Genomic DNA, 57,120 nt, shown 5'->3' on the forward strand with positions numbered 1-57,120 from the left:
CCCGGCCGGCCGCGGCCGCCGCTGCGCCCGCCCGGCCCGAGCCGCCGTCCGAACAGGTCGGCGGGAGCCGCGCGGCCAGGACCGGCGGCGCCGGCAAGGCGCCCAAGGACGACTACGCCACCGGCGAGTTCACCTTCGTCGACGAGGAGGCGGAGGAGTCCGAGGACGTCATCGACTGGCTGAAGTTCGCCGAGTCCCGCAGCGAGGTGCGCGCCGAGCGCCGCCGCAAGCTGCGCACCCGGCTGATCGGCGCCGGCGTGGTGCTGGCGCTCGCGGCGGCCGGTGCCGGCGGCTACCTGTGGTTCACCGGCGAGGACAAGCAGAGCGCGGCGAGCGCGGCCGGCCCGCGCCAGGTCAACGTGGTGCACCTGCGCGACCTCACGGGCAAGGTCTCCAGCGCGCTGCTGGTCAACGACTCCGCCGGGCACAAGGGCACCGTGCTGCTGCTGCCGGACACCCTGCGGCTGCCCGGCCCCGGCGACCCGCCGGTCACCACCGTCGGCCAGGCCATGGACAGCCTCGGCCCGTCCGCCACCCGCGACGGCCTCGCCACCGTGCTCGGCGCCCCGGTGGCCGGCACCTGGCGGCTGGACACCCCCTACCTGGAACTGCTGGTCGCCCAGCTCGGCGGCGTCCGGGTCGACACCAACGCCGAGACCCACGAGGGCGGCAAGGCCGACGGCAAGGTGCTCGCCGCCGCCGGGAAGAACACCCTGCTCAGCGGAAAGGCGGCGGTCGCCTACGCCACCCTCCAGGCGCCCGGCGAGAACCGGGACGCCCAGCTGGCCCGGTTCGGCCAGGTGATGGACGCGGTGGTGCGCACCATGCCGACCGAGTTCAAGGACGCCAAGGACGACGTGCACCGGATGAACGCGGTGCTCGACCCGTCGCTGCCCGAGGACGCCCTGGCCGGGGTGCTGGTCCAGCTCGCCCAGCAGGCGAAGGACGGCCACCTCGGCACCAGCGCGCTGACCGTCAAGCCGGACGGCTCCCTGGACGAGGCCACCGCCGGCAAGCAGGTCAAGGACGTCCTCGGCAGCACGGTGAAGTCCGCCACCACCGGCGACGCCCCGGCCCGCGTCTCCATCCAGGACGCCACCGGCAACGACCAGGCGGCCGCCGCCGCACAGGTCCAGGTCGTCAACGCGGGCCTCACCTTCGTCCCCGGCGGGGCGAAGGGCACGCCGCAGGCGGCCAGTGAGATCCGCTACACCGACGACGCCCGGCAGGCCGCGGCGAAGTCCCTGGCGATCAGCCTCAACCTGCCGGAGACGGCGGCCAAGAAGGTCACCGACGCGCAGAACGCCGACCTGGTGCTGGTCCTCGGCAAGGACTACCAGCCGCCGAAGGCCCAGTAGCGCGGCTCTGCCCGGCCCCGCCCTGCACGGGCGGGCCCGGGCGGCCCCGGAAAACGGTTCCGGGGCCGCCCGGGCGGCGTGAGATCCTGGAATGCGATGCCCGGCCGCGTGCCGGGCCCGCCCCCAAGCAGCCGAGCCGGAAGAACACCGTGACCGCCACCGAGCACAGCCAGAACCTGATCACCGTCGCCGCCCAGGCTGCGGCCGACAAGCTGGCGCACAACATCATCGCGTTCGACGTCAGCGAGGTGCTGTCGATCACCGACGCCTTCCTGATCGCCTCCGCGAACAACGACCGTCAGGTCAAGTCGATCGCCGAGGAGATCGAGGACCAGCTGCGCGAGCAGCTGGACATCAAGCCGGTGCGCCGCGAGGGCGAGCGCGAGGGCCGCTGGATCCTGCTCGACTACCTGGACATCGTGGTGCACGTCCAGCACGCCGAGGAGCGCTCCTTCTACTCCCTGGACCGCCTCTGGAAGGACTGCCCCGAGCTCCCGCTCCCGGCCGACGCGCTCGCCTCGCGCAACCGCCCCGACGCGCACACCGACGAGGCCGGCAACGCCGTCTCGCCGGCCGAGGCCGCCCCGGCGGACGACTTCGGCGCCGAGGACTACAGCTGAGCCGGGACGCGCGGGGTCCGCGCATCGTCTTCTGGCGGCACGGCCAGACCTCCTGGAACCTCGAATCGCGCTTCCAGGGCACCACGGACATCGAGCTGACCGGCCAGGGCGTCCTGCAGGCCCAGCGGGCGGCCCGGCTGCTCTCCGGCCTGCGTCCCGACCTGCTGATCTCCTCCGACCTCCAGCGCGCCCGGCGCACCGCCGACGAGCTGGCCACGGTCACCGGCCTGGACGTGCAGCACCACGAGGGGCTGCGCGAGACCTACGCCGGCTCCTGGCAGGGGCTCACCAACGCCGAGATCCGCGAACGCTTCCCCGAGGAGTACGCGGCCTGGGCGCAGGGTGAGCCGGTCCGCCGCGGCGGCGGCGAGCTCTCCACCGAGGTGGCCGACCGCTCGGTGCCGGTGGTGCTCGACGCGGTCGGGAAGCTGCCGGAGAACGGCACCCTGGTGGTGGTCAGCCACGGCGGGACCATCCGCACCATGCTCGGGCGGCTGCTCGGCCTGGAGCCCGAGCTCTGGGAGTGCTTCGGCGGCCTGTCGAACTGCTGCTGGTCCGTGCTGGGCCGGGGCGCGCGCGGCTGGCGCCTGCTGGAGCACAACGCGGGCACCCTGCCGCAGCCGGTCATCGGCGACGACACCTGAGGGACGCCGGAGGGGTGCCTGCGGGGGCGGATTTCGCAGTTCCGGGCCTGACCAGTTAGAGTCTTCCTCGTTCGCACGGAGGAAACGCAGACCGGAAAACGGGAAGCGGGAAATCCGGTGAGTGCGGGGCTGTAGCTCAGTTGGTAGAGCGCTTGCATGGCATGCAAGAGGTCCGGGGTTCAATTCCCCGTAGCTCCACTCCGCACCTGCGGTCCGCGAGGGCCGTGCGTGTCGCGGGGCTGTAGCTCAGTTGGTAGAGCGCTTGCATGGCATGCAAGAGGTCCGGGGTTCAATTCCCCGTAGCTCCACAGACAGCAGGAAGGCCGCCACCCACCGGGTGGCGGCCTTCGGCGTTCCCGGGGCACCCCCTCCGGGGGCGCGTCCCGGCGGGCACCTCCACCGGGGCGTCCGTGGACGCGCCCGCTGCCGCCGTCCGGGCACCCGTCACCGGGCTCACTCGTAGCCGGACTGGTGGCAGGGGCGCAGCCAGCCGCCGGGCGGCAGAGCGGAGAGCTGCTCGATCCGCTCGCGGTCCTGCGCCCCCTCCGGGACGTAGACCACCACGTACGTCTCCGGCACCCCGGGCATCGTCAGGTACGAGGCGTTGAGCCGCACCGCCCCGACCACCGGGTGGTTGAACACCCGCAGCCACGTCTCCGGCGGCGCCACCTCCTGGCGCTCCCACAGCTCCCGGAAGAGCGCGCTGCGCGCCGACAGCTTCTGGACGTGCTCCTCCCAGGCCGGCTCGCCGACGTGCTTGCCGTAGGCGGAGCGCAGCACCGCGACCATCCGGGGCAGCGCCTCGTCCCGGTTCAGGAAGGGGTTGCAGCACGGCGGCGCGAGGAGCGTGCACCAGATGCTGTTGAAGCGGCCGGTGTCCGTCCGGACCCGGTTGGTGCCGAACAGCGACTCGTACGGCCGGTTGTACAGCAGCACGTCGAACCGGGTGTTGGAGACCGCCGCCGGCAGCGGCGCCAGCGCGTCGAGGATGACCTGGGTCGACGGGTCCAGCACCAGGGGCTCGGGCCCCGACGGCAGCGTGGCGGCGGACACCCCGGCCAGCCGGAACAGGTGCTCCCGCTCGGTGCCGTCCAGCCGCAGCGCCCGGGCCACCGCCAGCAGCACCTGCTCGCTGGCGTTGATCGGCCGCCCCTGCTCCAGCCACGTGTACCAGGTGACCCCCACCCCGGCGAGCTGCGCCACCTCCTCGCGGCGCAGCCCCGGCGTCCGGCGGCGCAGGCCGGGCGGCAGGCCGACGTCCTCGGGCGTGACCCGGGCCCGGCAGGCCTTGAGGTACCGGGCCAGCTCCGTCCGGCGGCGGTCCTGCGGGCGGGGCCCGGCGGGGGTGACGGTGCGGTCGTCCACGGTGGTCATACCCGCCATCGTGCCGCAGGCCGCGCGGCGCAGACAGGTGCTGCCAGTACCAGGATCAGCAGGCTCTAACCACCAGTACCGGCCCGGCCGCACGCTTGGTCCATGACGGACCTTCAGATCCGGCCCGCAGTGGCCGGCAGCACCACCCCCGGCCCGGCCGCCCGGCCCGGGCTGCTCCTCGCACTCGTCCTCTGCGGCCAGTTCATGGCCGTCCTGGACGTCTCCATCGTCAATGTCGCGGTCCCGACCATCCGCACCGACCTGAACGCCTCCGGCGCCGCCCTCCAGCTGGTCATCGCCGGCTACACCATCGCCTACGCGGTGCTGCTCATCACGGGCGCCCGGCTCGGCGCCCGCCACGGCTACGGCCGGCTGTTCCAGCTCGGCCTGGCCGTCTTCACCGCCGCCTCGCTCGCCTGCGGCCTCGCCCCGGCGACCGGCTGGCTGATCGCCTTCCGGCTGCTCCAGGGCGCCGGCTCGGCCCTGATGGTGCCCCAGGTGATGAGCCTGCTCCAGCAGACCTTCACCGGCGCCGCCCGCACACGGGTGCTCGGCCTCTACTCGGCGGTGCTGGCGGGGGGCATGGCCATCGGCCAGGTGCTCGGCGGGGTGCTGGTCAGCGCCGACCTGTTCGGTACGGGCTGGCGCCCGGTGTTCCTGGTCAACGTGCCGATCGGGCTGGCCCTGCTGGCGGCCGGCGCCCGGCTGCTGCCGAAGCTGCCGGGCGACCGCGGCCGCGGCCTCGACATCCCCGGCCTGGTGGTGCTCGGTGCGGCGCTCGGGCTGCTGGTGGTGCCCCTGGTGCTCGGCCACGAGCTGGGCTGGCCGGTCTGGGGCTGGGCGATGCTCGCCGGCAGCGCCGTCCTGTTCGCCCTGTTCGCCGTGGTCGAGCGCGGGATCGCCCGGCGCGGCGGCCAGCCGCTGATCTCCGGCCGGGTGCTGCGGGCACCCGGGCTGCGCCCGGCAGCGGGCGGCCTGTTCATGATCATGGCGGCCTTCTCGGGCTTCCTGTTCTCCTTCGCCCTCCACCAGCAGGCCGGGCTCGGCCACAGCGCGCTGCGGGCCGGGCTCTGCTCGGCGCCGGTCGCGGTCGGCTTCGGGGTCTCCAGCCTGCGCTGGCAGCGGCTGCCCGCCCGGCTGCACGGCGTCCTGCCGGTGCTCGCCACCGTGCTGCTCGCCCCCGGCTACCTGCTGCTCGGCGTGCTGCTGGGCGGCGGTGCGGAGATCGGCCCGGTGGCGCTGGTGCTGATGACCGTGCTCGGGCTGGTCGCGGGCTGCGGGTACGCGCCGCTGTTCGCCCGGGCGCTGGGGGGCGTCGCCCCGGCGGACGCGGCGGACGCCAGCGGCGTGATGGTGACGGTCATCCAGCTCGGTCAGGTGGTCGGGGTGGCGGTGCTCGGCTCGGTCTTCCTCGGAGGGGTCGACCTGCCGGCTCCGGCCCGCGACTCCGGGCACGCGCTGCTGGTGACCACCGCCGTCATCGCGGGCGCCGTCGCGCTCGCCGTGGTCTTCGCCGCCCGCACCCGGCGGTCCGCGGGGTAGGGCCTGCGACAACGGATTAGTGGAGCACCCCTTCGACCGTGTAAAGTAGTCGATGTCGCCGAGGGAAACCGAAGGAAACAGAGGAAAACCTCCGGTGACAACGCAGGTCAAGGGGCTGTAGCTCAGTTGGTAGAGCGCTTGCATGGCATGCAAGAGGTCCGGGGTTCAATTCCCCGTAGCTCCACAGGAATCGAAGGCCGCCTCCCGTTTCGGGGGGCGGCCTTCGGCGTTCCCCGGACGATTCTCGTGGGGTGGTCCTCGGCGTTCCTTCGGCGTTCCCCCGGCAGTGGCCGGCGGTGCGGGGGCGGCCGGTTTTCGTGAACGGTTCGGCGGCCGGCCCCGGGGGACCGCTACCGTCGTGCCATGGCCGATCTGGAGCGCAGGCGCAACGAGGAGTTGGCCCGGATACTGCACCAGCTGGGCTGGAACCCGGAGCGGCTCGCCCGCGAGGTGAGCCTCGCCCTGCCGCCCGGCCTGGCGATCAGCTCCACCGCCCCGTACAAGTGGCGCGACCGCGGCATGGTGCCGCGCAGCCCGCACGACCAGGCCGTCTGCGAGGTGCTCGGCCGCGCCCTCGGCATCGCCGTCACCTACGAGCAGCTCTGGGGCCGGATGGGCGGCAACCGCGGCGCCAAGATCCTCTCGCCGAACCTGCTCACCGACCCGTGGACCGCCGACACCGCGCAGACCGCGCTGCGCGAGGCGGCGGCCGACGCCGGGCCGGTCCGCCTCACCGACCTCTTCCGCGGCGCCGACCTCGACCAGGCCGCCCGGCGCCTGGCCGTGCCGCCGCCACCGGTCGGCGGCGGCGAGGGCGCGCTGCGGATCGACCCCGGCCTGGTGGGCGACCTCGGACACTCCCACCGGAGCAAGCAGCGGCTGGAGCGGGCCTACGGCGGCGGCCTGGTGCTCGGCCCGGCCCGGGCCGAGCTGGCCCTCGTCGCCAAGCTCCTGGAGCTCGGCGGGTACGACGAGCAGCTCGGCCGCGCGCTGTACGGGACGGCCGCCCGGTTCGCCCGGCTGGCGGGCTGGGCCGCGTACGACCTCGGGCACGAGGCGGCCGCCCAGCGGGCGTTCGTCGCCGCACTGCGGGCCGCGCACCTCAGCGGGGAGCTGCGGCTGGGAGTGGGCGTGGTCGGCTGCCTGGTGGTGCTGGCCACCCAGAGCACGGGGGGACGGGGGCTGGACGTACGTGGGCTGGACGCCGTCGGTGCGCTCTCCGGGGCGCTGGAGGCGGCCGGGGACGCGCTGGGTCCGGCCGACCGGGCGGTGCAGCTCGGGCGGATCGCCCGGGCGCACGGGCGGCGGGGCGAGCCCGAGGAGACGCGGAGGGCGGCCGAGCGGGCGTTCGCGGAGCTGGACGGGTTGGCGGGGGATGCCGGCGAAGGCGTCGGCGGGGGTGCTGCCGGAGGTGTCGGCGGGGGTGCCTTGGACGGTGTTGCCGACGGTGTTGCCGACGGTGTTGCCGGGGGTGTTTTCGACGGTGCTGCCGGGGGTGTTCCCGGGCCCGTCGGCCGGGGCTCCGGGGCCGTCTCCGCGGCGGCGGGCGGGCACGGCACCGCGGTGGCCGGAGGGGTCGGGGAGCTGCGGGCGGACCTCGCGGGCATGGTGGGGGAGGGGTACCTCTTCCTCGGTGACCACCGCCGCGCCCAGTCCCTGCTCGCCGGGGCGGTGGACGGCCTCGGCCCCGGCCGGGCCCGGGCCAGGGCGCTGCTGATGGTCAGGCTGGCCGACTCCCAGCGGCGCACCGGCCGCCACCGGGAGGCCGCCGCCACCGCCGACCGGGCCCGCGCCCTGGCCGCCGGAATGCAGTCCGAGCGGGTCGCCCGGGCGCTGCGCGACTTCGACGCGGCCTCCCGGGCGGGATTGCCGGGAGAGGCCTGAGGCCCTTGCGGTACCCTGAGCCCATGCGAACCGTGCGCCTGCTCCTTAGCCGGCCGCGCTGACCAGGACCGGCCCCGCTCACGGGCGGCTGCCGGAGTCGGCGTGGCGTCCCCTCCTGCGAGGGGCTTTTTTGTTTTCCACCGCCTTTTCCGAAACCGCCTCACCGCCTTGGCCGTCCGCGGCCGGTCACCCGTCCGGTCACCGGCCCGGTTCGCCCACTGACATCGATGGAGCCTGAAGGACCATGAGCGAGACGACCCCTGCTTCCGGCGCGGCCGAGGCCGCAACCGAGCCGTTCCGGTACAGCGCCACCCTGGCGGCGGAGATCGAGTCCCGCTGGCAGGACATCTGGGAGAAGGAAGGGACGTTCCACGCCCCCAACCCGGCCGGCGACCTGGCCGACCCGGCCGCCGGTGACGTCGCCGCGAAGCCGCACAGCTTCATCATGGACATGTTCCCGTACCCCTCGGGCGCGGGCCTGCACGTCGGCCACCCGCTGGGCTACATCGCCACCGACGTCTACGCCCGCTACCAGCGGATGACCGGCCACAACGTGCTGCACACGCTGGGCTACGACGCCTTCGGCCTGCCCGCCGAGCAGTACGCGGTGCAGACCGGCACCCACCCGCGGGTCTCCACCGAGGCCAACATCGCCAACATGCGCCAGCAGCTGCGCCGGCTGGGCCTGGGCCACGACCCGCGCCGCTCGATCTCCACGATCGACCCGGAGTACTACCGCTGGACGCAGTGGATCTTCCTGCAGATCTTCAACTCCTGGTACGACGAGGAGGCCGGCAAGGCCCGCCCGATCGCCGAGCTGATCGCGCAGTTCGAGGCCGGCACCCGTGACGTCCCGGGCGGCGGCACCTGGGCGGAGCTGTCCGCCGCCGGCCGCGACGAGCTGCTGGGCGAGTACCGGCTGGCGTACTCCAAGGAGGTGCCGGTCAACTGGTGCCCCGGCCTGGGCACCGTGCTGGCCAACGAGGAGGTCACCGCGGACGGCCGCTCCGAGCGCGGCAACTTCCCGGTGTTCAAGTCCAACCTGCGCCAGTGGATGATGCGCATCACCGCGTACTCGGACCGCCTGATCTCCGACCTGGACCTGCTGGACTGGCCCGAGGCCATCAAGCTGCAGCAGCGCAACTGGATCGGCCGCTCCGAAGGCGCCCGGGTCGACTTCGCGGCCCCGGGCGACCAGAAGATCACCGTCTTCACCACCCGGCCCGACACCCTGTTCGGCGCCACCTACATGGTCCTGGCGCCCGAGCACGGCCTGGTCGACTCGATCGTCCCCGCCGCCTGGCCGGAGGGCGTTCCCGCCGAGTGGACCGGTGGCGCCGCCACCCCCGCCGAGGCCGTCGCCGCCTACCGCGCCGAGGCCGCCGCCAAGTCGGACGTCGAGCGCCAGGTCGAGGCCAAGGTCAAGACCGGCGTCTTCACCGGCGCCTACGCGGTGAACCCGGTCAGCGGCCGGCCCGTCCCGGTGTTCATCGCCGACTACGTGCTGATGGGCTACGGCACCGGCGCCATCATGGCCGTCCCCGCCCACGACCACCGCGACTTCGCGTTCGCCCGGGCCTTCGCCCTGCCGATGCGCTGCGTCGTCGAGCCCACGGACGGGCGCGGCGAGGACCCGTCGGCCTGGGACGACGCCTTCGACACCTACGACTCCGTCATCGTCAACTCCGAGCGCTCCGAAGGCGACCTGTCGCTGAACGGGCTGAGCGTCGTCGACGCCAAGGCCCACGTGACCGGGTGGCTGGCCGAGCGCGGCATCGGCGAGGGCACCGTCAACTACCGCCTGCGCGACTGGCTGTTCAGCCGTCAGCGGTACTGGGGCGAGCCCTTCCCGATCGTCTACGACGAGGACGGCGTCATGCACGCGCTGCCCGAGTCGATGCTGCCGGTCGAGGTCCCCGAGGTCGACGACTACTCGCCGCACACCTACGACCCGTACGACTCCACCTCCTCGCCGAAGACCCCGCTGTCGCGCAACGAGGCCTGGGTCAACGTCGAGCTGGACCTGGGCGACGGCCCGAAGACCTATCGCCGCGAGACCAACACCATGCCCAACTGGGCCGGTTCGTGCTGGTACGAGCTGCGCTACGTCGACCCGTCCAACGGCTCGCGCGTCGTCGACCCCGCCAACGAGCGGTACTGGCTGGGCCCGACCGAGCAGAAGCCGGCCGGCGGCGTCGACCTGTACGTCGGCGGCGCCGAGCACGCGGTGCTGCACCTGCTGTACGCACGCTTCTGGCACAAGGTGCTGCACGACCTGGGCCACGTCTCCTCGGTCGAGCCGTTCCACAAGCTGTTCAACCAGGGCATGATCACCGCCGACGTCTACCGCGACGAGCGCGGCTTCCCGGTGCCCGCCGCCGAGGTCGAGGAGCGCGACGGCAAGTACTTCTGGCAGGGCGAGCCCGTCAAGCGCGAGGCCGGCAAGATGGGCAAGTCCCTGAAGAACGCCGTCGCCCCCGACGAGATCGCCGACGAGTACGGTGCCGACACGCTGCGCCTGTACGAGATGTCGATGGGCCCGCTGGACGTCTCCCGCCCCTGGGACACCCGCGCGGTCGTCGGCTCGTACCGCTTCCTGCAGCGGCTGTGGCGCAACGTCGTCTCGGAGGCCACCGGCGAGCTGGTCGTCACCGACGAGGAGCCGGACGAGGCGACGCTGCGCGCGCTGCACAAGGCGATCGACGGCATCCGCGGCGACATGGCCGGGCTGCGCTTCAACACGGCCGTGGCCAAGGCGATCGAGCTGAACAACTTCCTGGTGAAGCGCGGCTCCACCCCGCGGTCGGTGGCCGACCAGCTGGTGCTGATGGTCGCGCCGCTGGCCCCGCACATCGCCGAGGAGCTGTGGCGCCGGCTGGGCCACGGCGAGTCGCTGGCGCACACCGACTACCCGGTCGCCGACCCGGCGTACGTGGTGGACGAGTCGGTGACCTGCGTCGTGCAGATCAAGGGCAAGGTCAAGGCCCGGCTGGAGGTCGCGCCGTCGATCTCCGACGCCGAGCTGGAGGCGCTGGCGATGGCCGACCCGGCCGTCGTGGCGGCGATCGGGGACGCGCCGGTGCGCAAGGTCATCGCGCGGGCGCCGAAGCTGGTGAACATCGTCACGGGCTGACGGTCGATGGCTGATGGCTGATGGCTGATGGCTGACGGCCGACGGCTGTGGTGTGCGGGCGGGCGTCCTTCGGGGCGCCCGCCCGTTCGTCTTGTCCGTGTGCCTGTTGTCCGTGTGCTTGCGCGTGCTTCCGGCCGCCGGGCTCTCCGGACCGCACGGCTCCCCGGGGCGGTGGGCTCCCCGGATCGGTGGGGGCCGGGGCCCGGGGGGCCTGGGGTGCTTCGTGTGGCTCGGCGGGGTGGTCAGGTGCTCCGGAGCCCGTCGAGGAAGCGGGAGACGTGCGCGGGTGCCTCGGCCGGGTCGAGCGGGGCGTGGCCGACCAGCAGGCGGTACCAGAACAGGCCGAAGAGCTGGTCGGTGGAGGAGTTCTTCGCCGAGCCGTTCGACTGGGCGCGGATCCGGGCCGCGGCGGACGGCTTCCGCGTCCTCCAGGCCCTGGACGACGTGGTCAACCAGCCGGACCCGGCCACGCACGCACGCGACCTGGTGGCCGGGCTGGGCGCCACGGCGGTGCTGACGGCGGCGGGCGCGCACTTCGGGGCCACACCGGACGACCACGTGGAGGTGCCGGAGGCCATGCGCCTGGTGCGGGAGCTGCTGGCGGCGCGGGCGTAGCGACCGCGGACGAAGGGGGCTCGGGCGTAGCGAGGGCGGATGTAGGGAGCTCGGGCGTAGGGGGGCCGGGCGTAGGGCGGGGCGGCGGGCGCTGTCGGTGCCCGTCCGCGGACTGGGGGCGCGGGCCGGTTCGTCCGGTCGGCGCCCCCGGTCGGCGCCTTCTGTCGTCGTCGCGGGCCGGGTGGTTTTCGGGCGGGCGCTCCCCGGACTGGTGCTCCCCGGGCAGGGGAGGGGCCTTCTCGGGCCGGGCTACCTTGAGTCGGGTGGTTCGCCCGGCGGGGCTTCGGGGCTGAGTGGGACTGGTTTCGGGGCCGCCCGGGACTCCTGGGGTTGAGCGGGACTCCCGGGGGCCGGCTCTGGGGGAGATCCCCGATCTGTCCCTGATCTCGGTTGTGGAGCCCTGTTTGCACTGCCCCCGGACCCCGCGCGGCGGCTACCGTGGAACCCTCGGTGGACCGGCCCGCGTTGGGCCCGGTGGGGGCCGGTTCGGCTGGCGGAAGGTGGTTCGTGATGGACATGCTCGGCGTGATGGTCGGCTTGGCCCTGCTCTTCGGACTGGCGATGGTGACGCTGGCCGTCGTGGGCACGGTGAAGGCCGCGAAGGCGGTCGCCAGGAAGGTCGAGCGGCACGAGGCCAACGCCCGGCGCGCGGTCGAGAACGTCACCCTCAAGGCGAAGACCTACACCAAGCCCGGCCCGCACGGCCAGATCTCGGCCGTCCGGCTCGGGCTGCGGACCTCGCTGGAGGGCACCCGCCAGGTCCTGGAGAGCGGTCTCGCCCAGGACGGCCAGCTCGGCGAGTCGCTCGCCCTGCTGCGACGGCTGGACGCCCACGCGGCGGAACTCGACGGCGAGCTGAGGATCCTGGAGCGCGAGCCGGACTCCGGGCGGATCGCGGCCAAGCTCCCCGAGTTGCGGGAACGGGCCGGGCGGATCACCCACTCCGCCGAGACGATGCGCTGGGCCGCCCAGGACCGAATGCACCGGTTCGCGGACGACGAGCTGCGCCGGCTCAGCCAGGAGTGCGAGAGCGAGGCGGGGGCGCTGCGGCACTGGGACACGTCGGGCGGCGCGGGCACCGGGGGCGGCGTGGCCGGGGACACGGCCGCTGGTGGTACCTCCGGGCCTGCCGGCGGGGCTTCCGGGGCCGGCCGGGAGCAGGCCCAGCGGGCCGGGCTGACCGACGGCCGGGATGGGCGGTCCGGGGCCGAGGAGCTGTTGGGGCTGGCCGACCCGCTGGCAAGGCTGGCGGAGCGGCTGCGGAAGCCGTCGGCGGGCCCGTCGGCCGGCTGAACCCGGGCTGAACCCGGCTGAACCGGTTGGATCGGTTGAGTCGGTTGGATCGTCCGAGCCGGTTGGATCGTCCGAGTCGGCCGAATCGGCGGTCCCGTGGTCCTGGGGGCCGGGTTGCGTGCGACCCGGGCCCGGCGCGACGCGGGCCGTGGACTTGAGCGGTTGCGGCCCGGTGGGCCCCGGGTTCCGGGGTGCTCCCGGGCTTGCGCGTGACCCGGTCCGGGCGCTGTCATCCGGGCCGGGCGCGGAGTAACCTCCGCCTCATGCCCGCCGACCTCGCGCTTGTCACCGATTCCACGGCCTATCTGCCGCAGGAGGCCGTCGACCGGTACGGAATCTCCGTGGTCCCGTTGAGTGTCGCGGTCGGCGACACGGTCCTCGCCGAGGGCGTGGAGATCTCGCCCAAGGACGTGGCCGAGGCGCTGCGGGGCAAGCAGCGGGTGACGACGTCCCGGCCGAGCCCCGAGACGTTCGCCGCCGCCTACCGGGCGGCGGTGGAGGCGGGCGCCCGGGGGATCGTCTCGGTGCACATCTCCGGCGAGCTGTCCGGGACGGTGGAGGCGGCGCGGCTGGCTGCCGCCGAGGCGGCCGTTCCGGTGCGGGTGGTGGACAGCCGGCTGGTCGGCATGGCCCTGGGGTACGGCGTGCTGGCCGCCGCCGAGGCGATCGCGGACGGGCGGGAGCTGGCCGAAGTGGCCGAGGCCGTCACCCGGCGTACGGCACTGACCAGTGGTTTCTTCTACGTGGACACCCTTGAGTACCTGCGTCGCGGCGGCCGGATCGGGGCGGCGCGGGCGCTGCTCGGATCGGCCCTGGCGGTGAAGCCGCTGCTGCACCTGGACGGCGGGCGGATCGAGCCGTTGGAGAAGGTGCGGACCGCCTCCCGGGCGATCGCCCGGCTGGAGGAGGTCGCGGTCGAGCAGGCGGGGGAGCGGGAGGTCGACATCGCCGTTCACCACCTGGCGGCCGAGGACCGGGCCGAGCCGCTCGCGGAACGGCTGCGCGGGAGGGTCCCGGGGTTGCGGGAGCTGTACGTGGGCGAGGTCGGCGCCGTGATCGGCGCGCACGCCGGGCCCGGGCTGCTGGCGGTCGTGGTCTCGCCGCGCTGAGGCGACTCGTGGTGGCGTGTGGTGGCAATGCGGTGGCGTGTGGCGTGTGGTGTGAGGTGCGCGTGGTGCGTGGTGCGTGGTGCGCGGGGTCAACTCTGAAGAGCCCTCATCCCTCGTGCGAGTGACCTGATTTATCCACAACCCCCGGGTTTTCCACAGGTCTTCGGCGATTCTCGTGCGGGGTCCGGACCTGCTCCTACCGTGCTCCGCATGACGAGCCTGACAAGCCTGACGAGCATGAGGACCGGCGCGAGGAAGCGCCAGGAGATCAGCGAGACCGCACGCCTGCGGATGGTGGCCCTGCTCCCGGCGGCCGGGGGGTCGGCCGGGGCGGGGGGAACGACGACCACCGGGCCCCCGCCTGAACCGTCGTCCGCTGTGCCGTTGTCCGCTGAGCCGCCGTGCGTTGTGCCACCGACCGCTGAACCGTCGTCCGCTGAGCCCAGCGAGCCGTTGTTCGGGGAGCCGCCTGTGGTGCGGTCCGGGTTGCCGGCCGGTGCGTCGTCGGAACCATCATCGGAGCCGTGGTTCGGTGAGCTGCCTGGGGCGTCGGCGGGTGCGGTGGCAGGTAGCACGGCCACCAAGGGGGCAGCGGCCGCCGGTGGTACGGCCGCGGGCGGTGCGGTGGCCGGTGCGGCGGATCGTGTGCCGTTCCGGTTCGGCCCGGCGGTGGTGCTCGACCGGCGGGCCCTGGCGGGCCTGGTCCTCCTGCTGCTGCTCTCCGCGGGCTACGGCGTACAGCACTTCTGGCTGGCCCGGCCGCAACCGGTCGACGTACCGGGGGTGGCTGCCTCGGCGGAACCGGCGGGGAGTGTTCCCGGGGCGTCCGAGGCAGCCCCCGGTCCGGCTCCGCCCGGTGCGGGTGGCCCGGAGGCAGGCGCCGTGGTGGTGGTCGACATCGGCGGCCGCGTGCACTCGCCCGGCGTGCACACCCTCCCCAGCGGCGCCCGGGTGGCCGACGCCCTGCGCGTGGCCGGTGGCCCGCTGCCCGACACGGAGACCAAGAACCTCAACCTGGCGCGAGTGCTGACGGACGGTGAGCAGATCCTCGTCGGCGACCAGGCCGCACCACCGGCCGGCGGGGCGGGCGCCGGGCCTCCCGCGGCCGCCGGGCCGAAACAGCCGGTCAGTCTGAACCACGCCACCCTCGAACAACTCGACACGCTCCCCGGGGTCGGGCCGACGCTCGCCCAACGCATCCTGACGTTCCGCGCGGCCCACGGCTCGTTCCGTTCGCTCGACCAGCTCCGGCAGGTGAGCGGCATCGGCGAGCGCACCTACGCGGAGATCAAACCGATGCTCACCCTCTGACCGGAGGCCTGGTCCGACCTGCCCCGATGTGCTGACCACCGGTCCATCCCCACCCACCCGCCCGTCGACCCATGAAGGGAGGTGCCGTCATCGCCGCCACCACGGCCGTCGACCTCCGTCCGACCGCCCGTCCTTCCCCAACCCCCTTTCCGGTCAGCGACCTTCGACTGCTCCTGCCTGCCGTCGCGGCGTGGGCCGTCACGGCGGCCGTCCTCGGCCCGGGCGCGGGCCACGGTCTCCTGCTGGTCCTTGCAGCGGGCGCGGCCGCGGTCGGCGCCGTCCTCCTGCTCGCCCGCCCGGGCGTGCGGCGGCGCCGAGGCGCCGGCGTGACGGCGGCCGCGGTCATGCTCACCGGTGCGGCGGCCACCGTCGTGACCCTGCTGCACACCGCCGACCTGCACCGGGGTCCGGTGCCGGCGCTGGCCCGGGTCGCGGGCCCCGCTCCCGCGGTGGACGTCGAGCTGACGATCACCGGCGACCCGAAGACCCACACGTCCCGGACCAGGGGGACGACCGCCGGGCAGGCCGTCCTCACCGTGGACGCCGTGGTGGACCGGGTCACCGTCCTGGCCGGCCCCGAACCGGGGCCGGGGCCGGGCGTCGGCGCGACCAGGACCCGGACCCCGGTGACGGTGCTGGCGCGCGGGCCGGACATCGGCCAGTGGCAGCGGCTGCTGCCGTCGGCCCGGGTGGCCGTCGAGGCCGATGTCCGCCCCGCGGGGGAGGGACACGACGACGAGTCGGCCGCGCTGCTGGTCGCGCACGGGCCGCTCCGGGAACTCGTACCGCCGTGCCTGCCGCAGCGGGTCGCCGGCCGGCTGCGGGCGGGTCTGCGGTCCGCGAGCGACGGGCTCCCGCCGGACGCGCGAGGACTGCTCCCAGGGCTGGTCGTCGGGGACACCTCCCGGCTGCCCGGCGACCTCCTGGACGCCTTCCGGGCCACCGACATGGCACACCTGGTCGCAGTGAGCGGGGCCAACCTCGCGATCGTCCTCGGCGTCCTGCTCGGTGCGCCGGGGCGGGCCGCTACCCCGGAACGGCGTGGCCTGGCAGCTCTACTCGGGCTCTCCCTGCGCACCACCGCGTTGCTCGGCACGGCCGTCACGCTGGCCTTCGTCACCATCTGCCGGCCTGAGCCCAGCGTGCTGCGGGCGGCCGGCACCGGCTTGATCGGCCTGCTCGCACTGGCCACCGGTCGTCCGCGCCAGGCGGTGCCCGCCCTGTCCGGCACCGTCCTGCTCCTGGTGCTGCTCGACCCCTACCTGGCGCGGTCGTTCGGTTTCCTGCTCTCGGTGCTCGCCACCACCGGCCTGCTGGTCCTCGGCCCGCACTGGGCCCGGGCCCTGCGGGCGCGCGGCTGGCCGCACCACCTGGCGGGTGCCGTAGGGGCGACGGCCGCGGCGCAGGCGCTCTGCGCGCCCGTGACGGTGGTGCTGTCCGGGCACATCAGCCTCGTCGCCGTCCCCTGCAACCTGCTGGCCGAGCTGGCGGTGGCGCCGGCGACTCTGCTCGGCTTCGTGGTGCTCGTGCTGGACCCGTTCCTCCCGGCGCCGGCCCGGCTGCTCGCGGAGGTGGCCGGGCTGCCGGCCGGCTGGCTGGCAGCGGTGGCCCGGCACGGCGCCGACCTGCCGGGAGGCCGGCTCTCCTGGCCGGGCGGACTCCTCGGTACGGTGACGCTCGCCCTGGCGACCGTGGCGCTGTGCTGGACGGTGCCGCTCCTGCTGCCCCGGCGTACGGCCGCGACCGGCCCGCGCGTTCGCCGCGGTTGGATCCGGCCGGTGGTCGCGGGCCTTCTCCTCCTCGTCCTGCTGGCCGTGCTGCTGCGCCCGCCCCTGCTCACCCGGCTCGCGACGGGCTGGCCGCCCCCGGGGTGGCGGCTGGTCATGTGTGACGTGGGGCAGGGCGACATGCTGGTGCTGCCGGTGACCTCGGACGGTGGCGCGGCCACGGACAGCGCGGTGGTGGTCGATGCCGGTCCGGACCCGCAGGCGGCGGACCGTTGTCTGCGCGACCTCGGGATCACCCGGGTTCCGCTGTTGCTGCTGACCCACTTCCACGCCGATCACGTGGAGGGCGTGCCAGGGGTGTTGCGGGGGCGCGCGGTCGGGGCGGTCGAGGGGACGAGTGTGAACGATCCGCCGGGCGAAGCGGCCCGGGTGACCGGGTGGGCGGCGGCCGCGGGAATTCCCGTGCTGAGGGCCCGGCGGGGTGAACGGCGGTCGGTCGGGCCTGGCTTGTCCTGGCAGGTGGTCTGGCCGGAGGCCGAGCTGCCGGGTGATGCGACCGGAGCCAACAACGCCAGCGTCGCGCTGCTGGTGACCGTCGCGGGCGGGCTGGAACTGGCTCTGCTGGGTGATCTCGAACCGCCGGCGCAGTCGGCGTTGTCGGGGAGATTGGGAAGCGGGGTCAAGGTGGACGTTCTGAAGGTGGCCCATCACGGCTCGGCGCATCAGGACTGGGGCCTGGCCTCGGCCCTGCGCCCTCGGCTGGCGTTGATCTCCTGTGGCGAGGGCAATCCGTACGGCCATCCGTCGGCGAGGACGGTCGACCACCTGCGTGCCCTCGGTGCGACGGTGCTGCGCACGGACCGTGCCGGTGACATCGCCGTGACGGGTGACACCCCGGCGCGCCTCGGCGCCGTGGTCCACCCGCAGGATGCCGAGGCCCTGCACGGTTCCCGCGCTTCCCGTCCGCTCCACCCGGTGGGCGGGCCGCGCGGCCCGCCCACCTGAGCGCCTCCTCCGGCTCACTCGCTCTCCCTCCCCACCGGGAGGAGGGGACAGGGCAGGCAGGGCGCGCGAGGGACGGGTGCATGAGGAGGGGGCACGTGCGAGGACGTGGCTCAGATGGCGCGCCGGCCCCGGGCAGTGCCCGGGACCGGCGCGGAAGCGGCGTGATGGCCGTGCAGAACGGTCCGGAACCGTCCGCCAAGGTCCAGAATTGTCCGGCCGTGAAGCCGAGAGGGAGCGCGAAGCCGAGAGGGAGGGAGCGGGCGGGGCGATGGCAGAGAGGCCAAGGCACCGCCAGGCCGCCGGGCGGTGAGGGTCAGCCCTCTTCGCGCCAGCCGTCGGCCTCGGCGGCGATGGCGTCGAGGGCACGCAGATGGCCGGGGGTCCAGCCGTCCTCAGGGGGTTCCACGACCACCAGCCACTGGGCGTCCTCGGCGTCGTCCTCGCCGGCCAGGGCGTCCCGGACGATTTCCAGCTCGCCGAGGTCGGGGTGGTTGGCACTGAGCTCCTCCGCGGCCTCCTCGGCGGCGTCGCGGTCGGGCAGGACGAGGAGCTGCCGGGCGTTCGGATCGAAGGCGTCCGGCTGGTCGATGGTGTGGTCGTCGGTCACCGGTCCATTCTCCAAGGCGCTCCCGCGGGCGCGGCGCCCACCCCCTGGACGCCCCTGTCGCCCAGTAACCAGCAACTAGAACCCAGCGCGCCGCACCCCACCCCGCACCCAGCGCGCCGCACCCCCGAGTCCGCACCCCCGAGTCCGCGGCCCCGCACCCAGCGCCCCCGCACCCCTGAGCCCGCACCCCTGAGCCCGCACCCCTGAGCCCGCGCCCTGCGCCCGCGCCCTGCGCCCGCGCCCTGCGCCCCGCTGGCCGGGCAGGCCTGTCCGTGCCGCGTGGGATGCTGGTACGCGATGGCCAGGAAGAGTGCACCCGATGACCTGCTCGCCCCGCTGACCCTCGCGGTCGGTCAGGAGGAGCTGCTGCTGGACCGCGCGGTCGCCCAGGTGGTGGCGGCGGCGAAGGCGGCGGACCCGGACACCGACGTACGTGATCTCGCGCCCGGGAGCCTCCAGCCCGGCAGCCTGGCCGAGCTGACCACGCCCTCGCTCTTCGCCGAGCGCAAGGTGATCGTGGTCCGCGCGGCCCAGGACCTCGGCGCCGACTCCGTGAAGGAGGTCAAGGCGTACATCGAGGCCCCGGCCGAAGAAGTGATCATGGTGCTGGTCCACGCGGGCGGCGCCAAGGGCAAGGGGTTGCTGGACGCGGGGCGCAAGGCCGGCGGCCGCGAGGTCGCCTGCGCGAAGCTGGCCAAGGCGTCGGAGCGGCTGGCCTTCGTGAAGGGCGAGTTCCGGACGCTCGGGCGGTCGGCGACCCCGGAGGCGTGCCAGGCGCTGCTGGACGCGCTCGGCAGCGACCTGCGCGAGCTGGCGGCGGCGTGCAGCCAGCTCACCTCGGACGTCGAGGGCACGATCGACGACACGGTGGTGGCCCGCTACTACAGCGGCCGGGCCGAGGCGACCGGCTTCGAGGTGGCGGACCTGGCGGTCACCGGCCGGGCCGCCGAGGCGCTGGAACGGTTGCGCTGGGCGCTGGCCGTGGGGCAGCCGCCGACCGGCATCACCTATGCGCTGGCGTCCGGGGTGCGCAGCATCGGCCGGCTGGCCACCACCGGGCGGAACATGCGCCCGGCCGACCTGGCGCGCGAGCTGGGCATGCCGCCGTGGAAGGTCGACCGGGTCCGCCAGCAGATGCGCGGCTGGACGGGCGACGGCGTGGCCACCGCCCTGACCGCGATCGCGCAGGCGGACGCCGCGGTCAAGGGGGGCTCCGACGACCCGGCCTACGCCCTGGAACGCGCCGTGGTCGCCGTCGCCCGGGCCGCCCGGGCCGGCTCCCGCCCGTACTGAGCGGCGAGGGAACGGCCAGGGCTGCGAGGGAACGGCCAGGGCTGAGAGGGCGCAAAAGCAACGGCGAGGACGGCGAGGGGGCGGCCGGCGCGGAGCAGACCGGTACGGGCGGGAGCGGCAGGTCCGGGGCGAGGTCCGGGGCGTGCCCCGAGCGGGCCGGGCAGAAGCCCCCGCCCCCGCCTACTTCCCGCCGATCGCCTTGAGGATGTCCCGGGTGTCGTCGAGCATGGCCCGCCGGACGGTGTCGCGCTCCAGCGTGGCGTCCTTGCCGAGCTGGTAGTTGTCGGTCCAGTAGAGCGAGAACGTCATGCCGCCGTCCCTGACCACGAGGTAGTAGTTGATGTCGTGGAAGGTCTTGTCGGAGCTGGTCGGCTCGTCGCCGTACGCGTAGTACGCCTCCTGGCCGAGGTTCGGCACGTCGGCGATCTCGAACTTCTGCTGCTCGAAGTAGTGCCGGGTGGCGGCGTACTCGGGCGAGGAGTCGACGGCCTTGTGCAGCTCGACGCGGATGTCGAGGGTGGCGTAGTCCGGCGTGTCGCTCCCGCTGACGGAGCGTTTCATCAGGGCGTAGCACCGCATGATGTCCATGGAGTCGCTGCGGCCGGTGTGCTCCAGCGGGTAGTTGTCCACCATCTTGTACTTCTGTCGGAACGCGGTGAGTTTGCCCGCCTCGCAGATCTTGTCGATGGCGTGGTACCCGTGGATGCTCTGCGCCGAGGAGTGGCCCTGCACCATCCGGGGCACGACGGCCACGGCGCCGGACCAGACGACCGAGGCGAGGATGGCGCCCACGAACGCCCAGACGGCGTTGCGCCGCAGGTTCCCGCCCTTGCGGCCCGTCCCGCCCGCGCCGCCTGACCCGCCGGGCCCGCCGGCCGGCCCGGACGGGGTCGGCGGCAGTCCGGGGGAGGTTGGCGGCAGTCCGGGCGAGGAGGGCAGCCCGGGCGGCGGGCCGAACCCGGGTGCGCCCGCCGGCCGCGGTTGCTGCTGCGGGAAGCCGGTGAACCCCGGCCCGCCCTGGGCCGGCGGTGGTGGCGGTGACGTCGCCATAGGTGGTCCCCCCTGGGCCTTCGAGGCCTTCAGTGCTTCCGTGCATTCGGTGGCGTCGTTGAGACCGACGAATCCAGCGGAACAGCGAATTCGAGCTGTGACGAGTCCGGCGACGCGCCTTCGCCGAAGTCGGGCGCTGCCGAGGCCATGCGTTGCCGAAGCGGCTGCCGAAGCAGTCCGCGTACTCGCCGTACGGCGCCTGCCGCCGAGGAGGCCGCCGCGACCGTGATCCCGGAACCGCCGTGACCGACCATAGCGGTCGGACCACAGAACGCGACAGGCGCCGCAGCAGCCTCTGGGGAGAGGTCCGCTGCGGCGCCTGCCGTACTGCCTTTGCACCGCACCCGCGTGGCGAACGCAGGCCGCGTACGGTGCGAGTCTCGATTCTCACCTCGGGGGTCCGGGTAGAGGGCCGGTTCGTCCCGAGGGGGTGGGGCCGGTGGCCCCGGGGCGTCAGGCCTGGACGGCGTTGACGCGCTTGGTGATGGCCGACTTCTTGTTGGCGGCCTGGTTGGCGTGGATGACGCCCTTGCTCACGGCCTTGTCGAGCGCCTTGGAGGCGGCACGGGCCAGCACGACGGCCTTCTCGGTCTCGCCGGCGGCAGCAGCCTCACGGGCCTTGCGCAGAGCGGTCTTCAGCGAGGACTTGGCGGCCTTGTTGCGCAGGCGCGCCTTCTCGTTGGTCTTGTTGCGCTTGATCTGGGACTTGATGTTCGCCACGAAAGTGCCTCAGTCTTGTGTGTAAACGGTTTGAACGGGCTGCACCGCGCGGCCGTCGGACCAGCTGAGAGGGCATGCCGAGGCCAGGTGCAGCGGCCAACGCTACCAGGGGCGCAGCCCCCGCCCCAAACCGGTCGGCCGCCGACCGGCCTGTCGGGCGGCCCCGTCGGCCGGCCTCCCGCCGTGAGCCGTCCGGGGCCGGCGGGGCGGAGCAGGGGTGGCAGCGGCCGGATCAGGCCCGGAGCACCGGCTCGCCGTAGTGCTCGACCTCGGGGAACGGCGCGTAGAAGCGGTGCAGCAGCTCCCGCCAGCGACCGTACTCGGCGGAGCGGCGGAACCCGTCCGTGTGGTCCTCCAGCCGCTCCCACTCCACCTGGAGCAGGAAGCGCGACGTGTGGCCCTCGTCCAGGCAGCGCCGCAGTTCCAGCGAGCGGAAGCCGGGCTGGACCGCGATCAGCGGCCGGGCCTGCGCGAAGGCGGCGAGGAAGGCCTCCTCCTGGCCGGGGACGACATCGAGAAGCGCGCTTTCCAGGATCATGCGACCGCATCCTGCCGCAACTCCGGGCACCCGGGAGGTGCCGTCCGGCTCTCGGGAGACGCTCTCCGGTCCCCAGGGCGCCCTACCCGTCCGACTCAGCGCCGTCCGACTCCCTGCGGCAGCACCTTCCGGCATCCCGGGGCCGGCACCTCCGACGCCCCGGGGAGGTGCCGTCAGCACCCCCAGGGAGGCACCGTCCGGCGTCCGGGGAAGAACCGAACGGCGGCGCACGTCGTGCTCGTGGGAGTATGGGAGGAACTATTTCGATCGGACGACTGTCCGGTCCCCGGGAAGCCGGTCAGCGATGACCCGGACGCACCCGGCCCCCGGACCAACGGAGAATCGGACCAAGGTGCCCGCGACCCCCAGCAATGTGCCAGAGCCCAGCCGTACCGACCCGGCGCTGATCCGCAACTTCTGCATCATCGCCCACATCGACCACGGCAAGTCGACGCTCGCAGACCGGATGCTCCAGATCACCGGTGTGGTCGACCCGCGGCAGATGCGTGCCCAGTACCTCGACCGCATGGACATCGAGCGCGAGCGCGGCATCACCATCAAGTCGCAGGCCGTCCGCCTCCCGTGGGCGCCGAAGACCGGGGCGAACGCCGGTACGACGCACATCCTCAACATGATCGACACCCCGGGTCACGTGGACTTCACGTACGAGGTGTCCCGCTCCCTCGCGGCCTGCGAGGGCACCATCCTCGTGGTGGACGCCGCCCAGGGCATCGAGGCGCAGACCCTCGCCAACCTGTACCTGGCGCTGGAGAACGACCTCACGATCGTCCCGGTGCTCAACAAGATCGACCTGCCGGCCGCCCAGCCGGAGAAGTACGCCGCGGAGATCGCGCACATCATCGGGTGCGACCCGTCCGACGTGCTCCAGGTCAGCGCCAAGACCGGCCTCGGCGTCGAGGACCTGCTCGACCACATCGTGAACACCATCCCGGCCCCGGTCGGCGTCAAGGACGCCCCGGCCCGCGCGATGATCTTCGACTCGGTGTACGACTCCTACCGCGGCGTGGTCACCTACGTGCGTGTCGTGGACGGTCAGCTCACCAAGCGCGAGCGGATCGCGATGATGTCGACCGGCGCCACCCACGAGCTGCTGGAGATCGGCGTCATCTCGCCCGAGCCGAAGGTCGCCGACGGTCTCGGCGTCGGCGAGGTGGGCTACATCATCACCGGTGTGAAGGACGTCCGGCAGTCCAAGGTCGGTGACACCATCACCTCGATGCACAAGGGTGCGACCGAGGCGCTGGGCGGCTACAAGGACCCGCGCCCGATGGTGTTCTCCGGCCTCTACCCGCTGGACGGCTCGGACTACCCGCTGCTCCGCGACGCCCTGGACAAGCTGCGGCTGAACGACGCCGCGCTGGTCTACGAGCCGGAGACGTCGGTGGCGCTGGGCTTCGGCTACCGCTGTGGCTTCCTCGGCCTGCTGCACCTGGAGATCATCCGGGAGCGGCTGGAGCGCGAGTTCAACCTCGACCTGATCTCCACCGCCCCGAACGTGGTCTACCGCGTGGTGATGGAGGACGGCTCCGAGCACACGGTCACCAACCCGAGCGAGTTCCCGACCGGCAAGATCGCCGAGGTGTTCGAGCCGGTCGTGCGCGGGACCATCCTGGCGCCGAACGAGTTCGTCGGCGCGATCATGGAGCTCTGCCAGTCCCGCCGCGGCAACCTCCAGGGCATGGACTACCTCTCCGAGGACCGGGTGGAGCTGCGCTACACCCTCCCCCTCGCGGAGATCGTCTTCGACTTCTTCGACCAGCTGAAGTCCAAGACCCGCGGCTACGCCTCGCTCGACTACGAGCCCATCGGCGAGCAGAGCGCCAGCCTGGTGAAGGTCGACATCCTGCTGCACGGCGACGCGGTGGACGCGTTCTCCGCGATCGTGCACAAGGACAAGGCCTACAACTACGGCGTGATGATGGCGGGCAAGCTGCAGAAGCTGATCCCGCGCCAGCAGTTCGAGGTGCCGATCCAGGCGGCCATCGGCTCCCGGGTCATCGCCCGTGAGACGGTCCGCGCGATCCGCAAGGACGTTCTCGCCAAGTGCTACGGCGGTGACATCTCGCGTAAGCGCAAGCTGCTGGAGAAGCAGAAGGAAGGCAAGAAGCGGATGAAGATGGTCGGCCGCGTGGAGGTGCCGCAGGAGGCCTTCATCGCCGCGCTGTCCACCGACGCCGAGGCGCCGAAGGAGAAGAAGTAACCGACGGCGCACGAGGGGCCCGGGGCGAACCGCCCCGGGCCTCCGGCATGTCCCGGGCCCTCGACACCCGCCCCGACCCCTCGGCACGCGCCCCGGCCCCTCGGCACGTCCCGGCCACTCAGCACGCGCCGACCACTCAGCACGCGCCGACCTCTCGGCACCCGCCCCGACCCCTCGGTACGTCCCGGCGCACCGGGGGGTGCGTGGTCAGCGGCCGGCGGTGCCGTGGCTCCGGCACCGCCGGCCCGTCGGGGTCACCGCAGGGACCACACCACGCCGTTGACGATGAGCGCCTTGATCAGCCGCCCGGTCAGGCCGGTGAGCACGGTGGGCCGCATCGAGTCGTCGCCGTGGATCAGCTGGACCATCCCGTCCCGGCGGCCGAGGCTCAGGCACTGCACCGCGTACCGGAACGCGAAGGGCTTGTCGGCGCCCCCGGCGAGCAGCCCGCCGAGGTAGCGGCCCATCGGCAGGGCGGTGGCGCAGCTCATCCGCAGGGTGCCGGTGCCGGGGACGGTGACCTCGGCGGCGTCGCCGATCACGTGGACGTCGGGGTGCGAGACCGAGCGCAGGTGGTCGTCGACCACGGCCTGGCCGGCCGCGTTGACGGTCAGACCGGCCTCGGCGGCCAGCGGGTGCGGCTCCAGGGCGGCGGCCCAGGCGACCAGGTCGGCGGGGATCCGGCCGGCGGTGGTGTCCAGGCCGGCCGGGTCGACGGCGGTGACGGTGCTCTGCTCGTGCACCTCGACGCCGAGCCGGGCCATGACGTCCAGGATGTGGCGGCGGCCGCGGGCCGAGAGCCAGCCGCCGACCTGGCCGGCGGCGACGATCCGGACCGTCCAGCGGGGGTGGGCCTCGGCGATCTCGGTGGCCAGTTCGATGCCGGTGGCGCCGCCGCCGACCACGGCGACGGTGCCCGGGCGGTCGGCGGCGCGCAGGCGTGCGCCTAGTTCGGCGGCCCGCTCGGCGGGGTAGGCGTGCTCGGCGGCGCCGGGGACGCCGTGCCAGGCGGTGCGGCTGCCGAGGGCGTAGACCAGGGTGTCGTAGGGGATGGTCTCGCCGGTGTCCAGCATGACCTTGCGGGCGTCGAGGTCGAGGGCGGTGGCGCGCGCCGGGATGTGCCGCACGCCGCGGCCGCGGACCACCTGGGCGACGGTCGGCCGCTGCGCGGGGTGGCCGGCGGCGGTCTCGTGCTGGCGGACGCGGTGCAGGAAACGGGTCTCGGGGGCGACCAGGGTCACCCGGTTGCGCCGCCCGCCCGCCCGGGCCGCCGCGGCCAGCCCCGCGTAGCCGGCGCCCAGTACGACGATCTGCTTCTCGGCCATGTCGTCCGCCTCCTCCGAAGCGCCCTCTCGAAGCGCCCGCTGCGTTCTGCGTTCGCTGCGGGCCTGCGCCCGCCGCGTTTTCGGGAAGGGGACGACGTGGCCGCCCGGACCGTGACAGTGACCTGCATCACGTTCTGGATGCGGGGTCGGGTCAGCCGGCAGCCGGTGCGATCCGGCTCAGCTTCTCGGGGTTGACCACCACGTAGGCCTCGGTGATCCGGCCGTCGGAGACGGTGAAGGCCAGCACGCCGCCGACCGCGCCGGACTCGTCGATCCAGAGCAGGCCCGGTTCGCCGTTGACCAGCGCGAGGTCGAGGCGCATGCGGGGGGTGAACCACTTGGCGATCAGGCCGCGGACCAGTCGGGAGACCTTGTCGGCGCCGAACACCGGGCGGGCGCCGGCGCTGACGATGCCGCCGCCGTCGGAGTGCCAGACGATGTCCGGGTCGAGCACGGAGAGCAGGCCCTCGATGTCGCCGCGGGTGGTCGCGGCGGCGAACGCCTCCACCGCCTGCCGGTGCTCGGAGGGGTCGGCGGTGGCGCGGCGTCCGCCGTCCTTCACCCGGCGCCGGGCCCGGGAGGCGAGCTGGCGGGTGGCCTCGGGGGAGCGGTCGAGCGAGGCGGCGATCTCGTCGAAGCCGACGGAGAAGACGTCGTGCAGCACGAACGCGGCGCGTTCGGCCGGGGTCAGCTGCTCCAGGACGGTGAGCAGCGCCAGGGAGACCGACTCGCCGAGCTCGGCCAGCTCGGCGGGGGAGGCGGGGGAGTCCTGGTAGGAGACGGCCGGCTCGGGCAGCCACTCGCCGAAGTAGGCCTCCCGGCGGGCCCGCGCGGAGCCGAGCTGGTCGTAGCAGAGCCGGGTGACGACGGTGGTGAGGAAGGCCCGCGGGTCGGCGACGGTGGAGTGGTCGACGGACCGCCAGCGCAGCCAGGCCTCCTGCAGGACGTCCTCGGCGTCGCTGAACGAGCCGAGCAGCCGGTAGGCGACCGAGCCCAGGTAGCGCCGGTTCGCCTCGAAGGCGTCCGGGCCGGTGGTCGGGCCGAGGTCCGGGTTCGTGCCTGGGCCGGTGGTCGGGTTCGTACCCGGGTTCGTGTCCGGGCCGGTGGTCGGGTTCGTGCCCGGGATCGCGTCCGGGCCGGACACGGCCGCAGCCGACGGGTCGTCACTCACGGGCCCCACGGTAGCGCCCGCCACCCGCAAGACGAAGAGCCGGAGGAGGACGTCGTGACGCCGACGTCCCCCTCCGGCTCCTCCGCCGGGCGTGACCGGTCAGTCGACCTCGGCCACCGCCTCGGCGAACTGCGCCTTGTACAGCCGCGCGTACGCGCCGTCGGCGGCGATCAGCTCGTCGTGCGTGCCCTGCTCGACGATCGAGCCGCTCTCCATCACCAGGATCACGTCGGCGTCCCGGATGGTCGAGAGGCGGTGGGCGATCACGAAGCTGGTGCGGCCGGTGCGCAGCCGGGCCATGGCGCGCTGGATCAGCACCTCGGTACGGGTGTCGACCGAGCTGGTGGCCTCGTCCAGGACGAGGATCGACGGCTGGGCGAGGAACGCCCGGGCGATGGTGATGAGCTGCTTCTCGCCGGCGCTGACGCCGGTGCCCTCGTCGTCGATCTTGGTGTCGTAGCCGTCCGGCAGGGTGCGGACGAAGCGGTCGACGTGCGCGGCCTTGGCCGCCTCGACGACCTGTTCGCGGGTGGCGCCGTCGGCACCGTAGGCGATGTTCTCGGCGATGGTGCCGCCGAACAGCCAGGTGTCCTGGAGCACCATGCCGATGCCGGAGCGCAGGTCCTCGCGGGACATCGCGGCGATGTCGACCCCGTCGAGGGTGATCCGGCCGCCGCTGACCTCGTAGAACCGCATCAGCAGGTTGACCATGGTGGTCTTGCCGGCGCCGGTGGGGCCGACGATGGCGACGGTCTGCCCGGGCTCGACCTTGAGCGAGAGGTCCTCGATGAGGGGCTTGTCGGGGTCGTAGCGGAAGGAGACGTCCTGGAAGGCGACCCGGCCGCGGACGGCGTCGGGGCGTTCCGGCATGGCCGGCTCGGGGGTCTGCTCGGGCGCGTCCAGCAGTTCGAAGACGCGTTCGGCGGAGGCGACGCCGGACTGCACCAGGTTGGCCATGCTGGCGACCTGGGTGAGCGGCTGGCTGAACTGCCGCGAGTACTGGATGAAGGCCTGGACGTCGCCGATCGACAGCGCGCCGCCGGCCACCCGGAGCCCGCCGACCACGGCGACCAGCACGTACTGCAGGTTGCCGATGAGCATCATCGCGGGCTGGATGATCCCGGAGATGAACTGGGCCCGGAAGCTGGACTCGAAGAGCGACTCGTTGTGCTCGCGGAAGGTCTCGGCGGACTCCTTCTGCCGGCCGAAGACCTTGACCAGGGCGTGCCCGGTGTACATCTCCTCGATGTGGGCGTTGAGCTGTCCGGTGGACTTCCACTGCTGGACGAACTGCGGTTGTGCCCGCTTGCCGACCTTGGTCGCCACGACCACCGAGAGCGGCACCGAGACCAGCGCGATCAGGGCGAGCAGCGGCGAGATCCAGAACATCATGGCCAGCACGCCGACGACGGTGAGCAGCGAGTTCACCACCTGGCCCATGGTCTGCTGCATGGACTGGCTGATGTTGTCGATGTCGTTGGTGACCCGGCTCAGCACCTCGCCGCGGGGCTGCTTGTCGAAGTAGCTGAGCGGCAGCCGGGCGAGCTTGGCCTCGACGTCCTGGCGCAGCCGGTAGCCGGCCCGCTGGATGGCGGTGGTGGCCAGCCGGCCCTGGACGATGCCGAAGAGGGCGGAGGCAACGTAGATCGCCAGCACCCAGAGCAGCACGGTGCCGATCGCCCCGAAGTCCATGCCCTGGCCGGGGGTGAAGTCGATCGAGGAGAGCAGGTCGGCGACGCTGCCGTCGCCGCCGGCGCGCAGGCCCGCGACGACCTGCTCCTTGGAGGTGCCGGCCGGGAACTTGGCGCCGACGACGCCGGCGAAGATCAGGTCGGTGGCGTTGCCGAGGATCTTGGGGCCGGTCACGGCGCAGCCGATGCTGAGCACGCCGAGGGCGAGGACGCCGGCGAGCAGGTTGCGTTCCGGGCGCAGCAGTTTGAGGACGCGCTTGCCGGAGCCCTTGAAGTCCATCGACTTCTCGGCGCCCTGGCCGCCCATGAACCGGCCGGGGCCGGCCGGGCCGCGGCGGGCGGCGGCGGACTGCGAGTCGCTGCGGGGTTCGGCGGGGGCCGCGCCGCCGGGGCCCGCCTTGCCGGTTCCGGCGGGCTGCGCCGGGCCCTTCGTCAGCGGCGTCAGCCCGTCCGGGGCGCCGTCCGGGGTCTTCTCCGGGGTCATCTCCGGGGTGGTCACGCCGCCTCCTGCTCGGTGAGCTGGGAGAGCACGATCTCCCGGTACGTCGGGTTGCCGGCCATCAGCTCGCCGTGGGTGCCGCTGCCGACCACGGCGCCCTCGTCGAGGACGATGATCCGGTCGGCGTCGCGGATGGTGGAGACGCGCTGGGCGACGATCAGCACGGTGGCGTCGGAGGTCTCGCGGGCGAGCGCCTTGCGGAGCCGGGCGTCGGTGGCGTAGTCGAGCGCGGAGAAGGAGTCGTCGAACAGGTAGACGCCGGGCTTGCGGACCAGTGCGCGGGCGATCGCGAGGCGCTGGCGCTGGCCGCCGGAGACGTTGCTGCCGCCCTGGGCGATGGGCGCGTCCAGGCCCTCGGGGAAGCGTTCGACGAACTCCCTGGCCTGGGCGACGTCGAGGGCGTGCCAGAGCTCCTCGTCGGTGGCGTCGGGCCGGCCGTAGCGCAGGTTGCTGGCGACGGTGCCGGTGAACAGGTAGGGCTTCTGCGGGACGAGGCCGACGGTCTCGGCGATGGTCTCGGGGGCGAGGTCGCGCACGTTGACGCCGTCGAGCAGGACCTGTCCGGAGGTGGCGTCGATGAGCCGGGGGACGAGGCCGAGCAGGGTGGACTTTCCGCTGCCGGTGGAGCCGATGACGGCGGTCGTCTGGCCGGGGCCGGCGGTGATGTCGATGCCGCGCAGCACCGAGGCCTCGGCGCCGGGGTAGCGGAACTCGACGTCGCGCAGCTCCAGGTTGCCGCGGGCGAGCACGTCGGTGACCGGCGCGGACGGCGGGACGACGCTGGAGCGGGTGTCCAGGACCTCCTGGATGCGTTCGGCGCAGACCTCGGCGCGGGGCACCATCATGAACATGAAGGTGGCCATCATGACGCTCATGAGGATCTGCATCAGGTAGGAGAGGAAGGCGGTCAGCGCGCCGATCTCCATGCCGCCGCTGTCGATCCGGTGCGCGCCGAACCAGAGCACGGCGACGCTGGAGACGTTCACCACCAGCATCACGGTCGGGAACATGAGGGACATCAGCCGGCCGACCTGGAGCGAGACGCCGGTGAGGTCGCCGTTGGCGCCGTCGAACCGGTTCTGCTCGTGGTCGTCCTTGACGAAGGCGCGGATGACCCGGATGCCGGTGATCTGCTCGCGCAGGATCCGGTTCACGGTGTCGATCTTCGTCTGCATGCTGCGGAACTTCGGGCGCAGTGCGCGGACCAGCAGGGCGACCACGATGCCGAGGACCGGGACGACGGCAAGCAGCAGTGCGGAGAGCTGGACGTCCTGGTTGAGCGCCATGATGATGCCGCCGACGCACATGATCGGTGCGGCGACCATCAGCGTGAAGGACATCAGGACCAGCATCTGGACCTGCTGGACGTCGTTGGTGGTGCGGGTGATCAGGGAGGGGGCGCCGAACTGGCCGAGTTCGCGGGCGGAGAAGCTCTGCACCCGGTCGAAGACGGCGGCCCGGACGTCCCGGCCGACGGCCATCGCGGTGCGCGCGCCGTAGTAGACCGCGCCGATGGAGCAGAGCGCCTGGAGCACGGTGACGGCGATCATCACGCCGCCGAGGCGCAGGATGGTGCCGGTGTCGCCCTTCACGACCCCGTCGTCGATGATGTCGGCGTTGAGCGTGGGCAGGTAGAGCAGGGCGAGCGTCGAGACCAGCTGGAGCAGCACCAGCAGGGTGATCGGTCGGGAGTAGGGGCGCAGGTACGCCCTGAGCAGTCTGATCAGCACTGGCACACTCTTGTCGTCGGCGGGGGGATTCGCATCCCGATTCTCGTGCTTTGGTGGACTCGTACAGGCTATTCCCGGTAGTCCGCCCGGATGTTTGTCCAGTCCTTTGCCCGAACGCGCGGCGGGCCGGGCCGCAGGGGGTGCCGCCGGGCTGCACCGGCCGCCCGGCGGGGTGCCAGCCGGGACCGCCCCCTTACGGAATGACCGGTTTCCCCCTAGGCTGCTGACTGCCCCCTTGTTACTCACCGGTACCGCTCCGGTTGCCCGGGGGCCCGGCGACCGCCCCCACGGGAGCCGCGACAGTCCCTCAGACGGCCACCCGCCCCCGGAGGTCCTCGTTGAGTTCCGCGCAGTCCCTGATCGACTCCGGCCGTGACGACATCGTCGCCGGGCGTCCCGCCTCCGTCGCCCACCTGTTCCTGGAGCGGGTCGCCGCCACCCCGGCCGGTGAGGCCTACCGCTACCCCGCTCCCGTGGACGAGCAGGCCGCGGACAGCGCCCCCGGGGCCGAGCAGTGGCGCTCGCTGACCTGGGCGCAGACCGCCGTCCGGGTCAAGGCGGTGGCCGCCGGCCTGATGTCGCTCGGCATCCAGCCCGAGGACCGGGTCGCGCTGGCCTCCTCCACCCGCCTGGAGTGGGTCGTCGCCGACCTCGGCAACATGTGCGCGGGCGCGGCCACGACCACCGTCTACCCGAGCACCAACGCCGACGAGACGGCCTTCATCCTTTCCAACTCCGGCTCCCGGGCCCTGTTCGCGGAGAACGCCGGCCAGCTGGCCAAGGTCGTGGAGCAGGCCGGGAAGCTGCCCGAGCTGCGGACCGTCATCCTCTTCGACGTGCCCGCCACCGCCCCGGAGTCCGGCGGGTTCAACGTGCTCGGCCTCGCCGAGCTGGAGCAGCTCGGCGCCGAGTACCTGGAGCAGCACCCGGACGCCGTGGAGAAGGCCGTCGCCGCGCTCGACAAGGAGCAGCTGGCGACCCTGATCTACACCTCCGGCACCACCGGCCGCCCCAAGGGCGTGCGCCTGGTGCACGACTGCTGGGCGTACGAGGGGCGTGCCCAGGAGGCGAGCGGGCTGCTGGCCGCCGACGACGTCCAGTACATGTGGCTGCCGCTGTCGCACGTGTTCGGCAAGACGCTGATCTCCGGCCAGATCGCCACCGGCCACGTGATGGCCCTGGACGGCCGGGTCGACCGGATCATCCACAACCTGCCGGTGATCCGGCCCACCGTCATGGCCTCGGCGCCGCGCATCTTCGAGAAGGTCTACAACGGCATCGCCGGCAAGGCCCGGGCCGAGGGCGGCGCCAAGTACAAGATCTTCCTCTGGGCCGCCAAGGTCGCCCGCGACCACGCCCGCACGGCCCAGGCCAACCGGATCGCCACCGGCCGCGACAGCGTGCCGTTCGCCCTCGGTGTCCAGCACGCGCTGGCCGACAGGCTGGTGTACTCCAAGATCCGCGCGGCGTTCGGCGGGCGGATGCGCGGTGCCGTCTCCGGCAGCGCGGCCCTGGCCCCCGAGATCGGCTACTTCTTCACCGGCGCGGGCGTCCCGATCCTGGAGGGCTACGGTCTCAGCGAGACCAGTGCCGGCTCGACGGTCAACCGTGCCGAGGACGTCCGGATCGGCACCGTCGGGCGCCCGCTGCCCGGGACCGAGGTCCGGATCGCCGAGGACGGGGAGATCCTGCTCCGCGGCCCCGGCATCATGCGCGGCTACCACGACCTGCCGGAGAAGACCGCCGAGGTGCTGGAGGCGGACGGCTGGTTCCACACCGAGGACATCGGCGAGCTCTCCCCGGACGGCTTCCTGCGGATCACCGACCGCAAGAAGGACATGTTCAAGACCTCCGGCGGCAAGTACGTCGCGCCCAGCGAGGTCGAGGGCAAGTTCAAGGCGGTCTGCCCGTTCGTCAGCAACGTCCTGGTGATCGGCAACGGCCGCAACTACTGCACCGCGCTGATCGGCCTGGACGAGCCGGTGATCATGCCCTGGGCCGCCGAGCACGGCCTGGCCGGCAAGTCCTACGCCGAGGTGGTCGCCGACCCGCAGGTGCACAAGCTGATCGAGGGCTTCGTGCAGCGGCTCAACGCCGACCTCCAGCGCTGGCAGACGATCAAGAAGTTCCACCTGCTGCCGCGCGACCTCGACGTCGAGCACGGCGAGCTCACCCCCAGCCTGAAGATCAAGCGCCCGGTCGTCGAGAAGACGTACGCGGACGCCGTCGCCGGGATGTACGCGGGCGCCAACGAGGCCTGATCCGCCGCCGTCCCGTACGGCCCGCGTGGTTGCGCGGGCCGTACGGGACAATGGGGTCATGCCCTCCGCACTCCCCGACGGCGAACCCGTGCCGTCCGACGGTTCCCTGCCCGCGCACGCCCTCGCCGGGCTCGGGTCGCGGCCGTTCGGCTTCTACCTGCACGTGCCGTACTGCGCGAGCCGCTGCGGCTACTGCGACTTCAACACCTACACCGCCACCGAGCTGCGCTCCTCGGGGGCGGTCGCCTCGCAGGAGACGTACGCGGACAACGTGGTCGCCGAGATCCGGCAGGCCCGGAAGGTGCTCGGCACCGCGGACCTCCCGGTGCGGACCGTCTTCCTCGGCGGCGGCACGCCCACCCTGCTGCCCGCCCGGGACCTGGTGAAGATGCTCGCCGCGATCCGCGACGAGTTCGGGCTCGCCGACGACGCCGAGGTCACCACCGAGGCCAACCCGGAGTCCGTCGACCCGGCCTACCTCGCCGAGCTCCGCGCCGGCGGCTACAACCGGATCTCCTTCGGCATGCAGAGCGCCCGCCCGCACGTGCTGCGACTGCTCGACCGCCACCACACCCCCGGCCGTCCCGAGGCCTGCGTCGCCGAGGCCCGTGCGGCCGGCTTCGAGCACGTCAACCTGGACCTCATCTACGGCACCCCCGGCGAGTCCGACGACGACTGGCGGGCCTCCCTGGACGCCGCGATCGGCGCCGGCCCGGACCACGTCTCGGCCTACTCGCTGATCGTCGAGGACGGCACCAAGCTGGCCGCCAGGGTCAAGCGCGGCGAGCTCCCGATGATCGACGACGACGTGCACGCCGACCGCTACCTGATCGCCGAGCAGGCGCTCGCCGCCGCCGGCTACTCCTGGTACGAGGTCTCCAACTGGGCCACCACCCCCGAGGGCCGCTGCCGCCACAACGAGCTGTACTGGACCGGCGCCGACTGGTGGGGCGCCGGCCCCGGCGCGCACAGCCACGTCGGCGGAGTCCGCTGGTGGAACGCCAAGCACCCCGCCGCCTACGCGCAGGCCCTCGCGGAGGGCCGCACCCCGGCCCAGGGCCGTGAGGTGCTCGCGGACGAGGACCGCCGGGTCGAGCGCATCCTGCTCGAACTGCGCCTCGCCGAGGGCATCCCGCTCACCCTCCTGACGGGGACCGGCCTGGAGGCCGCCGGCCGCCACCTCGCCGACGGCCTCCTCGCCGCGGAGCCGTTCGCCGCCGGTCGCGCCGTCCTAACCCTCCAGGGCCGCCTCCTGGCCGACGCCGTCGTGCGTGACCTGGTGGACTGAGGGCCGTTAACGTGGTGCCAGCCGTCGGAGGGAATGCGCGATGACCGCCATCGATGACCGGATGACTGGGATCTTCGAGAACCTGGAGGTTCCGGAGGGCTTCAAGGCCGAGCTCATCAGGGGGGAAATCGTGATGACGGCCGGGCCGGACACGGCCCACAACCTCATTGTCGAGTCGATCGTCGACCAGATCCCGCGCACTCGCTGGCACCGCCTTCAGACGCAGGACGTGGCGTTCCCCGCCGATGCGAGCGAGCCCCAGCCGGACCTGGTGGTGATCGAGCGGGGGGCTGTCGAGGGGCCCGGGCGACTGGTTCCTGCGCCCGCCGTGACACTGGTCGTCGAGGTGGTGTCGAAGACCAGCGTGCTGCGTGACTACCGGACCAAGCGGGAGCTGTACGCGGAGGGCGCCGTTCCGGCCTACCTGATCGTCGATCCGATCAAGGGGCTCTGCGTGCTGCTCACCGAGCCGAGCCGGGCGGCCGCTTCGGGGCTGCCGGACTACGTTGCCGAGCGGACCACCAAGTTCGGCGAGCCCGTGCCGATCGACCTGCTCGGTGTCGTCCTCGACACCGCGGAGTTCCGGACCTACGGCTGACCCGCTCTCACTCCGGCAGCGTCACGAAGTCGATCAGTTCCTCGACACGGCCCAGCAGGGCCGGCTCCAGGTCCTTGTAGGAGTCCACCGACGACAGGATGCGCTTCCAGGCGGCGGGGGTGTCCACGGGCCAGCCGAGGCGGCGGCAGACGCCCTCCTTCCAGACCTCGCCGCGCGGCACGTCCGGCCAGGCGGGGATGCCGACGGAGGCGGGCTTCACGGCCTGCCAGACGTCGACGTAGGGGTGGCCGACGACCAGCACCGCGTCCCCCGTGACCCGGGCGGCGATGCGGTGCTCCTTGGTGCCGGGGAGCAGGTGGTCGACCAGGACGCCGAGGCGCCGCCCCGGGCCCGGGGCGAAGTCGGCGACGATCGCGGGCAGGTCGTCGACGCCCTCCAGGTACTCGACCACCACGCCCTCGATCCGCAGGTCGTCGCCCCAGACCCGCTCGACCAGCTCGGCGTCGTGCCGGCCCTCGACGTAGATCCGGGACTCCCGGGCGACCCGGGCGCGCGCGCCGGGGACGGCCAGCGAGCCGGAGGCCGTGCGGCCGGGGCCCTTCGCGGGGGCCGGGCCGGCGGGCCGGACCAGCGTGACGACCCGGCCCTCCAACAGGAACCCGCGCGCCACCATGGGGAAGACCCGGTGCTTGCCGAACCGGTCCTCCAGCGTGACGGTGAAGCCCTCGGCGGTCTTCTCGCAGCGCACCACCGCGCCGCAGAAGCCGGTCGCCGCCTCCTCCACCACGAGGTCCCGTTCGGCGGGCACCTCCGGGGCGGGCTGCTGCCGCTTCCACGGCGGGGTGAGGTCTGGTCCGTACTCGCGGCTGCGCATTCCCCGGAGTCTACGAGGCGTCAGCCCGTGAACGGCGAGTTGACCACCAGGAGCTCGGCGATCCGCGCGCGCAGGGCGGCGGAGTGGTGCACCGTCAGCGGCTCGGCGCCGCGGGCCGGGCGGACGCCCCGGTCGGCGAGCACGTACACCGCCCGCAGGGTCCGCAGGGTGTTGGAGAGGGCCGCGGCGACGCCGGGGGCCGTCGCGGTGGGGCGGCGCGGGGGCTGGGCGGCGATCGGGTCGAGCCAGGCCAGCGCCTGCCGCTCGGTCAGCCCGGGCCGGGTGAGGACGAGGGCGACGGCGCGGCCGAGCCGGTCGTCCTCCATGGCGTCCCAGACGTGGTCGGTGGGGGCCAGCAGCCGGGCGGCGGCCAGCTCCAGCAACGGCTCGGGGTCGGTGACCAGCGGGCTGCGGCCGAGGGCGGCCAGCAGGTCGGCGCCGTGCGCGACCGCGTGCAGCCAGCCGAGCTCCCGGTCCCACCCGCGCAGGTCCGTCTCGGCGGGGTACCAGCGGGCGAAGGCCTCCAGCCAGGCGGGGCGGTAGGCGCCGGCGTCGACGAGCTCGGCGAGGATCAGCGGGGCGAAGGTCCGGGCCTGGATCTCGGGGTCGGCCAGCCGTTCGGCCATCTCGTCGCCGAGCGCGTACAGCTCCGGCGGCGCGAGGAGCGGGATCCAGCGGCACAGTTGCTCGTAGGCCAGGCTGTCGCGGGTCTGCGGGTCGGGGGAGCGCAGTGCCCCGCTCACCGCGGCCAGCAGCTCGGGGGAGGGCTGCGCGGTCTCGATCTCGGTCCAGTTGATCACGGCCGGACCCTAGGGCGCCCCCGGGTCCGCGGGCCAGCGAATTACGGCCGGCCGCCCGGCCGTCACGGGCCGGATCGTCACGGGGCCGGCTGTCACAGGCCCGGCGCGCCCCAGACCGGGAACCAGCGGGTGAGGTCCTTCTCCAGCCGCAGGTCGTTCCCGAGCATGGCGTTGACCTGCAGTTCCAGCGGGCTGTTGCGCTTCTCCCCGCCGCCCGGCACCGGCGCGAACGGGTAGAACGTGCCGCGCTTGTACAGGTAGACCAGGGCCAGTGGCCGCCCCTCGGGGTCGCGGAAGGCGACCAGCGAGCAGAGCAGCTGCGGCCCGAAGCCGTTCGCCTCCAGCTCGCTGTTGACCGCGTGCAGGTCGTTGACCAGGTCCGGCAGCTCCTCGGGGCTGTGCCGGGCGAGCAGCCAGGAGTAGCCGTACGCGTCCTTGGAGGCCTCCACCGGGACGCCGCCGCGCCCGGCGTCGGCGTCCAGCAGCGCCCGCACCTGCCGTTCGACCTCGCCGAAGGCGCCGCCCTCGACGGAGGCGAAGCAGACCGACCCGACGCCGGTGGGCCGGAACCCGGCCGCCGCCTCCAGGGTCAGCGCGGCCGACGGCACGCCGAACAGCTGGTCGAGGTCGGGCCTGACCGGCTTGGTGCGGCCGAACAGCGTGTCCAGGAATCCCACGGCGGTCCCCTCCGGAGGGTGGTGTCAGTGGCCGAGCCCGGCCGACATCTTCGCGAGCTGCTCCAGCCTCCGCTCCAGCGACGGGTGGGTGGAGAGCAGCTGCGTGGCGGCGTCCCGGGCGCTCAGCGCCGGGGCGAAGTAGAAGGCGTTGTACGGCTGCGCCTGGCGCAGGTCCTTGGTCGGGATGGCGGCGATCTGGCCGGTCACCTTGGTCAGGGCCGAGGCGAGCGCGCTGGGCCGGCCCGTCAGCTGGGCCGCCGCCCGGTCGGCCGCCAGCTCGCGGTAGCGGGAGAGCAGCCGGGTCAGCAGGAAGCTGATCGCGTAGACCACCACCGACACCAGCGGGATGATCAGCGCGATGATCGCCGCGTTGGAGTCGTTGTTGTTGCGGCCGCCGCCCATGAAGCCGCCGTACATCGCGATCCGGGTCATCGCCCCGGCCAGCACCCCGAGGAACCCGGCGATCGTCATCACCGCGACGTCCCGGTGGGCGACGTGCGACAGCTCGTGCGCGAGCACGCCCTCCAGCTCCTCCGGCTCCAGCCGCCGCAGCAGCCCGGTGGTCACGCAGACCACGGCGTTCTGCGGGTTGCGGCCGGTCGCGAAGGCGTTCGGCATGTCGTTGTCGGCGACCGCCACCCGGGGCTTGGGCATGTCGGCCAGTGCGCAGAGCCGGTCGACGGTGCCGTGCAACTGGGGGTACTGCTCCGGGGTGACCCGGTGCGCGCCCATCGCCCGTTCGGTGATCCGGTCACTGAACCAGAACTGGGCCACGAACAGACCGCCGGAGAGCAGCACGATCAGCGGCCAGGCCCCGCGCAGCAGCACGATCAGCAGGCCGGTGAATCCGACGTACAGCAGCCCGATCACGAACATCGTCCCGACCATCCGGCCGGTCAGGCCGCGGTCCGGTGCGAAGCGGGTGTGCTGGCCCGAGGTCGACATCTCTGCTCCTCTGTTCGCCGTCCGCTATCGATGCTCCCACCCGGACGGGCGCGGGGCATCACCCGCGCGCCGCGGAGTGCGGGCAGGATCACTCCCGCCGGGCCGTTCCTGCCGTCGGACCCGGGCCTTACACTGGCAGGTACGGTTCTGGCACTCGTGTGTTCAGAGTGCCAAAGCCGGGGCCCGCCATCGGGGCCCGCAGCAGGACGAACGGACACATGTCACATCGGACAACGTGCGAAGACGGAGGTGCGTGCCCCATGGCCGGTGAGGTGCGCCAGCTCGACGACCGCAAGCTCGCGGTGCTTCGCGCGATCGTCCAGGACTACGTGGGCACCGAGGAGCCGGTCGGGTCCAAGGCCCTGGTGGAGCGGCACAGCCTCGGCGTGTCCCCGGCCACCGTCCGCAACGACATGGCGGCGCTGGAGGAGGAGGGCTACATCCACCAGCCGCACACCAGCGCCGGGCGGATCCCCACCGACAAGGGGTACCGCCTGTTCGTCGACCGGCTGGCCGAGGTCAAGCCGATGAGCGCGCCCGAGCGGCGGGCGATCCGGCACTTCCTGGACGGCGCGGTCGACCTGGACGACGTCGTCGCCCGCACGGTCCGGCTGCTCGCCCAGCTCACCCGGCAGGTCGCGGTGGTCCAGTACCCCTCGCTCTCCCGGTCCACCGTGCGCCACATCGAACTGGTGGCGCTCGCCCCGGCCAAGGTGATGCTGGTCCTGATCACCAACACCGGCCGGGTCGAGCAGCGGCTCGTGGACTGTCCGGGCACGGTCGGCGAGACCGTCCTGGCCGACCTGCGGGCCAAGGTCAACACGAGGGCCGCCGGGCAGCGCCTGCCCGACGTCCCCGGACTGCTGGAGGAACTGCCGTCCCAGTTCGAGGCGGCCGACCGGCCGACCGTCACCACCGTCCTGGCGACGCTCTTCGAGGCGCTCGCCGAGCAGAACGAGGAGCGGATCATGCTGGCCGGCACGGCCAACCTGACCCGCTTCGGGCACGACTTCCCGCTCACCATCCAGCCGGTGCTGGAGGCGCTGGAGGAGCAGGTCGTCCTGCTCCGCCTCCTGGGTGAGACGGCCGACGCCGGGATGACGGTCCGGATCGGCCGGGAGAACGCGTACGAAGGGCTCAATTCCACCTCGATCGTCTCCGTGGGCTACGGTTCGGGCGACGAGAGCGTGGCCAAACTGGGTGTGATCGGTCCGACCCGGATGGACTACCCGGGCACAATGGGGGCGGTGCGAGCGGTGGCACGGTACGTGGGCCAGATCCTGGCCGAGTCGTAGGAAAAGGCCGCCGTCGGAATTCCGGCGGTGGTTCCAGTCGCAGCACTTCTACAGGCGGAACAAGCGGAGCATTTGGTGGCCACGGACTACTACGCGGTACTCGGCGTCCGACGGGATGCGGGGCAGGACGAGATCAAGAAGGCGTTCCGGCGCCTGGCACGCGAACTGCACCCGGACGTCAACCCGGACCCGAAGACGCAGGAGCGGTTCAAGGAGATCAACGCCGCCTACGAGGTGCTCTCCGACCCGCAGAAGCGCCAGGTCTACGACCTCGGCGGCGACCCCCTGTCGCCGGGCGGCGGCGGGGCGGGCGGCTTCGGCGCAGGCGCGGCGGGCTTCGGCTTCTCCGACATCATGGACGCCTTCTTCGGCGCCGCCTCCGGCCAGCGCGGCCCGCGCTCCCGGACCAGGCGCGGCCAGGACGCCATGATCCGACTGGAGATCACCCTGGAGGAGGCCGCCTTCGGCACCACCAAGGAACTCCAGGTCGACACGGCCGTCACCTGCACCACGTGCAGCGGCGAGGGCGCCGCCCCCGGCACCTCCGCGCAGACCTGTGACATGTGCCGCGGCAAGGGCGAGGTCTCCCAGGTCACCCGGTCCTTCCTGGGCCAGGTCATGACCTCCCGCCCCTGCCCGCAGTGCCAGGGCTTCGGCACCGTCGTGCCGACCCCGTGCCCGGAGTGCGCCGGCGACGGTCGCGTCCGCGCCCGCCGCACCCTGACCGTCAAGATCCCGGCCGGTGTCGACAACGGCACCCGGATCCAGCTGGCCGGCGAGGGCGAGGTCGGCCCCGGCGGCGGACCCGCCGGCGACCTCTACGTCGAGATCGCCGAGACCACCCACACGGTGTTCCAGCGCCGCGGCGACGACCTGCACTGCACCGTCACCATTCCGATGACGGCCGCCTCGCTCGGCACCCAGGTGCCGCTGCAGACCCTGGACGGGCTGGAGGAGGTCGACATCCGGCCCGGCACCCAGTCCGGCCAGTCGATCCCGCTGCACGGCCGCGGCATCACCCACCTGCGCGGCGGCGGCCGGGGCGACCTGATAGTGCATGTCGAGGTGCAGACGCCCACCAAGCTCGACGCCGAGCAGGAGGAGCTGCTGCGCCGCCTGGCGGTGCTGCGCGGCGAGGAACGGCCCTCCGGCCAGTTCGCGCCGGGCCAGCAGGGGCTGTTCTCCCGGCTGAAGGACGCCTTCAACGGCCGCTGACCGCACCGGCGCCCGGTGATCCCCGACAGGGTCGCCGGGCGCCGTCGTTCCCTCCGCGGGCCCGCCCGGCCCCGGACCCCGATCTCCAGGACATCGCCATGACCGCGCCCGTGTTCGTCGTCGAGACCGCGCAGCTCGCCACCGCCGCCCCCGGCGCGGTGGTCCGGCTGGACGGCCCGGAGGGGCGGCACGCCGCCGCCGTGAAGCGGCTGCAGCCTGGGGAGGCGGTGACCCTCGCGGACGGGCTGGGGCTCGGCGTGGACGGCACGGTGACGGCGGTGCACGGCAAGGACGCCGTCGACGTGACGGTGGCCGCCGTCCGGCGGGAGCCCGGCCCGGCGCCGCGGATCGTCGTCGTCCAGGCGCTGCCCAAGGGCGACCGCGGCGAGCTGGCCGTGGAGACCATGACCGAGGTCGGCGTGGACGTGGTGATCCCCTGGGCCGCCTCCCGCTGCATCACCCAGTGGAAGGGCGATCGCGGCGCCAAGGCGCTCGCCAAGTGGCGGGCCACCGCCCGCGAGGCGGGCAAGCAGTCCCGCCGGCTGCGCTTCCCCGAGGTCCGCGAGCTGATGACCACCCGGCAGCTGGCGCCGGTCCTGGCCGGTGCCGCGCTCGCCGCGGTGCTGCACGAGGAGGGCGCCGAGCCGCTGGCCGCCGCCGCCCTGCCGGAGGCCGGGGACATCGTGCTGGTGGTCGGCCCCGAGGGCGGGGTCTCCCCGGACGAGCTGGCCGCCTTCGCCGAGGCCGGCGCCCGGCCGTACCGGCTCGGCCCCTCGGTGCTGCGCACCTCCACGGCGGGCGTGGCCGCCGGCGCCCTGCTGCTGGGCCGCACCGGCCGCTGGGCCTGAGCGAGCACCGGGGCGCGTGCGGCCCGGGCGCGCGGGGGTCGTCCCCCGCGCGGGGGCCGCTGTTGCGGAAAAGCCGGTGCATCGTGTGCGGACGTGCCTAGGCTGGCCGCGTGAGTGAAACCGTGAGCACCCCTGCCGGCGCCTACCTGCGCCACCCGCACCTCCACGGTGACCTGGTCACCTTCGTGGCCGAGGACGACGTCTGGCTCGCCCCGCTCGACGGCGGCCGGGCCTGGCGGCTGACGGCCGATCACGTCCCGGTCCGCAGACCGCGGTTCTCCCCGGACGGGCGGCACATCGCCTTCACCTCCACCCGCGACGGCGCGCCCGAGGTGCACCTCGCGCCGGTGGACGGCGGCCCGTCCCGGCGGCTGACGTACTGGGGCAGCGACCAGACCCGGCTCCAGGGCTGGACGACCGACGGCCGCCCGATCGCCACCACCACCGCGGGCGAGGCCACCCTGCGCCGCACCTGGGCGTACGCCGTGCCGCTGGACGGCGGCGGACCGGACCGGCTGCCGTACGGGCCGGTCGGGGGCCTGGCGTTCGAGCCGGACGGCGACCGGGTGCTGCTCGTCTCGGCGAACAACCGGGACCCTGCCTGGTGGAAGCGGTACCGGGGCGGCCAGGCCGGCAAGCTCTGGATCGGCCGCGACGAGTTCGTCCGCGTCCACGAGGACCTCGACGGACAGCTCGACTCCCCGCTCTGGGTGGGCGGGGCCGGCGGTTCCCGCATCGCCTTCCTCTCGGACCACGAGGGCGTCGGCGAGCTGTACTCCAGCCTCCCGGACGGCAGCGGGCTGCGCCGTCACACCACCTCGCCGGAGGGCTTCTACGCCCGCAACGCCGCCACCGACGGCACCCGGGTGGTCTGGCACCGGGCCGGCGACCTCTGGCTGCTGGACGGCCTGGACGACCCGGACGACCCGGGGACCGCCGGGCCGCGCCGGCTGGACGTCCGGCTGGCCGGGCCGCGGGCCGGGCGACGCCCCCGCCCGGTGCCGGCCGCGCACTGGCTGGAGGGCGCCGCCCCCGACCGCACCGGCCGGGCCGGCGCCGTCGTGGTCCGCGGCACCGTGCACTGGCTGACCCACCGGGAGGGCCCGGCCCGGGTGCTGGACGAGACGCCCGGCGTGCGCGGCCGGCTGGCCCGGGTGGTGCCGGGCGACGACGGCGGCCAGGGCGTGCTCTGGGTGACCGACGCCGAGGGCGAGGACGCGCTGGAGTACGCCCCGGCCGTGCTGGGCGCCGAGCGCCGCCGGCTGGCCGGCGGGCGGCTCGGCCGGGTCCGCGGCCTGCTGGTCTCGCCGGACGGCAAGCAGGCGGCGGTCGGTTCACACGACGGCCGGGTGCTGCTGGTCACGCTCGCCGACGGGGCCGTGCACGAGCTGGCCCGCAGCACCGACGGCGAGGTCAGCGGGCTGGCGTTCAGCCCGGACTCGGCCTGGCTGGCCTGGTCGCAGCCGGCGGCGGGCCTGGGCGCCTTCTCGCTGCGGCAGATCGTGCTGGCCAACCTGGCCACCAGGACGGTCAGCGAGGTCACCCCGCAGCGGTTCTTCGACAGCTCGCCGGCGTTCACCGCGGACGGCAAGCACCTGGCGTTCCTCTCGGTGCGCAACTTCGACCCGGTCTACGACTCGCACGTCTTCGACCTGTCGTTCCCCAACGGCTGCCGCCCGTACCTGATCACGCTGGCCGCCGACACGCCGTCCCCGTTCGGGCCGCAGCGGGCGGGCCGGCCGGTCGGCGGCGAGGAGGACGAGCCGCGGGGCAAGAAGGCGGACGGCGACGAGGGCGCCCCCGACGCGCCGCCAGCCACCCGGGTCGACCTGGACGGCATCGCCGACCGGATCATCCCCTTCCCGGTCGAGGGCGGCCGGTTCGGCCTGCTGAGGGCGGCCAAGGACGGCGTGCTCTGGACGAGGGTCCCGCTGATCGGCGAGCTCGGGGACGAGGCGGCCTCCCTGGAGGACGAGCGCCCGCGCCCGGCCCTGGAGCGGTTCGACTTCCGCAAGCGCCGCGCCGAGCAGCTGGTCGACGGCCTGGACGGGTTCGCGGTCAGCGGCGACGGCACCCGGCTGGCCGTCCTCGACGAGGGCGGGCTGCGGATCGTCCCCGCCGACCACAAGGCGGCCGGTGAGGACGACGAGATCGACGTCGACCTCGCCAGGCTGCGGGTCACCGTCGACCCCGCGGCCGAGTGGCGGCAGATGTACGACGAGAACGGCCGCCTGATGCGCGACAACTTCTGGCGCCCCGACCTCGGCGGCATCGACTGGGCCGGCGTGCTGGAGCGCTACCGGCCGCTGGTGGAGCGGCTCGGTTCCAAGGACGACCTGGTGGACCTGCTCTGGGAGGTGCACGGCGAGCTGGGCGCCTCGCACGCCTATGTCATCCCGCACGGCGTCCACACCGAGGCGGCCCGCCGGCAGGGCAAGCTCGGCGCCGACCTGGTCAAGGACGGCGACGTCTGGCGGATCGCCCGGATCCTGCCCGGCGAGTCGTCCGACCCGCGGGCCCGCTCGCCGCTGGCCGCACCGGGCGCCGCCGTCCGCCCGGGCGACGCGCTCCTGGCCGTCAACGGCCGCCCGGTCGACCCGGTCACCGGCCCGGCGCCGCTGCTGGCCGGCACGGCCGGGCAGCCGGTCGAGCTGACCGTGGCCGGCAAGGACGGCACCGACCAGCGCCACCCGGTGGTCGTCCCGCTGGCCGACGACGAGCCGCTGCGCTACCACGACTGGGTGGCCGGGCGCCGGGCCGCCGTCCGCGAGCTGTCCGGCGGCCGGCTCGGCTACCTGCACGTCCCCGACATGCAGGTGGCCGGCTGGGCGCAGATCCACCGCGACCTGCGGTCGGAGATGGCGAAGGAGGGCGTGATCGTCGACATCCGGGAGAACCGCGGCGGCCACACCTCGCAGCTGGTGATCGAGAAGCTGGCCCGCCGGATCGTCGGCTGGGACGTCGCCCGGGACATCGCCAGCCCGGTGCCGTACCCCGGCGACGCCCCCCGCGGCCCGGTGGTGGCGCTGGCCAACGAGTACTCCGGCTCGGACGGCGACATCGTCAACGCCGCGATCCAGGCGCTGAAGATCGGCCCGGTGGTCGGCACCCGGACGTGGGGCGGGGTGATCGGCATCGACAGCCGGTACAGCCTGGTCGACGGCACCCTGGTGACCCAGCCCAAGTACGCCTTCTGGCTGGAGGGTTACGGCTGGGGCGTGGAGAACCACGGCGTCGACCCGGACGTGGAGGTGCCGATCGCGCCGCACCAGTACGCGGCGGGGGAGGACCCGCAGCTCGCCGAGGGCGTCCGGATCGCGTTGGAGGCCCTGGCCGGGACCCCGGCCAAGATCGCGCCGCCGCTGCCCTGGGAGTAGCCGCGGCCGGGCGGACGGGGTCACGGAGCGGGAAGTCGGACGGGCCGACTTCCCGCTCCGGGCGGTGAGTAGGATGCGGGGCTGTTCTTGATCACCGCATTCACGGGGGCACGGAAATGGCGCAGGGATACCCACCGGGTTCGTACGGGCAGCAGCAGTACGGTCAGCAGCCGCCGTACGGCCAGAACCCGTACGGCCAGAACCCCTACGGCGGGCAGCCGTACCCGCCGCACCCGGGCGGGCCCCAGTACCAGCAGGCCCCGCAGCACCAGCAGCCGTACCCGCAGCAGCAGTACGGGCAGCAGCCGCAGCCGCACCCGTACGCCGCCCCGGTGCCGAAGCCCAAGGAGGCGAGCGGCTTCCGGCGCTACCCCGCCATCCTCATCGACTGCGCGCTCGCCGTCGTCCTGGGCTTCGTCGCCGCCAACGCGGCGAGCCACCCGAAGCAGACCGCCCACGCGGCCGGGCACGCGGCCCACGCGACCGGCCCGGCGGTGCCCTACTTCGTGGCGCTGCTGCTGGTCGGTCTCGGCGTCTCCTTCGTCAACCAGGTGCTGCTCGCCCGCATCGCCGGCTTCAGCGTGGGCAAGGGGGTCATGGCCTTGCGGGTGATCCGCAAGAAGGACGTCAGCCGTCCGCACACCTGGCGGCTGACCAAGCGCTGGATGATCGGCTTCGTCATCCTCGCGGTCTCCCTGATCACCGAGGACTTCGAGGACGAGGGCGAGGTCTTCGCGGTCCGGGTGGTCCGCTGGAAGCACCTGCAGGAGTACCAGCAGGCGACCGGGCGGCTCGGCTAGCATGCGGCCGTACGCCCCGACCGACACCGTGCGTCAGAACACCGTGCGACACCGCGAGGAGACCCCCATGGCCGGCGAGCCGCAGCCCGACTGCCTGTTCTGCAAGATCGTGGCCGGCGAGATCCCGGCCACCGTGGTGCGCAAGACCGAGCGCACCCTGGCCTTCCGGGACATCGCCCCGAAGGCGCCCACCCACGTCCTGGTGATCCCGCACGTCCACTACCCGAACGCCGCCGAACTGGCCGCCGCCGAGCCGGAGATCGCCGGAGAGCTGCTGGCGGAGGCCGGCCGGGTCGCCGAGGACGAGGGCATCGAGGACTACCGGCTGATCTTCAACACCGGGGCCGGCGCGGGCCAGACCATCTTCCACGCCCACGTGCACGTGCTCGGCGGGATCCCGATGACCGAGCGCATGGTCTGACCGGCGTGTCCCAGCGCGAACTCGTCGTCCTCGGCACCGCCAGCCAGGTACCGACCCGGCACCGCAACCACAACGGTTACCTGCTGCGCTGGGACGGCGAGGGCCTGCTGTTCGACCCCGGCGAGGGCACCCAGCGCCAGATGCTGCACGCCGGGGTCTCGGCCACCCAGATCACCCGGATCGCCGTCACGCACTTCCACGGCGACCACAGCCTGGGGCTCGCCGGGGTCATCCAGCGGATCAACCTGGACCGCGTCCCGCAACCGGTGGACGTCTACTTCCCGGCCTCCGGCGAGGTCTACTTCGAGCGGCTGCGGTACGCCACCGCCTACCACGAGACGGCCGTGCTGCGCCCCCGGCCGATCGACGAGCCCGGCCCGCTGCCGGTCCCCGGCGCCCGGTTCGCGCTGGACGCCGTCCGGCTGTCGCACCCGGTGGAGTCCTTCGGCTACCGGCTCACCGAGCCGGACGGCCGCCGGCTGGTGCCCGAGCGGCTCGCCGCCCTCGGCATCACCGGCCCCGACGTCGGCCGGCTCCAGCACCGGGGCGCGATCGAGGTGGACGGCCGGCGCGTCACCCTGGACCAGGTCAGCGAACCGCGGATCGGCCAGCGGTTCGCCTTCGTGATGGACACCCGGATCTGCGAGGGCGTCCACGAACTCGCCGAGGGCGCCGACCTGCTGGTCATCGAGTCGACCTTCACCGACGCCGACGCCCGGCTCGCCGAGGACCACGGTCACCTGACCGCCGGACAGGCCGCCAAGGTCGCCGCCGAGGCCGGCGCGCAGACCCTGGTGCTGACCCACTTCTCGCAGCGCTACCCGGACCTCGGCCAGCACCTCGCCGACGCCCGCAAGCACTTCGACGGCACCGTGGTCCTTGCCGAGGACCTCGCCAGGGTGCCCGTCCCGCCGCGGCGCCGGCCGTGACCGGACGCGGCGCGGCGGCGGGCGGCCCGTGAGCGGCGCGGAAAACCGCTCGCGCAGCCCCGCGATCTGCCGGAGCATCGTCGGGTGCGGCCCCGCCGCCCGCCGCGGCGATCACGTGCGCGGCGTACCCTGGTGCCCCGGAGAGACCGAGCGGCCCACGAGACACGGATGGGATGAGGCAGGCCCCAGCGCCGACCTATGAGTGACACATCGCAGACCCGTACCGACGGACAGTCGCGCCCCGAGCCGGCGGACGACGGCCGCACCAGCGCCCGGATCGTCATCCCCGAGAAGCACCCGATGGTCACCCTGCTCGGCACCGCGGACTCGCTGCTCCGGGTGATCGAGCGGGGCTTCCCCGCCGCCGACATCCACGTCCGCGGCAACGAGGTGACCGCCACCGGGGAGCGCGCCGAGGTGGCCCTCGTCCGGCAGCTCTTCAACGAGATGATGCTGGTGCTGCGCACCGGCCAACCCCTGACGGAGGACTCCGTGGAGCGCTCCATCGCCATGCTCCGGAGCGCCGTGGACGACCCGGACAGCCCGGCGCCGTCCCAGGTGTTCACCGCGAACATCCTGTCCAACCGGGGCCGCACCATCCGCCCCAAGACCCTCAACCAGCAGCGCTACGTCGACGCGATCGACAAGCACACGATCGTCTTCGGCCTCGGCCCGGCCGGCACCGGCAAGACCTACCTCGCGATGGCCAAGGCCGTCCAGGCCCTCCAGGCCAAGGAGGTCAACCGGATCATCCTGACCCGTCCGGCCGTCGAGGCGGGGGAGCGGCTGGGCTTCCTGCCCGGCACCCTCTACGAGAAGATCGACCCGTACCTGCGCCCGCTGTACGACGCGCTGCACGACATGATGGACCCGGACTCCATCCCGCGCCTGATGGCGGCCGGCACCATCGAGGTCGCCCCGCTCGCCTACATGCGCGGCCGCACCCTCAACGACGCCTTCATCATCCTCGACGAGGCCCAGAACACCTCGCCCGAGCAGATGAAGATGTTCCTCACCCGCCTCGGGTTCAACTCCCGGGTGGTCGTCACCGGCGACACCAGCCAGATCGACCTGCCCGGCGGCACCCGCAGCGGACTCAAGGTCGTCCAGGAGATCCTGGCCGACGTGCCCGACATCCACTTCTCCGTCCTCACCAGCACCGACGTGGTCCGCCACAAGCTGGTCGGCCGGATCGTGGACGCGTACGAGCGCTGGGACGCCCGCCAGGAGGCCGAGGACGGCGCTCCGCAGGCCCCCCGCAAGCCCTCCCAGCGGCGCCCCGGCAAGCCGGCCGCACCGCGCGCACCCCGCCAGTCCCATCGCACCGAAAGCTGAGTAACCAGCCCGTCATGTCGATCGACATCGCCAACGAGTCCGGTTGGGACGCCGACGAGGAAGCCATCCTCGACGTCGCCCGCTACGCACTGGAGAAGATGCGGATCCACCCGCAGTCCGAACTGTCCGTGATCCTGGTGGACGGCGCGGCGATGGAGGAGCTGCACATCCAGTGGATGGACCTCCCGGGCCCCACCGACGTGATGTCCTTCCCCATGGACGAGCTGCGCCCGGGCAAGGAGGGCGAGGAGCTGCCGCAGGGCCTGCTCGGCGACATCGTGCTCTGCCCCGAGGTCGCCGAGCAGCAGGGCAAGGCGGCCCCGTCGAAGCACTCGATGGACGAGGAGCTCCAGCTGCTCACCGTCCACGGCGTGCTGCACGTGCTCGGCTACGACCACGAGGAGCCGGACGAGGAGGAGGAGATGTTCGGCCTCCAGAAGGCGATCCTCGACGGCTGGCGGGCCGGTCGTGGCCTGGGCGGCATCTCGCCGGCCCCCACCACCCACTGAGCGCGGAGCCCGAACCCCTGTGAGTGGTGAGAGTACGAGCTTCATCCTCGGTGCCGTGCTGCTCGTCGTCCTCGGCTGGCTGGCCGCGTGCGCCGAGGCGGGCATCTCCCGCGTCTCCAAGTTCCGTGCGGAGGAGGCCGTCCGGGCCGGTCGGCGCGGCTCGGCCCGGCTGCTGACCCTGGCCTCCGACCCGATCCGCTACCTCAACCTGGCCACCCTGATCAGGGTGGCCAGCGAGATGGCGGCGGCCGTCCTGGTCACCGTGGTCTGCGTGCGGAACCTGGAGACCACCTGGCAGGCCGTGCTGCTGGCGTTCGGCGTGATGGTGCTGGTCTCCTTCGTGGCGGTCGGCGTCTCGCCGCGCACGATCGGCCGCCAGCACCCGCTGACCACCGTCACCGCGGCCTCCTTCGTGCTGCTGCCGCTGGCCCGGATCCTCGGCCCGATCCCGCGGCTGCTGATCCTGCTCGGCAACGCCCTGACCCCCGGCAAGGGGTACAAGGAGGGCCCGTTCGCCTCCGAGGCGGAGCTGCGCTCCCTGGTCGACCTCGCCGAGAAGAACGACGTGATCGAGGACGAGGAGCGCCGGATGGTGCACTCCGTCTTCGAACTCGGCGACACCATCGTCCGCGAGGTGATGGTGCCGCGCACCGACCTGGTGATGATCGAGCGGCACAAGACCGTCCGCCAGGCGCTCACCCTGGCGCTGCGCTCCGGCTTCTCGCGGATCCCGGTGGTCGGCGACAACGAGGACGACGTGGTCGGCATCGTCTACCTCAAGGACCTCGTCCGCCGCACCCACATCAACCGGGAGGCCGAGTCGGAGGAGGTCGGCAGCGTGATGCGCCCGGCCGTCTTCGTCCCCGACTCCAAGCCGGCCGGCGACCTGCTGCGCGAGATGCAGCAGCGCCGCTCGCACGTCGCGATCGTGATCGACGAGTACGGCGGCACCGCCGGGCTGGTCACCATCGAGGACGTCCTGGAGGAGATCGTCGGCGAGATCACCGACGAGTACGACCGGGAGATCGCGCCGGTCGAGGACCTCGGTGACGGCTCGTACCGGATCACCGCCCGGCTGCTGGTCGAGGACCTCGGCGAGCTGTTCGGGATAGAGCTGGAGGACGAGGACGTCGAGACCGTCGGCGGCCTGCTCGCCAAGCACCTCGGGCGGGTGCCGATCCCCGGCTCGTCGTGCGAGATCCCGCTCCCCGAGGAGGCGGTCACCGACCTGACCGCGATCCGCCTCACCGCGGAGAGCTCGGCCGGGCGCCGCAACCGGATCGGCTCGATGGTCGCGATCCCCGTCCGCCGGGCGTCCGAGGCCGCCGCGGAGGCCGGCGAGTAGCATCCGGAGCCCCCTGCCCCGCCCCGTTGGGGCGGGGCAGGGGGCTCTTTGTCACCGCTCCGGAGTCCATTGGCGCGGGCTGCGGGGACGGTGTCCGGGCAACGGCCCGGCTGAGGTTGCCGGGGCGGGGAGAGGCTTGGACGATGAAGGCATGACTCATCTACTGCGCGCGGAGTACGGCCCGCAGGGGACCGCGGGAGGGGTGAAGGTCTGGCACGTGGTGCGGGACGGCGATCCCGCCACGGCCCTGTGCGGCCGCACCATGCCGGACGACGCCGACACCCGGCCGGAGCAGGAGTGGGGGACCGGGCTCCGGTGCTGCCAGCAGTGCGGCTCGCTGTACATGCACGAGGTGCCGCACATGCAAGGAAGCCACCCCTACAGCTAGGCGGAGGTCGCCATGAAGCTGCAAGACGAACTGCCCGTCGACCACAAGCTCGTCACGGTCTGGCGGATCGGGGCGGGGCTCGGGGGTGTCTTCCTGATCGTGTTCGGCTGCCTCGGGCTGGCGGACCACTCGGGCTTCCTCTCCACCCACGGCAGCAACGTCGCCGGGCTGTCCACCAACGGGGCGCTGAGCATCCTCTCGATCGTGGCGGGCGCGATCCTCGTCGTCGGCGCCGTGGTCGGAGGGAACTTCGCCGCCAACCTGAACATGGTGGTCGGGGTGCTGTTCGTGCTCTCCGGCTTCTACGGACTCACGGTGCTCGGCCGGCCGGACGCCAACATCCTGAACTTCCGGATGGCCAACGTGCTGTTCGCCTTCCTCTTCGGGGTGGTGCTCACCACGTTCGGGATGTACGGCAGGGTCAGCAGCCACCTGCCGCACGACAACCCGTACTGGCGTGACCGCGCGGCGCGTGAGGAGCCGCTGCCGTCCGGTCCCAAGACCTTCGTCAAGATCATGCGTCCCGGGCCTCCGAACCCGATCGGACACTGAGCCCGCGCGGCTCCTCCCCCCTCCCCGCAAGGCGACCGCCCCGCGGCGGCCCGGCTTCCCGGACCGCCTGCGGGGCGGTTCGCGCGCGGCTAGCCTGACGGCAGGGCCCGGGGCACCGGAGCACCGGGCGGCAGGGGAGGGGAGACGGCGATGGCCGGAACGGACGAGCGGGTGGCGCAGAACCGTGAGGTGATCGAGGAGTTCCGGGCCCGGGGCGGCGTGGTCGGCGGCCGGTTCGAGGGTCTGCCGCTGCTGTTGCTGACGACCACCGGGGCCCGCAGCGGCGAGCCGCGGGTCTCGCCGCTGGCGTACCTGGCGGACGGCGGGCGCTGGGTGGTGTTCGGGGCCAACGGCGGGCGCACCGACCACCCGGGCTGGTACCACAACGTGCTGGCGGAGCCGGCCGTGCGGGTCGAGGTCGGGGGCGAGGCGTTCGCCGCGGTGGCGCGCCCGTTGGCGGACGGCGAGGAGCGCGACCGGCTCTGGGCGACGCAGACCGGGGCGCTGCCGGTGCTGGAGCAGCTGGCCGGCCGGACCGGGCGGACGGTCCCGGTGGTCGTGCTGGAGCGCGTGGACGGCTGAGGAGCCCTGCCGGGGCGGTCTCATTCCCGGCGGCACGGCGCGCCTATGCTCCTGGGCATGAGTGACATCGTCGAGCTCGACCCCGAAGACAAGAAGATCATCACCCTGGCCCGCTCCGCCCGCGCCCGCAACGGCGTCCCGGAGGGGGCCGCGGTGCGTGACGAGACCGGGCGCACCTACGTGGCCGGGACGGTCGCGCTGGAGTCGCTGCGGCTCAGCGCGCTGCAGACGGCGGTGGCGATGGCGGTGGCCAGCGGTGCGAAGTCGCTGGAGGCGGCGGCCGTGGTGAGCGAGGCCGGCGAGCCCGCCGAGGCCGACCTGGCCGCGGTGCGGGACCTCGGCGGGGCCGGGACGCCGGTGCTGCTGGCCGGGCCGGACGGGGCGCTGAAGGTGGCGGCCGAGGCCCGCTGAGCGGCCCGGCGGGCGGAGCGCCCGGGGTGGAAACCCCGGGCGCTCCGCCGTCTGCGTTCGGCAGATAATCTCACCGGGAGTGGGTCGCGGTGAGGGGGCTGGGGAGATGGGGCCGTACGCGTTCTTCGCGGGGCTGCTGCTGGGCGTGATGGGGATGGGCAAGTGGCAGGAGACCGGCTCGCCGTTCTGGCTCTGGGGCTCGGTGGCCTTCCTGCTGCTGGTGCTGATCATGGGTTTGACGTCGCTCGGGGGAGGCGACAAGGGCTGAGCGGAGGCCGTTCGGGCGGCCGCGTCCGTCGCGCTCCCGGTGATCAGGGAGAATGGACCGCATGAGTGCCCCTTCCTCCTCGTACCGCTCCGGCTTCGCGTGCTTCGTCGGCCGGCCCAACGCGGGCAAGTCGACCCTGACCAACGCCCTGGTGGGGACGAAGGTCGCGATCACCTCCGACCGTCCGCAGACCACCCGGCACACCGTGCGCGGCATCGTGCACCGCCCGGACGCCCAGCTCGTCCTGGTCGACACCCCCGGTCTGCACAAGCCGCGCACCCTGCTCGGCGAGCGCCTCAACGACCTGGTCCGCTCCACCTGGGCCGAGGTCGACGTGATCGGCTTCTGCCTGCCCGCCGACCAGAAGCTCGGCCCCGGCGACAAGTTCATCGCCAAGGAACTTGCCGAGATCAAGAAGACCCCCAAGGTGGCCATCGTCACCAAGACCGACCTGGTCGACTCCAAGCGGCTCGCCGAGCAGCTGATCGCCATCCAGCAGCTCGGCGTCGAGCTGGGCATCGAGTGGGCCGAGATCATCCCGGTCTCGGCGGTCGGCGACAAGCAGGTGGACCTGGTCGCCGAGCTGATCACCAAGCTGCTCCCGGAGGGCATGCCGCTCTACCCGGACGGCGACCTCACCGACGAGCCCGAGCAGATCATGGTCGCCGAGCTGATCCGCGAGGCGGCGCTGGAGGGCGTCCGGGACGAGCTTCCGCACTCGCTGGCCGTCGTGGTCGAGGAGATGATCCCGCGCGAGGGCCGCCCGGCGGACCGCCCGCTGCTGGACATCCACGCCAACGTCTACATCGAGCGGCAGAGCCAGAAGGCCATCGTGATCGGCGCCAAGGGCTCCCGGCTCAAGCACGTCGGCACCACCGCCCGCAAGCACATCGAGGCGCTGCTCGGCACCCCGGTCTACCTGGACCTGCACGTCAAGGTCGCCAAGGACTGGCAGCGGGACCCGAAGCAGCTGCGCAAGCTGGGCTTCTGACCCTGCGGGACCCGGCAGAGGGGCCCGTCCGGACGATCGCGTCCGGGCGGGCCCTCGCCGTTCGGCCGGTCGTCCCGTCCGGCGGCCGAGGGTCCGGGGTGTTGCGCGGGGCGGGCCTGGAGGGCCTACGCGCCCTCGCGCAGCACCAGCGAGACCAGCTCCCGCTGGGAGTCGGTGAGCTTGGGGTCGGCGCAGTGCACCGTCCGGCCGTCGACCGTGATCTCGTAGTGGAAGCCGTCCGGCACCCCGTACGAGGGCGACCGGAGCCCGCCCGCGACGGCCTCGCGGGCGAGCGCGTGGACGTGCGGGGCGTCCACCCGCTCGGTGGTGTCGAGCTCCGCGCGGCGGACGAGCCCCGCGAGGCCGCCGGTCCGGGTCACCTGGATACGCATGGTGTCCATGGTGCTACGCAGGGATGGTTGTTTGCCGGGCTTTTTCCGGACCTTGACCTTTGCGGGCCTTAAGCCCGGCTGAACCCGGGCTCAACCGGGGCCGCGGACCCCGGCCGGGCACGGCGGTGCCGTGCCCGGCGCCCGGGGTCAGGCGGTGCCGGTGCCCGGGGTCAGGCCGTGCTGACGCCGACCTGCGCCCAGGCCGCCGTGACCGTGTCGGCGACCGTGGTCTGTGGGTAGCGGTCCCCGGCGGCCGCGACGGTGGCCCGGGCGAACGCGGGGAAGTCGGCGTCGGCGGCCAGCCGCCGGCCGGTCAGCGCGTCGTACCAGATCCGCCCGGCCCGCTCCCAGGCCGGGCCGCCGAGTGCGGTGGCCAGCAGGTAGAAGGCGTGGTTGGGGATGCCGGAGTTGATGTGCACGCCGCCGTTGTCCTGGGCGGTGTGCACGTAGTCGCGCAGGTGGGCCGGTTGCGGGTCCTTGCCGAGCCGGGGGTCGTCGTACGCGGTGCCGGGCGCCTTCATCGAGCGCAGCGCCACCCCCTGCACGCCGGGGGCGAGCAGCCCGGCGCCGATCAGCCAGTCCGCGTCGGCGGCGTCCTGACGGAGCGCGTACTGCTTGACGAGCGAGCCGAAGACGTCGGAGACGGACTCGTTGAGCGCGCCGGACTGGCCGCGGTACTCCAGTCCGGCGGTGAACTGGGTGACGCCGTGGGTGAGTTCGTGGCCGATGACGTCGACGCAGGCGGTGAAGTCGCCGAACACCTCGCCGTCGCCGTCCCCGAAGACCATCCGCTGGCCGTCCCAGAAGGCGTTGTCGTAGTGCAGGCCGTAGTGCACGGTGGCGTCCAGGCGCAGGCCCTGGTCGTCGATCGAGCGGCGCCCGTACGCGTCGGCGAAGAGCGCGAAGGTGGCACCGAGGCCGTCGTAGGCGTGGTTGACGGACTGGTCCCGGACGGGCGCCTGGCCCTCCCGGCGGACGGTGCGGCCGGGCACCCGTTCGGTGTGGCCGGCGTCGCCGATCACCCGGTCCAGGCGGGCGGAGCCGGGCTGGGCGGGGGCGGCGGTGAGGCGGGCCGTGCGGTGCACGGCGTCCAGAGCGAGGGAGCGGGCGGCGGGCTCGTGACCGTCCTCGGCGAGGCGGTCCAGGACGTAGGGCGGGACGATCGTGCACAACGGCGCGGCGGCAGTCATGTGGCCTAGGGTGAGGCTTCGGTGACCACTTGTCACTGGCATGGACAGAACCGGCGGCGTCTCAAGGGGTGGAATGTCCGCCCGGCTCACTTCGGGGGCGCGCGGCCTTCGGTTACGCTGGAGCACATCATGCGCAACGGGCTGCTTCTTCTTAGCTGCCGCGTCGAGGGCCTGTAGTCCACCAAGGGCCGGCTCCCTCGCCGCGGGGACTGTGCTGTGCGCGTAGGAATCGGGCGACCCGATGAGGGGTCGTGAGCGGCAGCAGGCCGGCCAGTCGGGTGTCCACCTCGCCCCGACAAGCCTCGCATCCACAGGAAGCCGAGAGTCACCTCCATGACCGAGCAGAGCTCCGCCGTGTCCATCCCCGCCGCCCGCGCGTTCGTCGACCGTCCGACCCCGATCACCGCCGCGACCGTGCGCCAGCAGCCCGCGGGCATGCGCCACGACCGCTACCTGCCGTTCGGCGCCGTCGAGCTGCCGGACCGCACCTGGCCCTCGAAGGTGATCACCAAGGCGCCGCGCTGGCTGTCCACCGACCTGCGGGACGGCAACCAGGCGCTGATCGACCCGATGTCGCCGGCCCGCAAGCGCAAGATGTTCGACCTGCTGGTCACGATGGGCTACAAGGAGATCGAGGTCGGCTTCCCGTCCTCCGGGGCCACCGACCACGCCTTCGTGCGGTCGCTGATCGAGGAGGGGGCGATCCCCGAGGACGTCACCATCTCGGTGCTGACCCAGGCCCGCGAGGAGCTGATCGAGAAGACCGTCGAGTCGCTGGTCGGCGCCCCGCGCGCGACCGTCCACCTGTACAACGCGACGGCGCCGCTGTTCCGCCGGGTGGTGTTCCGCAACGACAAGGCGGCCACCAAGGCGATCGCCACCGACGGCACCCGGCTGGTGATGGAGTATGCGGAGAAGCTGCTGGGCGACGACACCGTCTTCGGCTACCAGTACTCTCCGGAGATCTTCGTCGACACCGAGCTGGACTTCGCGCTGGAGGTCTGCGAGGCGGTCATGGACGTCTGGCAGCCGGGCGAGGGCCGCGAGATCATCCTGAACCTGCCGGCCACCATCGAGCGGGCCACCCCGAACGTCCAGGCCGACCAGTTCGAGTGGATGTCCCGCAACCTGTCGCGCCGCGAGTACGTCTGCCTGTCGGTGCACCCGCACAACGACCGCGGCACCGCCGTCGCCTCCGCCGAGCTGGCCTACATGGCCGGCGCCGACCGGATCGAGGGCTGCCTGTTCGGCCAGGGCGAGCGGACCGGCAACGTCGACCTGGTCACCCTGGGCATGAACCTGTTCTCGCAGGGCGTCGACCCGCAGATCGACTTCTCCGACATCGACGAGGTCCGCCGCACCGCCGAGTACTGCAACCAGATGGAGGTGCACCCGCGCCACCCGTACGCCGGCGACCTGGTGTACACCTCCTTCTCCGGCTCGCACCAGGACGCGATCAAGAAGGGCTTCGACGCCCTGGAGGCCGACGCGAAGGCGGCCGGGGTGCCGGTGGACGAGCACACGTGGGGCGTGCCGTACCTGCCGATCGACCCGAAGGACGTCGGCCGCACGTACGAGGCCGTGATCCGGGTCAACAGCCAGTCCGGCAAGGGCGGTGTCGCGTACGTCCTGAAGAACGACCACAAGCTGGACCTGCCGCGCCGGATGCAGATCGAGTTCTCCCGGATCATCCAGGCCAAGACCGACGCCGAGGGCGGCGAGGTCACCCCGGCCGCGATCTGGGCGGTCTTCCAGGACGAGTACCTGCCGACCACCGACAACCCGTGGGGCCGGATCTCGCTGGCCGGCTCGCGCAGCCTGACCACCGAGGACGGCCGCGACGCGCTGACCGCCGAGGCCGTGGTCGACGGCGTACCGGTCACCCTGGCCGGTACCGGCAACGGCCCGGTGTCCGCCTTCGCCGACGCGCTGGCCCGGATCGGCGTGGACGTCCGGGTGCTGGACTACGCCGAGCACGCGCTGAGCGAGGGCGGTGACGCCCAGGCCGCCGCGTACGTCGAGTGCGCCGTGGACGGCAAGGTGCTGTGGGGCGTCGGGATCGACGGCAACACCGTGCTGGCCTCGCTGAAGGCGATGATCAGCGCCGTCAACCGCCTGCAGCGCGGGTAGTTCGTACGGGTGGAAGTCGTCGGGCCGTCCTCCGGGGCGGCCCGGCGGCGTTCGCGGCGCCCGCGGGCGGCGAGGGCGTGCGCACTGTGTCCTGCGCCACATTTTTTCGGGTTCCGGGCCGTTCGGGGTACTGACACGTGCCGGTAACCATGGCAACATCGACGCACCGGAAAGCCGGGTCGGTGGGACGGCCTCGGTGTCCGGTCGCGTGACCTGCCCATAGTTGTGCAGGCCGCCTGCCATGTCTGGGGAGTGGCGCCGTGACAGGGTTGTGGGGT

The 57,120-nt window shown here is 73.2% G+C and carries 48 protein-coding genes and 3 tRNA genes; 36 read left to right on the forward strand and 15 right to left on the reverse strand.

From position 1 onward, the window contains the following. From J5Y04_RS19160 to J5Y04_RS19180, 5 genes are all read left to right on the forward strand, one after another. Nucleotides 1–1,358: LCP family protein (locus tag J5Y04_RS19160; protein WP_209413287.1), on the forward strand; the 1,358-nt coding region annotated here is incomplete at its 5' end. Between the two features lie 149 nt (nucleotides 1,359–1,507). Beyond that, nucleotides 1,508–1,978, forward strand: a complete 471-nt coding sequence (gene rsfS, locus J5Y04_RS19165) for a ribosome silencing factor (RefSeq protein ID WP_209413288.1) — start codon at nucleotides 1,508–1,510, stop codon at nucleotides 1,976–1,978. Beyond that, nucleotides 1,975–2,622, forward strand: coding sequence for a histidine phosphatase family protein (locus J5Y04_RS19170; protein WP_209413469.1), 648 nt, complete (start codon nucleotides 1,975–1,977; stop codon nucleotides 2,620–2,622). The genes rsfS and J5Y04_RS19170 overlap by 4 nt, the downstream gene beginning before the upstream one ends. A gap of 125 nt (nucleotides 2,623–2,747) precedes the next feature. Then, nucleotides 2,748–2,820 (forward strand) — tRNA-Ala (locus J5Y04_RS19175). A 37-nt stretch (nucleotides 2,821–2,857) separates the two neighbouring features. Continuing rightward, nucleotides 2,858–2,930 (forward strand) — tRNA-Ala (locus J5Y04_RS19180). A gap of 145 nt (nucleotides 2,931–3,075) precedes the next feature. On the opposite strand, the gene J5Y04_RS19185 is transcribed toward J5Y04_RS19180, so the two are convergent. Next, nucleotides 3,076–3,996, reverse strand: a complete 921-nt coding sequence (locus tag J5Y04_RS19185; RefSeq protein ID WP_245205059.1) for a helix-turn-helix transcriptional regulator — start codon at nucleotides 3,994–3,996, stop codon at nucleotides 3,076–3,078. A gap of 102 nt (nucleotides 3,997–4,098) precedes the next feature. Between J5Y04_RS19185 and J5Y04_RS19190 the strand changes: the two genes are divergently transcribed. The 9 genes from J5Y04_RS19190 to J5Y04_RS19230 all read left to right on the forward strand — a co-directional run bounded on the left by J5Y04_RS19190 (nucleotide 4,099) and on the right by J5Y04_RS19230 (nucleotide 17,615). Next, complete coding sequence (locus J5Y04_RS19190) at nucleotides 4,099–5,538, forward strand: MFS transporter (protein WP_209413290.1); 1,440 nt, start codon at nucleotides 4,099–4,101, stop codon at nucleotides 5,536–5,538. A gap of 111 nt (nucleotides 5,539–5,649) precedes the next feature. Then, nucleotides 5,650–5,722 (forward strand) — tRNA-Ala (locus J5Y04_RS19195). Between the two features lie 179 nt (nucleotides 5,723–5,901). Beyond that, the gene (locus tag J5Y04_RS19200) at nucleotides 5,902–7,422 is read left to right on the forward strand and encodes a hypothetical protein (protein ID WP_209413291.1); all 1,521 of its coding nucleotides are present in this window, start codon (nucleotides 5,902–5,904) and stop codon (nucleotides 7,420–7,422) included. A 244-nt stretch (nucleotides 7,423–7,666) separates the two neighbouring features. Further along, nucleotides 7,667–10,555, forward strand: coding sequence for a leucine--tRNA ligase (gene leuS, locus J5Y04_RS19205; protein WP_209413292.1), 2,889 nt, complete (start codon nucleotides 7,667–7,669; stop codon nucleotides 10,553–10,555). Nucleotides 10,556–10,912: 357 nt separating this feature from the next. Next, nucleotides 10,913–11,170: a hypothetical protein gene (locus J5Y04_RS19210; RefSeq protein ID WP_209413293.1), complete on the forward strand. Its 258-nt coding sequence runs from the start codon at nucleotides 10,913–10,915 to the stop codon at nucleotides 11,168–11,170. Between the two features lie 510 nt (nucleotides 11,171–11,680). Beyond that, nucleotides 11,681–12,463, forward strand: coding sequence for a hypothetical protein (locus J5Y04_RS19215; RefSeq protein ID WP_209413294.1), 783 nt, complete (start codon nucleotides 11,681–11,683; stop codon nucleotides 12,461–12,463). A 263-nt stretch (nucleotides 12,464–12,726) separates the two neighbouring features. Continuing rightward, nucleotides 12,727–13,572, forward strand: coding sequence for a DegV family protein (locus J5Y04_RS19220; RefSeq protein ID WP_209413295.1), 846 nt, complete (start codon nucleotides 12,727–12,729; stop codon nucleotides 13,570–13,572). Between the two features lie 561 nt (nucleotides 13,573–14,133). After that, nucleotides 14,134–14,883 carry a ComEA family DNA-binding protein gene (locus J5Y04_RS19225; RefSeq protein ID WP_209413296.1) on the forward strand — a complete coding sequence of 250 codons (750 nt, stop codon included), beginning with the start codon at nucleotides 14,134–14,136 and terminating at the stop codon, nucleotides 14,881–14,883. 71 nt (nucleotides 14,884–14,954) lie between these two features. Further along, complete coding sequence (locus J5Y04_RS19230) at nucleotides 14,955–17,615, forward strand: ComEC/Rec2 family competence protein (RefSeq protein WP_209413297.1); 2,661 nt, start codon at nucleotides 14,955–14,957, stop codon at nucleotides 17,613–17,615. 313 nt (nucleotides 17,616–17,928) lie between these two features. On the opposite strand, the gene J5Y04_RS19235 is transcribed toward J5Y04_RS19230, so the two are convergent. Continuing rightward, nucleotides 17,929–18,222, reverse strand: a complete 294-nt coding sequence (locus tag J5Y04_RS19235) for a hypothetical protein (protein WP_307853198.1) — start codon at nucleotides 18,220–18,222, stop codon at nucleotides 17,929–17,931. Nucleotides 18,223–18,519: 297 nt separating this feature from the next. Here J5Y04_RS19235 and holA point away from each other — a divergent pair, with 297 nt between their 5' ends. Next, nucleotides 18,520–19,515, forward strand: a complete 996-nt coding sequence (gene holA / locus J5Y04_RS19240; protein ID WP_148645193.1) for a DNA polymerase III subunit delta — start codon at nucleotides 18,520–18,522, stop codon at nucleotides 19,513–19,515. 180 nt (nucleotides 19,516–19,695) lie between these two features. Here the strand turns inward: holA and J5Y04_RS19245 are convergent, their stop codons facing one another. The 3 genes from J5Y04_RS19245 to J5Y04_RS19255 all read right to left on the reverse strand — a co-directional run bounded on the left by J5Y04_RS19245 (nucleotide 19,696) and on the right by J5Y04_RS19255 (nucleotide 21,823). Then, nucleotides 19,696–20,565, reverse strand: coding sequence for a hypothetical protein (locus tag J5Y04_RS19245; protein ID WP_209413298.1), 870 nt, complete (start codon nucleotides 20,563–20,565; stop codon nucleotides 19,696–19,698). Between the two features lie 453 nt (nucleotides 20,566–21,018). Continuing rightward, complete coding sequence (rpsT, locus tag J5Y04_RS19250; protein ID WP_209413299.1) at nucleotides 21,019–21,285, reverse strand: 30S ribosomal protein S20; 267 nt, start codon at nucleotides 21,283–21,285, stop codon at nucleotides 21,019–21,021. 232 nt (nucleotides 21,286–21,517) lie between these two features. Beyond that, a complete protein-coding gene (locus tag J5Y04_RS19255; protein ID WP_209413300.1) occupies nucleotides 21,518–21,823 on the reverse strand; it encodes an antibiotic biosynthesis monooxygenase in 306 nt (101 codons plus the stop codon). 352 nt (nucleotides 21,824–22,175) lie between these two features. On the opposite strand from J5Y04_RS19255, the gene lepA reads away from it, so the two are divergent. After that, complete coding sequence (gene lepA, locus J5Y04_RS19260; protein ID WP_209413301.1) at nucleotides 22,176–24,044, forward strand: translation elongation factor 4; 1,869 nt, start codon at nucleotides 22,176–22,178, stop codon at nucleotides 24,042–24,044. 254 nt (nucleotides 24,045–24,298) lie between these two features. Here lepA and J5Y04_RS19265 read toward each other — a convergent pair whose 3' ends face one another. The 4 genes from J5Y04_RS19265 to J5Y04_RS19280 form a co-directional block, all read right to left on the reverse strand. Then, nucleotides 24,299–25,369, reverse strand: coding sequence for an NAD(P)/FAD-dependent oxidoreductase (locus J5Y04_RS19265; protein ID WP_209413302.1), 1,071 nt, complete (start codon nucleotides 25,367–25,369; stop codon nucleotides 24,299–24,301). Between the two features lie 151 nt (nucleotides 25,370–25,520). Continuing rightward, nucleotides 25,521–26,540 (reverse strand): RNA polymerase sigma factor SigJ, encoded by a 1,020-nt coding sequence (gene sigJ, locus J5Y04_RS19270; protein WP_307853199.1) that lies wholly within the window; start codon nucleotides 26,538–26,540, stop codon nucleotides 25,521–25,523. Nucleotides 26,541–26,639: 99 nt separating this feature from the next. Next, the gene (locus J5Y04_RS19275; RefSeq protein WP_209413472.1) at nucleotides 26,640–28,538 is read right to left on the reverse strand and encodes an ABC transporter ATP-binding protein; all 1,899 of its coding nucleotides are present in this window, start codon (nucleotides 28,536–28,538) and stop codon (nucleotides 26,640–26,642) included. Between the two features lie 188 nt (nucleotides 28,539–28,726). After that, complete coding sequence (locus tag J5Y04_RS19280; protein ID WP_209413303.1) at nucleotides 28,727–30,460, reverse strand: ABC transporter ATP-binding protein; 1,734 nt, start codon at nucleotides 30,458–30,460, stop codon at nucleotides 28,727–28,729. Between the two features lie 338 nt (nucleotides 30,461–30,798). Between J5Y04_RS19280 and J5Y04_RS19285 the strand changes: the two genes are divergently transcribed. Genes J5Y04_RS19285 through J5Y04_RS19295 form a run of 3 tightly spaced genes read left to right on the forward strand, consistent with a single transcriptional unit; the run spans nucleotide 30,799 to nucleotide 34,607 of the window. Further along, nucleotides 30,799–32,721 carry a long-chain fatty acid--CoA ligase gene (locus tag J5Y04_RS19285; protein WP_209413304.1) on the forward strand — a complete coding sequence of 641 codons (1,923 nt, stop codon included), beginning with the start codon at nucleotides 30,799–30,801 and terminating at the stop codon, nucleotides 32,719–32,721. A 58-nt stretch (nucleotides 32,722–32,779) separates the two neighbouring features. Next, nucleotides 32,780–34,009: a radical SAM family heme chaperone HemW gene (gene hemW / locus J5Y04_RS19290; RefSeq protein ID WP_209413305.1), complete on the forward strand. Its 1,230-nt coding sequence runs from the start codon at nucleotides 32,780–32,782 to the stop codon at nucleotides 34,007–34,009. A 40-nt stretch (nucleotides 34,010–34,049) separates the two neighbouring features. Continuing rightward, complete coding sequence (locus J5Y04_RS19295; RefSeq protein WP_209413306.1) at nucleotides 34,050–34,607, forward strand: Uma2 family endonuclease; 558 nt, start codon at nucleotides 34,050–34,052, stop codon at nucleotides 34,605–34,607. 7 nt (nucleotides 34,608–34,614) lie between these two features. Here J5Y04_RS19295 and J5Y04_RS19300 read toward each other — a convergent pair whose 3' ends face one another. The 4 genes from J5Y04_RS19300 to htpX form a co-directional block, all read right to left on the reverse strand. Continuing rightward, nucleotides 34,615–35,442, reverse strand: coding sequence for a DUF3097 domain-containing protein (locus J5Y04_RS19300; protein ID WP_209413307.1), 828 nt, complete (start codon nucleotides 35,440–35,442; stop codon nucleotides 34,615–34,617). A 20-nt stretch (nucleotides 35,443–35,462) separates the two neighbouring features. Continuing rightward, entirely contained in the window at nucleotides 35,463–36,242 is a 780-nt protein-coding gene (locus tag J5Y04_RS19305) for a DUF2785 domain-containing protein (protein WP_209413308.1), read from the reverse strand. A 92-nt stretch (nucleotides 36,243–36,334) separates the two neighbouring features. Beyond that, nucleotides 36,335–36,919: a hypothetical protein gene (locus J5Y04_RS19310; RefSeq protein WP_209413310.1), complete on the reverse strand. Its 585-nt coding sequence runs from the start codon at nucleotides 36,917–36,919 to the stop codon at nucleotides 36,335–36,337. Between the two features lie 24 nt (nucleotides 36,920–36,943). After that, complete coding sequence (gene htpX, locus J5Y04_RS19315) at nucleotides 36,944–37,864, reverse strand: zinc metalloprotease HtpX (protein WP_209413311.1); 921 nt, start codon at nucleotides 37,862–37,864, stop codon at nucleotides 36,944–36,946. Nucleotides 37,865–38,124: 260 nt separating this feature from the next. Between htpX and hrcA the strand changes: the two genes are divergently transcribed. The 16 genes from hrcA (at nucleotide 38,125) to era (ending at nucleotide 53,130) form a co-directional block, all read left to right on the forward strand. After that, nucleotides 38,125–39,159, forward strand: a complete 1,035-nt coding sequence (gene hrcA, locus J5Y04_RS19320; RefSeq protein ID WP_209413312.1) for a heat-inducible transcriptional repressor HrcA — start codon at nucleotides 38,125–38,127, stop codon at nucleotides 39,157–39,159. Nucleotides 39,160–39,234: 75 nt separating this feature from the next. Next, complete coding sequence (gene dnaJ, locus J5Y04_RS19325) at nucleotides 39,235–40,374, forward strand: molecular chaperone DnaJ (protein ID WP_209413314.1); 1,140 nt, start codon at nucleotides 39,235–39,237, stop codon at nucleotides 40,372–40,374. Between the two features lie 98 nt (nucleotides 40,375–40,472). Continuing rightward, the gene (locus tag J5Y04_RS19330; RefSeq protein WP_209413316.1) at nucleotides 40,473–41,222 is read left to right on the forward strand and encodes a 16S rRNA (uracil(1498)-N(3))-methyltransferase; all 750 of its coding nucleotides are present in this window, start codon (nucleotides 40,473–40,475) and stop codon (nucleotides 41,220–41,222) included. A gap of 110 nt (nucleotides 41,223–41,332) precedes the next feature. Further along, nucleotides 41,333–44,599, forward strand: a complete 3,267-nt coding sequence (locus tag J5Y04_RS19335; protein ID WP_374106055.1) for a PDZ domain-containing protein — start codon at nucleotides 41,333–41,335, stop codon at nucleotides 44,597–44,599. 116 nt (nucleotides 44,600–44,715) lie between these two features. Further along, nucleotides 44,716–45,399 (forward strand): RDD family protein, encoded by a 684-nt coding sequence (locus J5Y04_RS19340; RefSeq protein ID WP_209413317.1) that lies wholly within the window; start codon nucleotides 44,716–44,718, stop codon nucleotides 45,397–45,399. A gap of 67 nt (nucleotides 45,400–45,466) precedes the next feature. Next, the gene (locus J5Y04_RS19345) at nucleotides 45,467–45,820 is read left to right on the forward strand and encodes a histidine triad nucleotide-binding protein (protein ID WP_209413319.1); all 354 of its coding nucleotides are present in this window, start codon (nucleotides 45,467–45,469) and stop codon (nucleotides 45,818–45,820) included. Between the two features lie 5 nt (nucleotides 45,821–45,825). Further along, a complete protein-coding gene (locus J5Y04_RS19350; protein ID WP_148645210.1) occupies nucleotides 45,826–46,749 on the forward strand; it encodes a ribonuclease Z in 924 nt (307 codons plus the stop codon). Nucleotides 46,750–46,947: 198 nt separating this feature from the next. Beyond that, entirely contained in the window at nucleotides 46,948–48,084 is a 1,137-nt protein-coding gene (locus J5Y04_RS19355; protein ID WP_209413320.1) for a PhoH family protein, read from the forward strand. A gap of 14 nt (nucleotides 48,085–48,098) precedes the next feature. Further along, on the forward strand, nucleotides 48,099–48,593 hold the full coding sequence (gene ybeY / locus J5Y04_RS19360) for an rRNA maturation RNase YbeY (RefSeq protein ID WP_148645212.1): 495 nt from the start codon (nucleotides 48,099–48,101) through the stop codon (nucleotides 48,591–48,593). Between the two features lie 19 nt (nucleotides 48,594–48,612). Continuing rightward, nucleotides 48,613–49,938, forward strand: a complete 1,326-nt coding sequence (locus J5Y04_RS19365; protein WP_209413321.1) for a hemolysin family protein — start codon at nucleotides 48,613–48,615, stop codon at nucleotides 49,936–49,938. A 151-nt stretch (nucleotides 49,939–50,089) separates the two neighbouring features. Beyond that, entirely contained in the window at nucleotides 50,090–50,326 is a 237-nt protein-coding gene (locus J5Y04_RS19370; protein ID WP_148645213.1) for a hypothetical protein, read from the forward strand. A gap of 12 nt (nucleotides 50,327–50,338) precedes the next feature. After that, entirely contained in the window at nucleotides 50,339–50,878 is a 540-nt protein-coding gene (locus J5Y04_RS19375) for a DUF4383 domain-containing protein (protein ID WP_209413323.1), read from the forward strand. Between the two features lie 150 nt (nucleotides 50,879–51,028). Then, nucleotides 51,029–51,460, forward strand: coding sequence for a nitroreductase/quinone reductase family protein (locus J5Y04_RS19380; RefSeq protein WP_209413324.1), 432 nt, complete (start codon nucleotides 51,029–51,031; stop codon nucleotides 51,458–51,460). A 57-nt stretch (nucleotides 51,461–51,517) separates the two neighbouring features. Further along, complete coding sequence (locus J5Y04_RS19385; protein WP_209413326.1) at nucleotides 51,518–51,871, forward strand: cytidine deaminase; 354 nt, start codon at nucleotides 51,518–51,520, stop codon at nucleotides 51,869–51,871. Nucleotides 51,872–51,977: 106 nt separating this feature from the next. Continuing rightward, complete coding sequence (locus J5Y04_RS19390; RefSeq protein WP_209413328.1) at nucleotides 51,978–52,139, forward strand: hypothetical protein; 162 nt, start codon at nucleotides 51,978–51,980, stop codon at nucleotides 52,137–52,139. 61 nt (nucleotides 52,140–52,200) lie between these two features. After that, nucleotides 52,201–53,130 carry a GTPase Era gene (era, locus tag J5Y04_RS19395; RefSeq protein WP_209413330.1) on the forward strand — a complete coding sequence of 310 codons (930 nt, stop codon included), beginning with the start codon at nucleotides 52,201–52,203 and terminating at the stop codon, nucleotides 53,128–53,130. Between the two features lie 125 nt (nucleotides 53,131–53,255). Here the strand turns inward: era and J5Y04_RS19400 are convergent, their stop codons facing one another. Further along, on the reverse strand, nucleotides 53,256–53,522 hold the full coding sequence (locus J5Y04_RS19400; RefSeq protein WP_148645218.1) for a protealysin inhibitor emfourin: 267 nt from the start codon (nucleotides 53,520–53,522) through the stop codon (nucleotides 53,256–53,258). A 170-nt stretch (nucleotides 53,523–53,692) separates the two neighbouring features. Beyond that, complete coding sequence (locus J5Y04_RS19405) at nucleotides 53,693–54,712, reverse strand: M4 family metallopeptidase (protein WP_209413331.1); 1,020 nt, start codon at nucleotides 54,710–54,712, stop codon at nucleotides 53,693–53,695. 333 nt (nucleotides 54,713–55,045) lie between these two features. Between J5Y04_RS19405 and leuA the strand changes: the two genes are divergently transcribed. Further along, the gene (leuA, locus tag J5Y04_RS19410) at nucleotides 55,046–56,842 is read left to right on the forward strand and encodes a 2-isopropylmalate synthase (protein WP_209413332.1); all 1,797 of its coding nucleotides are present in this window, start codon (nucleotides 55,046–55,048) and stop codon (nucleotides 56,840–56,842) included. Nucleotides 56,843–57,120: the final 278 nt, after the last annotated feature.

This window comes from Kitasatospora sp. RG8 (assembly GCF_017813315.1).
GTDB lineage: Bacteria > Actinomycetota > Actinomycetes > Streptomycetales > Streptomycetaceae > Kitasatospora.

Excerpts from the sequence above, each read along its gene's own strand:
- J5Y04_RS19185 (WP_245205059.1), bottom strand. The coding sequence starts at position 3,996 with ATGACCACCGTGGACGACCGCACCGTCACCCCCGCCGGGCCCCGCCCG.
- J5Y04_RS19190 (WP_209413290.1), top strand. The coding sequence starts at position 4,099 with ATGACGGACCTTCAGATCCGGCCCGCAGTGGCCGGCAGCACCACCCCC.
- J5Y04_RS19200 (WP_209413291.1), top strand. The coding sequence starts at position 5,902 with ATGGCCGATCTGGAGCGCAGGCGCAACGAGGAGTTGGCCCGGATACTG.
- leuS (WP_209413292.1), top strand. The coding sequence starts at position 7,667 with ATGAGCGAGACGACCCCTGCTTCCGGCGCGGCCGAGGCCGCAACCGAG.
- J5Y04_RS19215 (WP_209413294.1), top strand. The coding sequence starts at position 11,681 with ATGGACATGCTCGGCGTGATGGTCGGCTTGGCCCTGCTCTTCGGACTG.
- J5Y04_RS19220 (WP_209413295.1), top strand. The coding sequence starts at position 12,727 with ATGCCCGCCGACCTCGCGCTTGTCACCGATTCCACGGCCTATCTGCCG.
- J5Y04_RS19230 (WP_209413297.1), top strand. The coding sequence starts at position 14,955 with ATGAAGGGAGGTGCCGTCATCGCCGCCACCACGGCCGTCGACCTCCGT.
- holA (WP_148645193.1), top strand. The coding sequence starts at position 18,520 with ATGGCCAGGAAGAGTGCACCCGATGACCTGCTCGCCCCGCTGACCCTC.
- J5Y04_RS19245 (WP_209413298.1), bottom strand. The coding sequence starts at position 20,565 with ATGGCGACGTCACCGCCACCACCGCCGGCCCAGGGCGGGCCGGGGTTC.
- J5Y04_RS19255 (WP_209413300.1), bottom strand. The coding sequence starts at position 21,823 with ATGATCCTGGAAAGCGCGCTTCTCGATGTCGTCCCCGGCCAGGAGGAG.
- J5Y04_RS19265 (WP_209413302.1), bottom strand. The coding sequence starts at position 25,369 with ATGGCCGAGAAGCAGATCGTCGTACTGGGCGCCGGCTACGCGGGGCTG.
- J5Y04_RS19275 (WP_209413472.1), bottom strand. The coding sequence starts at position 28,538 with ATGGGCGGCCAGGGCGCCGAGAAGTCGATGGACTTCAAGGGCTCCGGC.
- hemW (WP_209413305.1), top strand. The coding sequence starts at position 32,780 with ATGCCCTCCGCACTCCCCGACGGCGAACCCGTGCCGTCCGACGGTTCC.
- J5Y04_RS19295 (WP_209413306.1), top strand. The coding sequence starts at position 34,050 with ATGACCGCCATCGATGACCGGATGACTGGGATCTTCGAGAACCTGGAG.
- J5Y04_RS19300 (WP_209413307.1), bottom strand. The coding sequence starts at position 35,442 with ATGCGCAGCCGCGAGTACGGACCAGACCTCACCCCGCCGTGGAAGCGG.
- htpX (WP_209413311.1), bottom strand. The coding sequence starts at position 37,864 with ATGTCGACCTCGGGCCAGCACACCCGCTTCGCACCGGACCGCGGCCTG.
- hrcA (WP_209413312.1), top strand. The coding sequence starts at position 38,125 with ATGGCCGGTGAGGTGCGCCAGCTCGACGACCGCAAGCTCGCGGTGCTT.
- J5Y04_RS19330 (WP_209413316.1), top strand. The coding sequence starts at position 40,473 with ATGACCGCGCCCGTGTTCGTCGTCGAGACCGCGCAGCTCGCCACCGCC.
- J5Y04_RS19340 (WP_209413317.1), top strand. The coding sequence starts at position 44,716 with ATGGCGCAGGGATACCCACCGGGTTCGTACGGGCAGCAGCAGTACGGT.
- J5Y04_RS19345 (WP_209413319.1), top strand. The coding sequence starts at position 45,467 with ATGGCCGGCGAGCCGCAGCCCGACTGCCTGTTCTGCAAGATCGTGGCC.
- J5Y04_RS19355 (WP_209413320.1), top strand. The coding sequence starts at position 46,948 with ATGAGTGACACATCGCAGACCCGTACCGACGGACAGTCGCGCCCCGAG.
- ybeY (WP_148645212.1), top strand. The coding sequence starts at position 48,099 with ATGTCGATCGACATCGCCAACGAGTCCGGTTGGGACGCCGACGAGGAA.
- J5Y04_RS19370 (WP_148645213.1), top strand. The coding sequence starts at position 50,090 with ATGACTCATCTACTGCGCGCGGAGTACGGCCCGCAGGGGACCGCGGGA.
- J5Y04_RS19375 (WP_209413323.1), top strand. The coding sequence starts at position 50,339 with ATGAAGCTGCAAGACGAACTGCCCGTCGACCACAAGCTCGTCACGGTC.
- J5Y04_RS19380 (WP_209413324.1), top strand. The coding sequence starts at position 51,029 with ATGGCCGGAACGGACGAGCGGGTGGCGCAGAACCGTGAGGTGATCGAG.
- J5Y04_RS19385 (WP_209413326.1), top strand. The coding sequence starts at position 51,518 with ATGAGTGACATCGTCGAGCTCGACCCCGAAGACAAGAAGATCATCACC.
- J5Y04_RS19390 (WP_209413328.1), top strand. The coding sequence starts at position 51,978 with ATGGGGCCGTACGCGTTCTTCGCGGGGCTGCTGCTGGGCGTGATGGGG.
- era (WP_209413330.1), top strand. The coding sequence starts at position 52,201 with ATGAGTGCCCCTTCCTCCTCGTACCGCTCCGGCTTCGCGTGCTTCGTC.
- J5Y04_RS19400 (WP_148645218.1), bottom strand. The coding sequence starts at position 53,522 with ATGCGTATCCAGGTGACCCGGACCGGCGGCCTCGCGGGGCTCGTCCGC.
- J5Y04_RS19405 (WP_209413331.1), bottom strand. The coding sequence starts at position 54,712 with ATGACTGCCGCCGCGCCGTTGTGCACGATCGTCCCGCCCTACGTCCTG.
- leuA (WP_209413332.1), top strand. The coding sequence starts at position 55,046 with ATGACCGAGCAGAGCTCCGCCGTGTCCATCCCCGCCGCCCGCGCGTTC.